This window comes from Pseudomonas fluorescens (genome assembly GCF_001307155.1).
GTDB classification, from domain to species: domain Bacteria; phylum Pseudomonadota; class Gammaproteobacteria; order Pseudomonadales; family Pseudomonadaceae; genus Aquipseudomonas; species Aquipseudomonas helvetica.
In genome coordinates this window covers 6293144-6349890 of the sequence record NZ_CP012830.1, presented here as the reverse complement: position 1 = coordinate 6349890, position 56747 = coordinate 6293144, and the positions used below count along the sequence as shown (strand labels likewise).

Sequence of the window (56747 nt, the reverse complement as noted above, 5' to 3'; positions counted from 1 at the left end):
GCGCATGTACAGCCTGGTGGATCATCACCCCCGTAGCGGCGAACTCATCCTGCGTTACCAAGAGGGCACCGACTCGACATTGCAGACCCTGAGCCAGTCTGTGCAGGACCATGATGAGCAGGCCCAGCAGGCGCTGCTTGAACAGGTCAACGCGCTGGTTTATGACCCGGATTGCCTGATCGCCCATCAATGGAGCGAAGGTGATCTGGTGCTGATCGACAACTATCGGACGCTGCACGGCCGACTGCCGATGTCGCCGGCTTCCTCCTCGCGGGAGCTGTGGCGGGTACAGGTTTACTAACCGCTATTGTCTGGCAGGCCCTGGAGACAGGGCCTGCCAGAAATTCCCTTCGAGAGTTCTTCCCATCACTGCGCAATAAAGTCGCGAACCGCCCGAATAGTCTGTGTTGACGTCTCTTCCATCAGCCAATGTCCTGCCCCCGGCACCACCACTTCCGTGACCTTGTCCGCTGCGTTGCGCATCACGATCGCCTCATTACTTCCAAAAGATTTTTCACCACCAATGGCCAGCACCGGCATCGTCAGTCGCGTCGCCATCGACGCTTTGTTGTCCACCTCATCCTGACGAATGCTGCGGAACTGGGCGAAGGCTGCGTGCATGGCGCCGGGGCGGGCGTAGAGTTTGGCGTAATGCTGACGGGTTGCTTCATCCACCTTGGTGGGATTGCCCGCGAACTCGGACGGGGCTTTTTAGTTCTCCGTCCATCTATGGCTAAAGGAGAATGAAATGTTCGAAATCAGACGCGCCAAGCCAAGCGATTCCCAAGCAGCATTCTATATTCGCCTTCAAGCGATACGGCATCAATGCATCGGCGCCTACACCACGGAGTAAGTGTTGGCCTGGACGGCAGGATCAGCCACGGACGGTACAGCAACCTGATGGAAAAACACTTTTATCTGGGGTGTATTTAAGGAGAACCGGTGGCGACGGGAATGCTTGATTTGGAGAACAGCGAAATCGGCGCGATCTCTGTGCTCCTGGGTTTTATGCAACAAGGCATCGGCTTGAGAGTCCTGAGCCACCTGGAATGCTTGGCACGGGATCTGGGGCTGAAAGAAGTCAATCTGGACGCTACGTTGAACGCTGCCTAATTTTACCGGCGATGCGGTTTGGGGGATGAACCTGCTATTTACCATTCGCCCTCTGGGCTTCAGTTGGCTTGTGTTCCTATGGTGACGGGGGTTTTGTGAAGTTGGCATGGGTTGATTGCGTCAAGGCTTACTTTTCAGTACCTGCGGACCTAACGAAAAATAATTCTACAGGCGACGTTAGTTCGTTGTGATAGCGATGATCGTCGTCCATGATCATGCATCTGCCGTTAACCGACGGTAATCTGTTTCCCATCGTTTCCAGCCTCGGCCACGTTTCAAGAGAGTCTTCATGAGTTCAGGGATTAGTCAAAAGCTGCAGGGTAGCCGCAAGGAACTACTCGATATCGGCCTTCGCAACACCATGCTGAACTTCCGCGCGTCAGCGAAGACGTTGGCGGTGGTGGATGAACTGTCTGAGTCGGTGTTCCACCTGCTTTATCGGCAGGAGAAAACCATGAGTTTTTCTCCGATGGCCCGCCAGAAGTCGGCTGCGTTGGCGAAGATCGCGCTGCCCGAAGGAGAGGACGCTCAGGACATAGCGACTGATGAGTTGCTGTTGCTTGAACTCGACGGCTTGGGCGAATTGAGTGCTGTCGACGATGAGGTGGATGAGTCGGGTCGAGCGCGGCGGCATACGGATACGCGCTTGCAGACGGCACTGGATGAGGAGCGCCTTTTCCTGCAGCTGTTGAGGATTCACAGTGAGGCGCGAGCCTTTGTCGAGGAGCAAGGGGTAAACACGCTGTTTCTGGCGCTGGGCTTCCTTCATTGGTACGAAGCGGACAGCTCAGAGACCCTTCGCAAGGCTCCTTTGATGTTGTTGCCGGTAACCCTTGAACGCAGCGGCGCAAAGGACGCCTTCAAACTGAAGTATTCCGGCGACGAGTTGATGCCTAACTTGTCGTTGATCGCCAAGCTCAAGACCGATTTTGGTCTCGACCTCGCGGCTTGTGAGTTCAGTGAGGATCGCTTCGATGCTGCAGAGGGTAGCCTCGACAGCTTTTATGCTGAAGTGACGGACCTGGTAAGCAAACAACCCCGCTGGAAGGTTTCAACAAACGAGGCTGCGCTCGGGTTCTTCTCTTTTGGCAAGTTCCTGATGTTCAAGGATCTGGACCCGAAAAGTTGGCCGCAAGACCATCAACCCGATGCCCACCCGGTAATCAACCGGCTTCTGGGGGCTGGCTTCGGTGACCAGCGGCCGTGTTATGCCGAGGATGTGAACATCGACTCGGTGCTCAAGCCTGGGGAAGTCCGATTCGTCAAAGATGCGGACAGCAGCCAGACCGAAGCTATCCTCGAAGTGCGCGAGGGCGCCAACCTGGTTATCCAGGGGCCTCCGGGCACTGGTAAGTCGCAGACCATCACTAACATCATCGCGGAATTGATTGCCCAGAAAAAAACCGTGTTATTCGTGGCCGAAAAAATGGCTGCTCTCGAAGTGGTTAAACGTCGGCTCGACGAGTGTCACTTGGGTGATGCGGTGCTGGAGCTGCACAGCCACAAGTCGACCAAACAATCGGTGATCAAAGAGCTGGGTCGCACGCTTGAACAGGGTCGCCCACTGACCAAGGTGGGTGAAGATGATTTGGCCAACCTGGCGGAATTGCAAGGCAACTTAAACCGTTACTGCGAAGCGGTGAGTGCGCCTGTAGGTGCCAGCGGAATGGATTTTGTCGAGGTGTTGGGCCGTTACCTCAAGCTCAAGCGCAGTTACGGCGTGTTGCCGACAATTGCTTTCGCGCCAATGGTGTCATGGACCCAGACCGACCAGCTAAAACGCCGCCAGTTGATTGAAGAATTGACACTTCATATTAAGGAAATGGGCCGTCCAGACCAAAACCCGTTCTGGGGAAGCAAGCGAACTTATTTCTCTCCCATTGAACAGAACAATGCGAACGATGCGTTGCAACAAGCAAGTGCGCATTTAGCCGCTCTGGACGCTGCAGCCAAGGCGCTATCGATTCGACTAATGCTGACCCAGCCCGCCACACTCGCGGACGTTGCTGTCATATGCCGCGCTGCAAGGCGGGCGGCCGAAGCGCCTCGTTTGCAAGGTGTAGAGCTAAGTACAGGGGACTGGCAGCTGCGCCGCGATGCAATTCATGAGTTGCTCGATGCCGGTCAGCGCATGAGCACATGTAAGGCCAACCACGGGACCCAGCTGATCGAGGCCGCATGGGAGCAGGACCTGTTGGAAGTTCGGCAGAATCTGCTGGCTTACGGAGACAAGTGGTGGAAAGTATTTTCGGGGCGCTATCGTGCGGCCAAGGCTCGCTTGCAAGGGCTTGTGCAGGGCACTCTGCCTGGCAGCAACACCGAGCAACTCACTCTGGTCGATTCGGTCCTTGCCTATCAACAAAGTCTGAAGGTTTACCACCAACATGAGGGGCTGGGCAGCGCTCTCTTCGGTGCTCAATGGCAACGTCAGAAGTCTGATTGGGCGGTGCTTGAGCGCGTAAGCGCCTGGGTTGTGCAACTCTACGAAGACCTCGGCAACGGCAATGTGCCGCAGGGGATCATTGCGTTCCTCGCCGGGCACACGGACGCCAGCGGGCTTGGGGAGACGGTCAGTGACATCGAGGAGCATCTTGCGGGCCTCGATCAGGCATTGCTAGCTGGTCTGGAAGTCATCGGCATGCAGGATGACACCGCACAAACGCTGCGTAGTCTAGATCTACCGGCTTTGGGCGCGCGCTTGCAACTGTGGCAGGCCAGCCTGGGCGCGCTCTACCAAATGGCCCGCTTCAACGTACTGTCGGGCGAAGTTCATCAGGCCCAACTGGACGAGTTGTTGAACATTGCCCTGCGCAGCGACGCGCCTGATCAGCTACCGGCCATCCTCGATTTTTCCTGGTATTCAGGGCTGGTGCAGAAGGCGTACGCTGAAAAACCAGCACTACAGCAATTTGACCGCATCAAACACGAGCATCAGATCGCCAAGTTCAAAACCCTCGATGCCGCATCGTTGAACCATGCGCAAACGTTTCTAGCGCGGCAGGTTTGGGAACATATGCCTAATGTGAACCAGCCGGGTGAAATGGCAATTTTGCGCGCAGAACTGAACAAGAAGCGCCGGCACATTCCGATCCGTCAACTGATCGACAAGGCCGGGCGGGCGATTCAGCAAATCAAGCCGGTGTTCATGATGAGCCCCATGTCCATCGCCAACTTCCTGCCCCCAGGCAAGTTAGCGTTCGACGTGGTGGTGTTCGACGAAGCTTCTCAGGTCAAGGCCGTTGATGCGTTTGGCGCGATTTTACGTGGCAAGCAAGTGGTGGTGGTTGGTGACACCCGGCAGATGCCGCCTAGCGATTTGTTCAGCCGCGACATTGCAGCTGATGACGACAACGAAGCCACCGCCGACATCGAAAGCATCCTCAGTCTATTCAAGGCGGCGGGCAGCCAGGAACGCTACCTGCGCTGGCACTACCGCAGCCGACACGAATCACTCATCGCCGTCTCCAACGTGGAGTTCTATGACAGCAAGCTGGTGGTATTCCCTTCCGCAGGCCAGCATCCGCACGCGAAGGGCGTGAGCTTCGATTACCTACCGCAGGCACTGTATGACCGTGGCCGCACACGGACCAACAAGGATGAGGCCAAAGCAGTCGCCCAAGCGGTGATGAAACACGCGCTGGAGACGCCGGAACTGTCCTTGGCGGTTGCCGCATTCAGCGTTCCGCAGCGTGATCTGATCAACATTGAGGTTGAGCTGCTACGGCGCAAGACACCTCAGGCCGAAGCGTTTTTCACCGCACAGGGCAGCGAGCGGTTCTTCGTCAAAAACCTTGAAAACATTCAGGGTGATGAGCGCGACGTGATCTTCATCAGCATTGGATATGGCCGCAATGAGTCCGGTCGAATCGCCCGTGAATTTGGCCCTCTCAATAAAGATGGCGGGCATCGCCGACTCAACGTTTTGATCACACGGGCCAAATTGGCTATGCGCGTGTTCTGTAACTTCCGTGGCGATGAACTGGAGATCGATGCCACTGCCAAGCATGGCGTACGGGCTTTGAAAAACTTCCTCAAGTACGCGGAAACGGGGGAACTGGAAGTCGCCAAGGAAACCGGCAAGGCTACAGATTCGCCCTTTGAGGATGAGGTTATCCGGGCCTTGCGTGATCTTGACTACCAGGTAGAGCCGCAAGTCGGTACTGCCGGTTACTTCATTGACCTCGCCGTGAGAGACCCCGAGTTTCCAGGCCGATACGTGCTGGCTGTTGAATGCGATGGCGCGGCCTATCACAGCTCGCGCTCTGCACGTGATCGCGATCGCTTGCGCCAAGGTGTGCTTGAGGGCTTGGGCTGGAACTTCCATCGTATCTGGAGTACCGATTGGTTCCGCAATCCTAAGCAAGAAATCACACGCACAGTAGCGGCAATCGAGGCTGCCCGCGAACATATAGCCAACCGTCGTAGCGTCTCGGTCACAGAAACTCTGATCGAGCCCCAGCATGAAATTATCCGTGACGAAACCATTGCCGAAGTCGAACCGATCGCCAGCCAACCTTATGAAAAGGCGCGGCTCTCTGCAGTCAGCACCCAAGTGGAACTACATCAACACCAGCCGGAACACCTGCTGCGCCTGATCCGTTCAGTGGTCGATGTCGAATCACCGGTGCATTCAGTAGAGGTCACTCGGCGGCTAATGGAGGCTTTCGGGGTGACACGGCAAGGCTCAAGAATCACTGCCGCCGTGGAGAACGCCATTGGCATGGGCATTAAGCAGCGGCACTTCTTGCGCCGTGGCGAATTTCTTCACCACGTCGAGAATCGTCCCGTTGTCATTCGCAGCCGAGCGCATTGGGAGTCTGCCGAGCGCAAACTGGAGTGGGTCGCGCCGGAAGAACTCGACCAGGCCCTGATAGAAATCATCATTTCGGGGTTTTCCATGAGTCATGACGACGCGATCTCTGGCGCCTTGAGACTGCTCGGTTTTGGCCGCGCCACGGCCAAGGTGACAGCGCCATTGAAGGAAAGAATCGAGCAGTTGACGCGTGATAGACGGTTGGAGCTGAGAGAGGGCCGGTTGGTGGTGTCTACTTCTGGCTGATGGGGGAGGCCGTTGTACCGGTAATTAAAAGGTGGTGGATTTATTTGAAAAATAGATCCGTCATCTCTTATCCGTCTTCTAATAATATACGTACTGATTTTCCGCTTCCAACACCAGTCAGGTCGATTTCATGCCAATGTTCGCTAGTTTACGCCAGTCGATTGAGAGGGCATCAACTGATGCTAAAGATCTCTTCTTATCAGCCACGGCCCCGAACAATCGCGAAACCTATTTCGCAAAGGGAAAGCTAGGTGATAACGGAACAGGTGCGGTCTACGCTTATTTTGATAAAGAAGGGCAAGCGCTGTACGTTGGAGTGACAGGTCGCACAATTAAGATGCGACAGCACGATCAGACTTCGCCTCACAAAAAAACCACATGGTGGGATCGCTGGGAGACTGTCCGCTTCATTCAGATCAGCAGTGAAACTGATAGGCTGACGCTAGAACTACTTTTGATCCTTGCATTAAAACCCCCACACAACTCTAAGCCTGGTCCTCGCGACTTCGCAGCAATGTTCTCCTCATAAGATAAAGGGTGGCAGATATATTTTAATAAATAGATCTGTCACCTTTTATTGTAGATGCATACCTTAGACGACGGCATCAAAGGGTGAGTTGCCCGGACGGTTAGAGCGCCCGTTAAAGCTGGCGCACTAAGCGTCCGGCCAATTCACCTTTCGAACTCCAGCATTAAGAGCGATAGTGGGCCAGTGACCACCCTGAGCGCTGAACTGCAACATACTGGGCAACTGAAGGTTGGCTAGAGATTTTTCCCGGCTTCTCGATTTGGAGCCGCGGCGCGTCGAAGTCAGTTCAGGCCTGGGCAGTCAGCTCACGCAGTGCTCGCCCTGATAACAACCCCGGATTCGCCGAGTGCTCCCCCGGGGGGATTGTGTCAGGCTATGCCGTTTTCACCCGTAGCTCCTAGTTTCGCTAGGGGCTTTTTCATGCTCAGGACGAGTCATTCAAGATGTTGATGAAGCTGGCGCCGAAGAAGCGGCGCAACCCGCGTAATTTCTATCTAGGTATCGCTGCGGTGTTACTGATTGTCGGGATTGGACGCTATTTCGCGCTCAAGGCCGAGCAGGAGAAGGTGGCCCAACAGGCGCTGCTGGTCGAGCGCCTCGCCCAGTTGGACGCGACCCTGCCAAAGCAACTGGATGCAATTACCACCCTTGAGTACGTCGGTTTGACGTACGGTGACACGATCTTCTACCGCTACAGAGTCGACTTAGCAGCGAGCAGCCTCTCCGAGGAACACAAGGTCAGCATGGAGGCGAGAATGCGCCGTGATCTGGAGCAACTGGCCTGCAAGGAACCGCAGTTGCTGGCGATGATGCGCAGGTTCAAGTTTCACCAGGAGCATTGCTACCTGGCCAGGAACAGCACACTCTTTTCCATTGAGCTTCACCCTGAACAGTTGAGCTGCCCAGGATGATGCCGATAAAGTGGGGCGCCGTCGCTCGTTCATCGACTCAGGCCATTCCCTAGACCGCAGCGTCCAGTCAATCCGTCTTGCATGACTAGGCCGGCATCCACTTATGCGGCAGCAGTTGATCAATCTCACTTGCCTGCTGTGTCGGCAGACGAGTCAAGACGTCCTTGAGGTAAGCATACGGATCATGCCCATTCATACGCGCCGACTGGATCAAGCTCATGATCGCTGCGGCCCGTTTGCCACTGCGCAGCTCTCCAGCAAGTCGAGTCAGCCGAAGGGAGTTTCACCCCTCGGCTGCTCACAGAACCGTACGTGACAGTCTCCCGTCAGGTCGCGGTAGGGATGGCAGACGCGTTTGAGTGGTCTCTTTTGGTCGGTAGCAGCTGGCGCTATTGACCTTCAGCTTTTAGCCGTCTAGCAAAGCTTTAGCACCAGCTCTTCCTCTTACACTGAGTACGCTGCCGCCAGCGCGTGTTCTCGCATACGTCGGTATCCCCAAATGGCTACGAGGAGCACAGCTGCCCCTGCCGCTAACGCTACGTTGAATCCATAGCGTGCACCTTCCATATCCACCAACTGGCCGGACGCTGCAGCCCCCAGAGCTACTCCAACATTCAAGCCGGCCAGCAACCAGGTCATCCCTTCAGTCAATTGTCTTTCCGGCACGATTCTCTCTACCAGTGACATCGCCACAATCATTGTTGGCGCAAAGAACAGGCCTGCTACCAGGACCGCGCCGGCGAGCCCGGCAATGTTGCCAGCCATTAACAAGGGTAGTGTCGTCGCTGCGGTGGCCAGACCACCCATCAGCAAGAGTTTGTGTAACGGCGTTTTCAGTTTGAGCGCACCAAACAGCAGGCCGGCTGCGCACGAACCGATGGCGTAACACGACAGCACGATACTGGCCGCCGCAGGACTGCCCATTTGTTCGGCGAACGCGACGCTCACGATATCGACCGTCCCGACGATGACGCCCATCGCGACCATCAACAATGTTAACAACCGGACATCCGACAGGCGAAAGACCGAGGCTGTGCGTGTGCTTATTTCTTCAGCGGATTCCACGGGGGGGGCGGTAGCGACTTGCGCAGCCAAAGCAAGTGCGCCGATCACCAGCAGTGCTACCGCCGCTAACGGCCCAGCCTGTGGGAAGACGGCCACGCTCAAGCCAACGGAAATGGGAGGGCCTGCGATGAAGGTAACTTCGTCTAGCACTGTTTCCAGTGAATAAGCCGTTTGCAGGTGCGGCTTGCCCCTGTAGATAGCCGTCCAGCGGGCGCGGACCATCGCTGACATGCTCGGCATGAAACCCGCCAGCGCGGCTGCCACGAACAGAGTCCAGTCGGGTGTATGCCAGTAGGTGCAAGCTAGTAGCAGAAGAATGCCCAGAGCGCTGATGCCGGTAGACACCGGCAGTACCCGGCGCTGACCGTATCGATCCACCAAGCGCGAAACTTGCGGCGACATCAATGCGTACGTCAGGACAAAGGTAGCTGAGACCGCGCCGGCCAGCGCGTAGCTGCCCCGCAGCTGTGACAGCATTGTAATGATGCCGATACCCGTCATAGGTAGCGGTAAACGGGCGAGGAGGCCGGCCACGGAAAAACCCTTGGTGCCGGGGGCTTGGAACAGTACTCGGTACGGATTGGCCATGCTCGATTCTCCTTATCGAATTAGCGCAGCTTGCTTGGGCGTCGCTGAACTGAAAAAATACATTCATCGCGTATGATTAAAATCCTATAATCATACGAGGTGAATGTAAACGGCTTATCAACCCAGGAGAGATCATGGCTCGACGTACTCGCGCTGACATGGAAGAAACCCGCGCCACACTGCTCAAGACCGCACGCCAGATTTTCAGCGAACGCGGCTATGCAGAGACGTCCATGGATGATTTGACAGCACTGGCTAACCTGACCAGGGGCGCGCTTTATCATCATTTTGGAGACAAGAAAGGCTTGCTCACCGCTGTGGTCGCACAGATTGATGCTGAGATGGATGCGCGGTTACAAGCGATTTCGGACAGCACCGAAAACGTGTGGGAGGCCTTCAGAAACCGCTGCCGTGCTTATCTGGAAATGGCGCAGGAACCTGAAATCCAACGCATCGTGTTGCGTGATGCCCGGGCTGTTCTGGGTAGCTCTCCGCCGGAGGCGCACCGTCATTGTGTTGCCTCTCTACAGAAAATGCTTGAGCAACTGATGCTCCAGGAGGGGGGTGTGCAGTCCGATCCCGAAGCACTGGCGATGCTGATCTATGGAAGCTTGTGCGAAGCAGCCTTCTGGATCGCAGAAGCAGAGCCTGGTTCGAACAGGCTGTCGCAAGCGCTCGGGGCACTGGAGCTTCTGCTCAAGGGCGTCCGTAGCTGAAATCAGGAACATAGGGGCGGAGTCCAGTGTCGGCAATATCTGCTTACGGGGGAGGGCAAGCATCGTTATCAGTTTGTTGTCGTGCAGTGTCTAGCCCCTTATATAACTTCAGGGCAGGCCCTGAGTGCAGGGGCCTCCAAAAAACCTCCGATACCTCGATCCATCACTGCGCAATAAAGTCGCGAACCGCCCGAATAGTCTGCGTTGGCGCCTCTTCCATCAGCCAATGTCCTGCCCCCGGCACCACCACTTCCGTGACCTTGTCCGCCGCGTTGCGCATCACGATCGCTTCATTACTTCCAAAAGACTTTTCACCACCAATGGCCAGCACCGGCATGGTCAGTCGCGCCGCCATCGACGCTTTGTTGTCCACCTCATCCTGACGAATGCTGCGGAACTGGGCGAAGGCTGCGTGCATGGCGCCGGGGCGGGCGTAGAGCTTGGCGTAATGCTGACGGGTTGCTTCATCCACCTTGGTGGGATTGCCCGCGAACTCGTTCCAGAACCGGTCCAGGTAGATGCGCTCACGGCCGGCCACCAGGCGTTCAGCATCCGGCCCGCCGAAGTCGAAGTGCCAAAGCATCGGTGAGCGGACAATCTCGTTCCAGGGCGGAATGCCCGGCACGGGCGCATCCATCACCACCAGGCGATCGGTACGCTGCGGATAACGCGCGGCGTAGGCGTAGGCGACCATGGTGCCGATGTCGTGGCCGATGACCACCGAGTGTTCGATACCCAGCGCGGCCAACACCGCACGGATGTCGCCCGCCTGGGTCTTCTTGTCGTAGCCGCTGTCCGGGATCGACGACAAGCCCATGCCGCGAAGGTCCGGCACCACGACCGTGTGATCCCGGGCCAGATCGGCAGCCAGTGGCGCCCACATATCGCCGGTATCGCCAAAGCCATGCAACAGCACCACGGCCGGCCCCTTGCCGCCGACGCGCACATGCAGTGTGACGCCTTCTACTGGAATGTCCTGAATACGAAAGGAGGCAGGAAATGGCGTCACCTGAGCATGTGCTGGGATGCTTAGAGCAAGCAGCATAAAAGCCGTCAACAGGACGCGAATCATGGTGGTGTCTCCAGACGTAGGCGTGGAGGGGGCCCTGAGTCAATGTGCGTGTCGCTTGGGCGGAAGAGTTGACCGCATAACGTGATGCACAGAATCGACATGTGCCATTCAGTAGCAAGCCAATACGGTCAGAATGGCGAGTCTTCTGAAGCACGATAAGGTCCCGTTCGGATGAGCTTAGATTGTTTGGCTGTGATTGCTGGTCGTCATCCTGACCCGGTGTGGCGACGTCGCCGATGCCCCCAAAGCTGCCGTGGGCCAAAGGCAGAAATCGGCCGATTCTGTTGAAAAAGTCGACCATGGCTTCCGCAGCAGAAAAGTATGTGCCCGTGATTGAAATCTTTACTTTCGGCAGAAGCTTCCGGACTCAGATTTCACGTAGCAGTGTGCAAAAAAGGCGTTTTAACCAGTCAATGACCAGGCCGTTTGGGCGAACCGACTTTTTCAACAGAATCGGCCAAAAGCCGCCGGTCACGGGAATCTACCAAAAAGTGGGCGATTCACTTGGAGCCATGCTGCCAAGCAACGTCAAAAGCCCAGTCATTTAGCGAATCCCTCGCGACTAGAATTTTTTCATGGTGTGAAGCGTAAAGTGCAAAAGCTGTCCTAGACTGAAAATTTTAAAGGGTCTGATTTCATGAAATTTTCACCGCCGCGACCACTGGGTTTTTATATGAATTAAAGACAGTCTTCAGACGCAGCACTGCCTTTATCGAATATCCTCTATCGACCCAAGAGCGGACTTGGTATTGATAGAGAATTGTGATTTCTGGAAAAAATGCGAGGGAGCGAAACTTTCAGCTTACTGCTGATTGAGACACACATTCCAACGAGCGAATGCAAATATGAATGGTCACTCCGTAGCAGACTCTCGATTAAGCATGCTTGATGGATGGCGCGGCATCAGCATCTTGCTTGTCTTGGCGAGCCACCTGCTACCACTTGGTCCAAAGCATTGGCAATTGAATTCCGCCGCAGGCGTTATGGGAATGGCTATTTTTTTTACGCTATCGGGTTTCCTGATAACAAGTTTTCTGCTCAGCAACAGCAGCGTCGTTGATTTTTTAATCCGCAGAATCTTTCGGATTGTGCCGCTCGCCTGGTTGTACATGGCGATTGCTTTATTTGTCATGAACAGTACTTCTGATTTCTACATCGCAAACTTTCTGTTCATTGCCAACTGGCCGCCAATGTGGCTTGGCAATGCAAACGGCCACCTATGGAGTTTGTGCGTAGAGGTTCAATTTTATGTCGCCATCGCTATGCTGGTCGTTCTATTGAGAAACAAGTGGGTAGTGCTGATCCCTTTATTCTGCATTGCCGTCACGATGTACCGCGTCATGAATGATGTCCATGTCGCAATCAACACGTATTACCGCATTGATGAAATACTCGCTGGATGCATACTTGCACTGATACACAGCAATAGACTGGGCAACACCCTTGCGAAACTTCCGACCCAACCGGGGGGCGCACAAATACTTTTACTCCTCCTGTTTGCCTTGTCCTGTCATCCCGATGCGGGCTTCATGAACTACTTCCGCCCCTATCTTGCCGCAGCCTTGGTGGGGAGCACGTTACTCAATAGCCGGGCACGAGTGACCCAAATCCTGAATAGTCGCGTTCTATTTTATATAGCTACCATCTCGTACGCTCTCTATGTTGTTCATCCGCTGCTGGAACAGACTTGGCTGGGTAGCGGAGAGACCGTCATAAAATATTTGAAGCGCCCTTTGTTGTTCGCCGCAGTTTTTCTCACTGCGCATATCTCGACCTTCTATTATGAAAAAAGGTGGATTGCTTTTGGTAAGACGTTTTCCAAGAAAGTAGCTAACCAATCGGTTACCAGCTAAACGTCCGCAGAGGGTCGCAAGCAGTCCTCAGTGAGCGGCGGCTTTTGGCCGGAAGCAGTCAGTCGTAATCGACTAACCGCTGCTCGCAAAATAAAAACGGAATGTAAGCAGGCAACAAAAAACCGCAGCAATGCGGTTTTTTTGCGACTAAATGCAGGTCACTGCCCTTTGGGCGTATCAAACCCACGCTGCTCAATCACCCCAAACACATCAGCCACATCCTGGACCATGATCCGGGCGATGTTGGTGACGGTGTTGATGTCGTTCTCGGCGTAGTCGGGGAGGCTGGTGCAGGCCATGAGGTTCAGGTATTTGAGGACCGCGTTGAGGCGTTCGCTGACGCAGTTGTGGAGTTCGCGTAGCGGGGCGTCGCTGTCGATGTGCAGGACTGGGCTGTCGGTGGCGAATTGGGACATGGGGGTGAAGCGGTGGGGCGGGTTGTTCGTGGTCATAAGTAGGTCTCTATCAAAGCAAATAGAAGCACCACCTTTTCGCTGCGAAACAAATGGGTGGCAGCTGTACGCGGGTTCGCAGACCGAGAAGTGACCTACACCCGGCAGACCCGAAAGTCTCCCACGCACAACCGCCATGAAATGTAACGCGGGCAAAGTTTGCCAGAGTTCTCATTCGACGGTGTAGGTCATCTTCTGTAGGGCTGCGAAACCCTATCGCTAACTGCGGTCAGCGACGTCTCGAATATAGGTGTCGGCTTTTGGCGCCGCAACCGGGGTGTAGGACGCTGCGCGGCCATTGTGGCGATGTGGTTTGTCCATGTTCGGCGGTGAATTTGCCGTAAACCGGGCTCTGCGGAGTGTCTGAGGAGATTGGTTGCAGGATTTGGGGCTGCTTCGCAGCCCAGCGGGAGCAAGCTCCCTCGCCACGGTGGGTGGATTCCTACGAGAGTTTCGGAGCTGAAAATCAAAAGATTGTCCGAACGCGGCCCGAGCCTTCGGCAGCTCCGAGCGTGGGGGAGTGGAAGTCCGTCGTGGGTTGGCTCAAGCTCGGCATCTACGTGAGCAACCGCTACGGCTTTGCAGCCAAGGAAAATCGAGATGACTCAAACACTGGAACGTGCCATCGCCATTGCTGCTGCCGCTCACGAAGGGCAGGTCGACAAGGGCGGTTCGCCGTACATCCTGCACCCGCTGAAAGTGATGCTGAGGGTCAGCACCCTGGAAGAGCGGATCGTGGCGGTTCTGCATGACGTGGTCGAGGACTCTGGCATCAGCCTCGATGATTTGCGTCAAGAAGGCTTCAGTGAAACGGTGCTGGCGGCCATTGAGTCTGTCACCAAGCTGCCGGGAGAGTCCTACGAACTGTTCGTCGAACGAGCGGCGCAGAACCCGATAGGCCGTGTGGTCAAGCTGGCTGACCTTGAAGAGAACAGTGATGTGTCCCGAATCGCACAGCCGTCCTGGGAAGATCTGGAGCGAATTGAAAAGTATCGGCGGGCGATTGGCAGGCTGCGTTCGTAGCCTGCCAACTCGGCATTTAGACCCCAGCTATCGCTCACGCCTGCACAGGCGTGCAAAGCTCCACCAATGTCCCGTCCGGGCAGCGAACGTAGGAGACGGTTTGCCCCCAGGGTTTGATGAGGGGAGCGGCTATTTCAGTGGCGCCGGCGTGTAGTGCTTTGGCATGGGCGGCGGTTACGTCGTCGGTCACCAGGCCCACTTCGATGCCCAGTGGTTTGGGGGAGGCGTGAGCCGAGATGTGGCCGGTGCTGAAGTTCATCGCCGCGAGTTCGTCGGCGGCGAATGCCAGGGTGGTTTCGCCGGTTTCGAGTTCGCCATAGGTGGCGGATTCGTGGAGGAAGCGAGTGGCAATCCCGAAGGCGGATGAGAAGAACTGGAGTGAGGCTGCAACGTCCGGGACGTAGATGATCATGTAGCCGAATTTCATGTGCAAACATTCCTTGTTGTGACATTGGGGTGGCAAATCCAGCAGAAGGCGGACGCACCCTCGCATCCGCCTGTCATTCCACTACAGAGCCATTTACTTGCGCAACACCGGAGTCCGTGGCGGAATCAGCCGCTTCGTCCCCGTCGCCTCGAACGCCGAAGCCAACCGCAGCAACGTCGAATCGTCATACGCACGACCGGCAAAGGTCAGCCCGACCGGCATGCCGATATCTGCCATCACACCCATCGGTACGGTGACTGTGGGCACGCCCAAATGGCGGATGGCGAGGTTGCCGTTGGCGACCCAGATGCCGTTGCTCCAGGCGATGTCCGCAGAAATCGGGTCGACATCGGCATTCGCCGGGCCGACGTCGGCGACGGTCGGGAATAGCACGGCATCGAGGCCGAGTTTGTCCATCCAGTCTTCGAGGTCGATTTTACGGGTCTGTTCAAGTCCACGCAGGCCGTCGGGCACGGTGGAGATCTGGTCCCACGGCGTGATGCCGCGCTCGGCCATCCGCACGTATTCGTCCATGCCGGCGGCAAGGTCGCCTTCGCGGTTGGGCAGGGTGCCGGGGTCGTGGGGGAAGATCAGCGGTCCGTTGACGTCGACCAGGCGATTCAATTTTGGATCGCCGTTGGCTTGCAGGAAGTCATCGAACGCCCACGCGGTCAGGTCCCACAGCTCATCGTGGAGGAACTCTTTGGAGACGATGCCGCGATTGAACACGGTCGGCGCGCCGGGGCGATCGCCTTCGCAGTTGGAGACCAGCGGGAAGTCGACGTCGATCACTTCGGCGCCAGCCGCTTCAAGTGCCTGGCGAGCCTGTTCCCAAAGCCCGATCACCGAGGCGCGGGTGTTGATTCGTTGCCCGGTCGGGCCACCGATGCCCGGTGCTTCAGAGGTGCCGGCTTCGGGATCGGCGTTGATGTACATCCGCGGAATGCCGAAGCGTTTTCCGGCGAGGGCATCGGGATTGGCGGCAAGCGCCACGTAGGAGGCGGGGCGCACCGAGGTGACGCTCGGGATCGGCACCCAAGGTTGCATCCGCCACAGATCGCCGCGTGTGTCGGGGTCTTCTGCCACGACCACGTCGAGCACTTCGAGCAGGTCGGCCATGGTTCTGGCAAACGGCACGACCACGTCCATGGTCGGCGTCAACGGCCAGTTGCCGCGCACCGAGATCACCCCGCGTGATGGCGTGTAGGCGCACAGGCCATTGTTCGAGGCAGGGCCGCGTCCGCTCGACCAGGTTTCTTCCGCGAGGCCGAAGGCTGCGAAACTGGCGGCAGTGGCGGTACCGGCGCCGTTCGATGAGCCAGAGGCGAAAGGGGCGGTGAGGTAGTCAGCGTTGTACGGGCTTTCTGCCCGGCCGTAGACCCCGCGCTGCATGCCGCCGTTGGCCATGGGCGGCATGTTGGTCTTGCCCAGGCAAATGGCGCCGGCCGCGCGCAGCCGTTCGATGGTGAACGCATCGCGATAGGCAATCAGGTTGGCGAAGGCCGGGCTTCCGGACGCGGCGGTCAGCCCCTTGACCAGATAACTGTCCTTGGCCGTGTAGGGAATGCCATCGAGTGGGCCCAGCGTCTGGCCTTTGGCGCGGCGGGCATCGGATGCCCGCGCCTCGTTCAGCGCCTCGGGGTTGCGCACCACCACCGCGTTAAGGGCGGTGGGCGTGTCGGGGCCGTCGTAGGCATCGATTCGGGCGAGATAGGCCTGCACCAGTTCAACCGCCGTGGTCTGGCCCGATTCGAGCGCCGCCCGCAGTTGGGCAATGGGAACCTCGGTGACCTCGATCATGCTGCTCTCTCAAAATGGGTGTTCATTGGGTTTCTCGTGGCACTGTAGTACGCGACAGTGTCTTGGCGTTCAATCTGAGCATTCTATTAAACGCCCGGCAAAAAAGAGCAGAAAAAAAACCGCAACACCGTGTAAGGCCAGTCAGTCAGGAGATTCCGGGGCGAGGCAAGTCTGCTGTCGATTCACGACTCGCCGCCAACAAATCTCACTCTGTGGCAGTCAGACGGTCCAAGTTTTTGACCGCGTGATGAGCGAACTTCAATCGGCATCAGAGGCTCGCCGGACTCGTTGTCGATCAGCACAGAACGCGTTTCCTGCGGCTTGAACAGGAAACGTTCGCCCCACTGCCTCATGCTGACCACAACTGGGAAGATCTCCCGTCCTTTTTCCGTAAGGACGTACTCCTTGTAGGCGCTGCCATCTGACGCCGGTCGAACGTCGAAAACCCCGACCTCAACCAGCGTCTTCAGTCGCGATGCGAGAATATTCTTGGCCACGCCCAAGCTCTTTTGAAATTCGCTGAATCGGCGAATGTCGTCAAACGCGTCGCGGATGATCATGAGCGACCAACGATCCCCGATGGCCTCCAGTGTTCTTGCGACCGGGCATTCGCTGCTGTGTGGTGAGGCATCTTCGAGCATTTTTTTGACCTTGCGGAATGTGGAGTTGCCAAGCCTGTCCACCAGTCTGGCGCAATGTGGTTGCAATTTAAAACCTGATACGGCAACAATGGAATCTAGTTCTGAATTGAAACCAGTTTAACGCCATGGAGGTGTACATGACAGCAGATGCCGACTCAGCCACCAAACGGTTCTCCAGACAGCCTTCGGGATTACTGCATTCGGATACCGGAGAACGCAGCAGGACCGACCGGTCTCCAGGGCTTTCCCCGTCGCTCACGTTATTGTTTTCCGCCACCTGCGCACTTGCAGTCGCCAACGTTTACTTCGCCCAACCTTTGCTCGCCTCAATGGCTGAGAGCCTGGGCGTCACCTCAGGATTGATCGGGGTCGTGGTGACGGCCACTCAGGTGGGTTACGCGTTGGGGTTGCTGTTCATCGTCCCACTGGGCGATAGGGTCAACCGAAAGCGGTTGATTCTGACTCAGGTCCTGCTGTCTGCGGTTGCACTCGCGGCGGTCGGCGCAGCACAGCAATGGCTGGCCCTGTTGGGCGCCATGATCGTGATGGGCTTACTGGCAGTGGTTGTTCAAGTACTGGTGGCATACGCCGCCGTGTTGGCAACGCCATCACAACGCGGGCAGGCAGTGGGGACGGTAACCAGTGGAATTGTCCTGGGCATTCTTCTGGCACGGTTTACCTCTGGCCTGATTGCGGACATCGCCGGCTGGCGCGCCGTTTACTTCGTGTCCTCAGGATTGATGCTGACCATCGCGGCGGTGCTGTGGAAAGTGGTTCCTGTCACGGCGCCGCCAAGGCACCAAGACTCCTACCTGGCGCTCATAAGTTCACTCTTCAAACTGTTCATGACCGAACGCACTTTACGCGCCAGGGGCCTTCTGGCCTTACTGATCTTTGCCGCTTTTTCCGTGCTGTGGACATCCATGGTGCTGCCGTTGAGCGCTCCGCCGCTGTCGCTTTCACACACTACTATCGGCCTGTTTGGCTTGGCCGGAGTCGCCGGTGCCCTTGCTGCCAGTAGAGCCGGTCGCTGGGCCGATCAAGGCCTGGGGCAACGAGTGACCGGCATTTCGCTGGGGCTGCTGACGTTGTCCTGGTTACCCATCACGTTTGCCGAGACGTCCCTGATCGCGCTGGTCTGCGGCGTAGTCCTGCTCGACTTCGCGGTGCAAGCGGTACACGTCACCAACCAGAGCCTCATTTTTGCTGCACGACCCGATGCCCACAGTCGCATGGTCGGCGCATACATGTGCTTCTACTCGGTCGGTAGCGCGCTGGGAGCCGCAGCCGCGACCCAGGTTTATGCGCTCTGGGGCTGGAGGGCAGTAAGCCTGCTGGGCGCCTTGATCAGCGCTGCTGCCTTGCTGCTGTGGATTCTCACGTTTAATTCTTCAACGACCCATCAAGGACGATCAGCATGAAAGCCAGGCACCTGCTACTCGCCATTTCGATTACTGCCATATGGGGCGTGAACTTCTCGGTTATCAAACTGGGCCTCACCACCGTTGACCCGCTGATCCTTGCTGGCATTCGCTTCACGCTTTGCGCACTTCCAGCGATCTTTTTCATTCCGAAACCTGATGTGCAGTGGCGCTACATCATGGGTTACGGTCTGGTCTTCGGTATCGGACTTTGGGGCGTCGTTAACCTTGGCATCCAGTCTGGTCTTTCAGCAGGCATCGCTTCGCTGGTGCTTCAGTTCAGCGCGTTTTTCACCCTCCTGCTGGGCTCATGGATATTCAAGGAAGCGATTTCCCGCTACCAACTGGCGGGCATAGGTATCGCCTGCTGTGGCTTGTTGAGCATCATCTCGATTGTTGATGGGACAGTCACGACGGCCGGGCTGCTGTTGGTGCTGCTGGGAGCAGTCGCCTGGAGTGTCGCCAACGTGATCAACAAAAAAGCGAAGACCACCCAGGTCTTCGCTTTCCTGGTGTGGTCCAGCGCGTTTTCGCCCATCCCTCTTTTCGCGCTGGATTACGCTGTCAACGGCTCAACGGGTTACAGCGCATTGGTGAATCAACTCGACTACCGCGCCGTCCTGTCGATCCTGTTCCAGGTCTACCCCAATACACTATTCGGCTACTGGGTGTGGAATTCACTTCTGAAACGATATCCCGTGTCTACAGTCGCGCCATTGTCGTTATTGGTGCCGGTATTCGGACTGCTCGGTTCAGTCACAATTTTCAATGAGAGCCTGTCAGTCAACAAAATCGTTGCAGTCGTTCTCATCGTGTCGGGTCTTGGCGTCGGCTTATACGGACAGCGCATCCTCAGTGCGGTGCTCAAGCGTTCTGGCCGATGCCCAGCGTGATGTAACTGCTTCGCGAAAGCCTCGACGACTACGTCTTCGTCGACGAACTCGACCTGGTCAAACGAAGTTGAAGTGCACACCGGGCAGGGAACGGCGAGTCCGGTGCTGGGAGGTTCAGGTGAAACAGTTGCACACCCAGGGTGCCGGTGACCATGACGGACTCCAAGGCAAAGTGAGTACGTGGACGTACTTCAGTGAGCGCCGCGCAAGCGACGCTTTTCTTGTTGGAGTGATCATGTGCAATGCATCGGGATAGATAAATGATTAAGTTTGTTGCTTCAAACCTTAAAAAATAGTGCCCGCGGTTTTTCCGCCTCCGGTATGTTCAAGCGTGATCGTGCACCCAAAGAATCACCAGATCGAACGCTGCTGTGGCGAGGGAGCTTGCTCCCGCCCGACCGGGCTGGCGCACCAGGGCGCAGCACTCGCAAATCAGCCGTTATTGCCGAAGTTTTGGGGCCGCTACGCAGCCCAGCGGGAGCAAGCTCCCTCGCCACAAAAGCGTTACGCATTGCTATTTTCTGGAGGTCCGCATGGCTGCTTACAACCTGCGCCAGCTCAGGTATTTCGTCACCACCGCCGATTGCGGCAGCGTGGCTGAAGCCTCTCGCAAGCTCTATATCGCCCAACCGTCGGTGTCGACCGCCATCAAGCACCTGGAAGACAGCTTTGGTGTTCAGCTGTTTATCCGGCATCACGCGCAGGGTGTTTCGCTGACGCCGAGCGGCTCGCGTTTTTACCGCAAAGCGCTTGAGCTGCTGCGGGTGGCTCACGAGTTCGAACAGAACGCGCTGGCGGACAATGACATGGTGGCGGGGCAGATCGATATTGGCTGTTTTGAAACGGTGGCGCCGCTGTACCTGCCACGCTTGATCGCCGGCTTCAAAGAGCGCTGGCCGGGTGTGGAGATCCGCATCCGGGATGGCGAGCAGCAGGAGTTGGTGCAGGCACTGACCGCCGGCAGCGTTGATCTGGCGATGCTCTTCGAACACGATCTGGACAGCACGATTGAGACCGTGCCGCTGATGCCGCCGCAGCAGCCCTATGCCTTGCTGCCGGCGGATCACCGGTTTGCGCAACAGGCGAAAGTCTCGCTGCATGAGCTGGTGCTGGAGCCGATGATCTTGCTCGACGTGGTGCCGAGCCGGACCTACTTCGTGAGCGTTTTTGAAGAGCTCGGGTTGAGGCCGCACATTGTCTTCAGCTCGCCGTCGATCGAGATGGTGCGCGGGATGGTGGGGCGCGGTTTTGGCTTTTCGATTCTGGTGACCAAGCCGTTTTCGGACTACACCTATGACGGGCAAAAAGTCGTGTGTGTGCCGCTGACTGAAACGGTCACCGGCTCGGGTTTATCGGCAGCGTGGTTGCGTCGCACGCAACTGACCAAACCGGTGCAGCTGTTCGTGGATTATTGCCAGGAAGAACTGGCCCGACTTTATAGCTGAGTGTCGGGCCCATCCTCCCGACTCAGCAGATCGATGACAGCATCCGTTGCAGCATGGCGTCGCAACCTTTCAATTGATCGAGGCTGACAAACTCGTCCGGTTTGTGGCCCTGGTCCATGCTGCCAGGACCACAGACCACCGTTGGAATCCCCGCCGCGTCAAACAGCCCGCCCTCGGTGCCGAACGCTACCGTCCCGAACTCCCGAGAGCCGGAGAATGCAGCGATCAACTCAGCCGCTTCGCTGTGCGCATCGGTGGCCAAACCGGGATACGCCGACAACTCACTGAAGCGAATGTCGCTCTGATCGCTCACCGCGCGCATGCGCGGCAATACTTGTTGTTCAGCGTAGGTCTTCAGTTCCTTCGCCACCACGCTGGGGTCTTGTGAGGGCAGGGCGCGGATTTCAAAGTCGAAGCGGCAATCCGCCGGGACGATGTTCAAGGCTTTGCCGCCGGAAATCATGCCGGTTTGTACCGTGCTGAACGGCGGGTCGAAACGGGCATCGTGATGCTCTGGCACTTTGAGCCGGTGGCCGATCCGCCCCAGTTCACCGATCAGTTCGGCGGCGTATTCAATCGCGTTGACTCCGAGCGGGGCGTACGCCGAATGGCAGGCCTCACCATGAATGTCGCAACGCATCGCCAGTTTGCCCTTGTGACCCAGCACCGGTTTGAGTTCGGTCGGCTCGCCAATGATGCACAGCATCGGTTTGACCGGGCGCTGTTCGAGGGCTTTGAGCAGCGAGCGGACCCCAAGGCAGCCGACTTCTTCATCGTACGAAAGAGCGATATGCACCGGCCGCCGTAGCGGGGCGTTCACCAAGGACGGGACCAGGGCGAGAACACAGGCGATGTAGCCTTTCATGTCGGCGGTGCCGCGACCGTACAGCTTGCCGTCGCGCTCGCTGAGCTGGAACGGCGCAACGGTCCATGGCTGGCCGTCGACGGGCACCACATCGGTGTGCCCCGACAGCACGATGCCCGGCCGATCTGCCGGGCCGATGGTTGCGAACAGATTGGCCTTGCTGCGCTGCTCGTTGTAGACCCGTTCGCAAGGCACGTCGAAGCGTTCGAGGTAGTCCCGGACAAAGTCGATGAGGTGCAGGTTTGATTCGCGGCTTGTGGTGTCGAAGGCCACCAGTTGCTTGAGCAAATCGACACTGTTGCTCATCGGTCGCCTCCCGCCACGCCGTAGCCAGGCGACTTGTCGGGGGCCAGGGCGCGGTCGATGTAATCCTGAACCTGTGGCTGATAGGCGTCCCACAACTTTTCCAGTTGACCGATCGGATCGTGGTCGGCCCAATCAACCCGCAGGTTGATAATCGGCCAGGTCAGCTCGCCGACCACGACGACCGCCGCCGAATGCACGGGCCCGGCTTCGCCACCCGCCGCCACAGCGGCTTTCAGAGCTGCCAGCAAGCGGTCGGCCAGTTGACCTTCGCCGTGCTCGAAGGCCTTGACCATTACCTCGATCACCCCACGGTCCGCCAGCATGTTGCCGGCAGCCACGCATTGTTCGCCCGACACCGCGTTGTGGGTGCCCAGCGTTTGTGCGCCGCTGAAGTGTGCGGTCTGGCCGAGGTGGTCAATCGCGGTAATTTGCCGATACTGGCTGTAGCCGTTGCGGGTCAACACCTTGTCGAATGCAGCCGAGGGCGCAAGGCCTTGTTCCATGAGGGCGAGGACTTCCGGGCCGAGTGACGGCAAGGTGATGTTTTGCGTGGAGACCGCGCCCACACCTGGCAGCAGCCAAGGGCAGCGTGCGCCGACAGCGATGCTCGAGGAACTGATCGCGATGCCCAATTGACCGGTTTCGGGGCAACGTGCGGCGATGGAAAAGGTCATGGTTTGCTCCTTGGTTAGCCTTGGCGAAAGTGTCGTCTGTGCGGGCCTCATCGCGAGCAAGCTTTGCTCCTGCAGGGGATGGTCGTCGTGCACAAATGTGTGGCAACTGAAGATCCACTGTAGGAGCAAAGCTTGCTCGCGAAGGCCGCGCCTCGGTAAACCTGCTTACTCAGGAATCACCGCAATCACATCAATTTCCATCAGCCACTGCGGCTGCCCCAGTGCCGAAACCACCAACCCGGTCGAAATCGGAAACACCCCTTTGAGCCACTTGCCGACTTCCTGATAGACCGGCTCGCGGTAACGCGGATCGATCAGGTAGGTGGTGGTTTTGACGATGTGGCTGAGGTCGCTGCCGGCTTCTTCCAGCAATTGCTTGACGTTGCGCATGGCTTGTTCGGCTTGCGCACGCGGGTCACCAAGGCCGACGAGGCTGCCTTCAAAATCGGTACCGACCTGGCCGCGAACATATACGGTGTTGCCGGCCCGGACCGCCTGGCACAGGTCATTGTCCAGGCTCTGGTTCGGGTAGGTTTCTTTGGTGTTGAACATGCGAATGCGGGTATGGGTTGGCGTGGACATCGGAAGCTCCTCAAGAAAAATTCGGCCCGGCGCTGTTCAAACGCCGGCGCGGGTATCAAGCACTGACAGGTGTTTTATGGACGGCCGGGGCGGCTTCAGCCTGACGCTGCCCGGCATCGCGGTAGTCGAGGTACGAACGCTGAATGGCGATGTGATCCGCCACGTATTTGGCGTCGTGCCAAACACCCCAGATAAACGACGAGCCGCGCCGCGACTGCCACGGCAGACCGAGGAAATACACACCCGGCTCGCTCGATACACCGCGCTGATGCTGCGGTTTGCCGTTGTCGTCGAAGGCGTCGACTTTGAGCCAGCTGTAGTCCGTGGCAAACCCGGTGGCCCAGATGATCGAGGTCACGCCGGCCTTGGCCAGGTCGAGCTCGAGAATCGGATGGGTCACGCACGCAGGATCCGCAAAGGTATGGCGCGCTTCAGGTTCTTCCGGCAGGTCCAGGCCATTGCGCTCGATGTAGGCGTCAGCGGCATTGAGCAGCGCCAGATAGTTCTCATCGCCGCGTGCCAGGTTGTCGGCAAGATTGGGCTGGAAGGTCGCCACGGTGCCATTGAACGATTGGGTCAGGCCAACGAGCGTCATGCCGCGATGGGCCAGTCCGCGGAAGTCCACCGTACGACCGCCATGTGCACCGCTTACGGCGATGGTGACGTGTTCGCGACCGGGCTTCATGGCCGCTTGATCCCATTCGCCGAGCACGCCCAGCCACCAGCAGAAATCCCGGTTGCGATAGGCGCGAGGAGGGCGGTCGTGCGCGCCGACCGAGAGGTACACCTGCTTGCCGGCGCGCTGTAATTCATCGGCGATCTGCACCCCCGACGACCCGGCACCGACGACCAGCACAGCGCCCTCGGGCAGTTGCGCTGGATTGCGGTAGTCGGCCGAGTGGATCTGCAGGAACGGCTGATCTTGCGGCGCGATCGGTGGGATGACTGGACGCTGGAACGGCCCGGTGGCGGCCACCACACGGTTGGCCTCGATCACGCCCTCGGAGGTTTCAATGGTGAAGCCCGGTCGACCGACATTGCGTTCAACCTTCTTCACCTCGACACCGGTGCGGATGGGCGCGTTGAATTTCCTGGCATAGGCTTCGAAGTAATCGGCTACCCGCTCTTTCGGGGCAAAGCCATCCGGGCTGAGATCGTCGAATTCAAGTCCGGGAAAACGGTCGTGCCAGACCGGACCATTGGCCACCAGCGAATCCCAGCGCCCGGTGCGCCAGCGCTCGGCGATACGATTGCGCTCCAGCACCAGGTGCGGCACGCCGAGTTTGCTCAGGTGCTCACTCATGGCCACACCCGCCTGACCCGCGCCGACAATCAGCGTGTCTGTTTTTATTATTTCAATGGTCATCTCTATGCCCTTCGAAGTTGGATTAGGGTCGGTTGCGACCTGCCATTTCTTGGGCTCAAGACTAGGGATCACCCCGGTATCGGTAAAATATTATTAAGCTGGCATTTGAATACAAATATCTGATGCAGAGCCTTTAAACCCGTCTACGTTGCGGCTCACTCATTGTTTTATAGAGAGTTGTTTTTTCGAACCCATGTACTTTCCTGAATAGATCTGTCGCCTTTATCCCGTTAACAGAGTTCTGCCGCGACGCATGCTTTTCGTAGCAGCTGGCGCAGCCGGCGTTCGGCTGCGCAGCAGTCGTAAAACCTGCGAACACGATCTTCCTGAAACACCGCGCCGTCTGATTCTACGACTGCTGCGCAGCCGAACGCCGGCTGCGCCAGCTGCTACGGACCGTGTTACGGCTTAGTTTGTGTTTCTGTTGATTAAGCGTGTCTGTATCGGGCTCTACGGGCGATAATGCCGCGCATCCTGTCTTCAACTTAGCAAAAGAGTCCTGCCGTGATGTTCGAGATCAAGCCGTGGAACCCAGAATCCTATCGACAGCAGACGCGCCGCAGTACCGTGATCATCGCCGTGACCTTCATTCTGCTGGCGATGACGCTGTCCGGCCTGGCGGTCATGCTGTTCGGCGAACCCGGTGGCGATAACTTTCGCTTCAACTTGGGGGGCGTCATTGCCGCCGTCATCGTTAGTGCCGTGCTGATGAAAACCAAAGGCTGGTCGCAGCCGTGGATGGCGGCGGCGGTGTACGGCTGGCAACTCAAGCGTAGCCTGATGAGCGTCACCAATGTCATGCATAAGGTCACCGATGCGGTGCAGGCCGGTAACCCGAGCGCAATCAAGCTGCTGCGCTTTTATCACCTGGGGCTGACGCAAATGCACCAACTGGACGGCAACACCAGCAGCCTCAGCCAGATGACTCGCGAGATCGACCAGCACAAGGCGAGCATGGAAGCGCTGGGGATCGACACTGAGCAGAATCAGTTGAACCCTGAGTGGCTGGCGGCCGTAAAGGCGAAGGAGGCATGAGTTCGATGTTCACGATCACCCACTTTGAAGCCCCGTGCTCCGAGACCATCAATGACCAGATTCTGCAGATGGTCGTCGACTATCTGACCGATATCAGCACGGTGGCGATTGCGCCGAGCAACCTCCTGTTCAACGTGTATCAATATGCGATCGGCTACGAGGTTCATCTCTATCTGCAAGCGCTCGACGGATCTAAGGGGATCGCCGTCGAATTGATCGTCGCGGTGGATGATGAAGATCCTTCGAAGGTCATCGGCTTTTTGCTGTATCTGCCGGTCAAGGATGATCCCGAGGCGTGCGGCGTGGCCTATATGGCGGTGCAAGCCAGTCATCGGCACCAGGGCGTCGCACGGGCGATGGTCCAGGAAATGCTCAGCCGCTACCCGCATGCCGAGCTGGCGTGTGCGGTCGGCAAGGTTGCCTGTTTCGAAGCGATGGGCTTTCAGGTGCTGGGCACGCGCGGGCCGCAGGTGCTGATGAATACCCGTGATCACAGCACGGGCGGCTTGATGGGCGTGCTGGATACAGCGCCGATCTACCGCTCGACAGAAGTGCGGCAGATCCATACGTATCTGCTGCAACGACACGGGAAGCGGGCGATGCTCGATGCCGAAAAACAGCGCGACCGGCATCTCGACCAGATGACGGCCAAAGCGAAGGCTTTTGTGCAGGAGCGGCTTGGGTAGGTGGCAGTTCACGCTACTTCGAGTTCTTACGGGTACTGTCGTATACAGTCGGATGTAAGAGGCTCGGACGCTGGAATTTAGCGTTCAGAACCCTACTTGAACAGTTCAGAATGACTTCCGAGATCAACAAAAGTAATCAAGTCGAAACGTGAGTGCTCGTAGATCATCAAGAAGTCCCCCCCAATATGACACTCCCGAAAACCGCTCCAATCACCCGTCAAAGCATGATCCAGGTACTCGGCCGGCAGTTGCTCTCCCAGAAATAACATGACCATCACCTGACGAACTTCATTCATATCGCGGCGTCCGGCTCGCTTGTAACGCTCCCACGACTTCTTGAATTCCGATGTTTGAGCACACTGCTTTGGCAGTTCAGCGCGCTTTGGCTTTTTCTCCGGTTTCGCCATCAGTGTCCCTCAGCATGTCGTCTATCGAGTCGAACTGTTGGCGAATTCCTCGCGCTTCCATCATGGCGCGGGCAGTTTTTTCCGAAGGGACGCGCACCTCAAACGGAAGCCCCTGAGTTGCAACGACCTGACGGAGAAAAAGACGCATGGCGTCACTGATGCTCAGCCCGCAAGCGTTTAAGACTTCAGTGGCACGGACCTTCAGATCCTCATCAATGCGGCAACGCACGTCGGTAGTTTTCAGCAATGCACCCATGGTAATGACCTCATCGTTTATTTGTAGCTACATTGGCGCTACCTTCGGCATTGTGGTTGAGCGGGGTCCTTTCGGTCAACGTCGCCTTGATGAGTGGTTTCAAAGCCTATGGCGCGGTCTGAACACCGACAGGAGTTTTCGCTCGGTATTTCAATCGTTTAAGCACACGATGAATATCAGCCTGGTCCACTTTGTGTTTGAGAACCGTCCGAGCCCAATGCAGGAAGTTACTGAAGGTGTTGCGCTCCGGTGTTTGCTTCCTACCTGAATCTGGTTGTTCAGGAGGCTGACTGCTGAGCAAACCATTCTAATATGGCTAATCAGCCTGCCCTGAACACCAGCGCCTTCAAACCGCTTTGCGCATCGATATCTGGAAACTCCGGTGGGTTTTCCAGGCGTTGTTCGAAGTGCAGGCTCGGGGCTTCGCGGGTCACGCCGTCGATGAGAAAGTCCGGGCCGAAGGCCGGGTCATTCATGCAGGCCAGTACCACGCCATCGCTGGTGAGCAGTTCCGGCAGGCGGCGTAGTACGCGCTGGTAGTCCTTGGTCAGCAGGAAGCTGCCTTTCTGGAACGACGGCGGGTCGATGATCACCAGGTCGTAAGGGCCACTGTTGATGACCTTGCCCCAGGACTTGAACAGGTCATGGCCGAGAAAGCTCACCTTGCTCAAGTCGTGTCCATTCAGCCGATGATTGTCGCGTCCGCGGCTCAGGGCGCCGCGGGACATGTCCAGGTTGACCACATGCTCCGCGCCGCCCTCGATGGCGGCCACCGAAAACCCGCAGGTGTAGGCGAACAGGTTCAAGACGCGTTTGCCCTGGGCATTGGCGCGCACCCAATTGCGGCCGTAGCGCATGTCGAGAAACAGGCCGCTGTTCTGTTTTTTACCCAGGTCGATACGATAACGCAGACCGCCCTCGGTGATCGTCCATTCCTCGACCATTTCCCCCAGCAACCATTCGGTGGTGCTTTGCGGCAGGTAGCGGTGTTGCATCAGCAACGTATGCGCGCCGGATTTCTCCCACTCAGGCGACTGCGCGATCTCCATCAGCAACTGCTTCAATGCCTCGAGCTGCGCCGGGTCAGGCTCCTTGAACAGCGAGACCAGCACCACGCCCTGCATCCAGTCGATGGTCAGTTGTTCCAGCCCCGGCCAGCATCGGCCCCGGCCATGGAACACGCGGCGGGTTTCTTCGGGGACAGCGGTCAGAGCCGTCAGTAAATGCTGGCGGAGGATGGCGAGGGCGTCAGGGTTCATCGGGCAGGGCCGGCAATATGAAAGGGGCGGCATTTTAACCACAATTGTGGCGCCAGGGGTTCTGCGAGGCAAAAGGCGATTGCGCAGGCAAGCTTGCCGTCAAAGCATTTGCGCAAGTACCGGTCCGGATCAACAATGTACCGGCCGTCAGGCAGTGAGGTTTTCACCCGGTCACGTCGTCAGTCGACACGGAGCGCTCATGAACGATCGTTACACCCGCACGGCGATTTGCCTGCACTGGCTGATAGCCCTCGGGCTGATCGGCACCTTCGCGCTCGGCTACTACATGCCTGAACTTGCGTTCTCGCCGACCAAACTGAAGCTGTATTCATGGCACAAGTGGGCCGGGGTGACTTTGTTTTTTCTGGTGCTGCTACGGCTCGGCTGGCGCCTGGGCCATCCTGTTCCGCCCTTGCCGACGACCGTGTCGCCCGTGATGCGGTTCGCGTCCCACATTTCGCATGGGGTGATGTACGCACTGATGCTGGCGATTCCGCTCAGCGGCTGGCTGATGAGTTCGGCAAAAGGCTTCCAGACGTCATGGTTTGGTGTCTTGCCGCTGCCGGATCTGCTGCCCAAGGACGACGCGCTCGGCGATCGTCTCATCGAGGTGCACAAAGTCCTCAACTACACATTGCTGGTGCTGGTGATCGTTCATACATGCGCGGCGCTCAAGCACCACTTCATTGATCGCGACAACGTGCTGACGCGCATACTGCCGTCAAAGCGCCAGCCTGACCCTCGGCATCTCAAGCCATGAAGCAGGCCACTGACCGGATAATCCCATGACCCACCGATTTCCACGTTCTGTCATCCTGGCTGCAGCCCTTGTATTCGGTACCACGGCGGGCGCCCAGGCGGTCGAATACAAGAAAGTAAATGCACGCGCGAGCCAGATCAGCTTCACCTATAACCAGATGGGGGCGAGGGTGTATGGCACGTTCGGCAAATTCGAGGCCACCCTCGATTTCAACTCGGCGAACCCCTCGGCGGCCCACGCCACACTGACCATCCAGCTCGACAGCATCGATGCCGGGAACAGCGATGCCAACAGCGAATTGAAAAAGCCCGCCTGGTTCAACACGGCGGCTTATCCAGAGGCGAAGTTTGTATCGAGCAGCGTGAAGGCGCTCGGCAACAATCGCTACGAGGTCTCTGGCCAGCTCACGCTCAAGGGCATTACCCGCGAGGTCGGTGCACAAATCACCTTGAAGCCTGAGAGCGCCATCGGCGTTTTCGATGGCGAGTTCATTCTCAAACGTGGCGACTTCAAGATCGGTGAAGGCGAATGGGCCGATTACGGGGTTGTCTCCAACGAGATCAACATCAAGTTTCGGGTGGTCGCGCCCGAGCAGTAGCCTGTGCTCGAACCCGGATACCTGACGATGGATTGGCCGCGCCGTGAAGGGAAAACACCCAAAAGCACTACGCCCTCGGCTACACTCCGGCCATGCCAAATAACTCTCATATGCCCTTGAATTTCACCCGAATCTTCAACAGTGTCGTCACTCGGCTGTTGGGATTGGCGCTGTGCATTGTCGTGTTTGGGGTGGTCGTGCGTTATTACGTGCTAACCGACTTTCTGCGTGAGGATTTGAGCGCGGTCGTGGAAGGCCAGCAATTAGCGTTGGCGACGTATGTCGCTCGCGACATCGACGACAAAATCATTCAGCGTCAGCGTTTGCTTGAGCTCCTTGCCAGCTCCATTCCTGTTGATTTCCTCAAGCAACCCAAGCGACTGCGCGCCTGGCTGAAAGAGCATTACGCCTACCAGACGTTGTTCTCGACAGATGTGTACATCGTGAACGCCAATGGGGATTTACTCGCAAGCTATCCCGACCTGACACCGCCACTCAATACCCCTTACGCAGAGCGTGATGACATTCAAGCCGGATGGGCAGGACGTTCATTTGTCGGGCGTCCTGCGGTGGATCAAACAACCCAAAAACCGCTGCTGCCGATGTCCGCGCCCATCAGGGATGAACACGATAGGGTTCAAGCCGTTCTCGTGGGCGTCACGGCACTCGCAGCGCCAGGGTTTCTGGACTCCCTGCTCCAGAGCCGCATGGGGGAGACAGCCGGCGGCTTCCAGCTGGTTTTCCCGGAAAGTCGATTGTTTGTCGAGTCCTCGGCGCAGGACATGACGCTCAAGCCAACGCCGCCTCCCGGCGCCAATGCTCTGCATGATCGGGCCATGGCCGGGTTTCGCGGTGCGGAGGTAGCGCTCAACATCGATGGGGTCGAGGAAGTCTCTGCAATGGTCTCGGTCCCAAGTACCGGCTGGTTCGTCGTTGCCCGTTTGCCCAGCAGTGAGGCTTTTGCGACCGTCGATCGCACACAGCATTTCTTGATCAGGGGGGCGTTTATATCCATTTTGATTTTCGCCGTGTTCTCGTCCATTGGTCTGTACTTTGTCTTTCGTCATCTGTTTCGTGCCGCCGCGCAGGCTGACCGCATGACGCGTGATGAACGACCACTGGCTCCCTTGCCAGTCACTCGCAATGATGAAGTCGGTCACTTGATCTCGGCCTTCAATCGTTTGTTGATCAAGCTGGATGACAAACAGGCCCAGCTTAAAAAAATTGCTCATCACGATATGTTGACGGGTTTGCCCAATAGGCATCATCTCTCGGGCCAGCTTCGTCACGTGTTGGCTCTGGCACAACGCAAAGAGACGAGTGTGGGCCTGTTGTTCATGGACCTCGATGGCTTCAAGCATATCAATGACACCCTTGGCCACGAGGCGGGTGACGAGGTGTTGCGGCAAGTGGCGAGGCGCTTTCGCCGGGTTGTCCGGGAGACCGATACCTTGGCGCGCATCGGGGGTGATGAGTTTGTTGTTCTGCTGAGTGACCTTGGGGACGATGCCGAAGAGATCGTGAGCACCGTCGCGACTAAATGTATTGAAGCACTGGGAGCGCCGTTTTTTATTTCCGGTACGGTCTGCATCGTGGGTGTTTCGATTGGCATTGCACTGGGGAACGGGGAAAGCTCTGCGGATATGCTTCTGCTGGCCGCAGACCGCGTCATGTATCAAGCCAAAAAAAACGGGCGAGGTCGGTATGTGACCTACAAGCTTTAGGCAACAGTGCCCGAGAGCCCGCCTGGGCGTCGAAGTCGTCGCCGAGAAGACAGGGTTGCGTGCATTGATTGCTCCCAGACGATGGGGTTGTAAACTGGCCGCGGCTTACACGATCACCCCTTTAGCACTTCAAGCAAGAGATCCTCTCATGGCAAACCAAGACCTGACCTTTATCCCCGACCCGGACCCGGAATCCATCTCCTCCGATGTTGCCGGTTTCGGCGGCCTGCTGGTCTCGACCCAGATCCCCACCCGCGCTGACGGTAGCCTGGAGTTGGGTGGCATCACCGAGCAGAGCGAGTGCACGCTGCAGGCACTCAAGGTCGCGTTGGAACGGGCTGGCAGTTCCATGGACCGGGTCATGCATTTGACCATCTACCTCACCGACATGGCCGACCGCGCCGCCTTCAACGAGGTCTATCAACGCTTTTTCGCCAAGCCCTGGCCGGTGCGCGCCGCCGTTGGCGTAGCCGCCCTGGCGGTCGAAGGCATGCGTGTGGAAGTCACCGCGATGGCGGCCAAGGGCTGAGTCCGCGGGTCAGTCATTGTGCGCAGTGAGGATATCGGTCACCAGGTGTGGCCGACAGTTGAGGTAGGCCGAGGCTTTCAGCCAGTGCTGGTCGGGATACCAGGAAAACATGAACTGGCCGTCCTTGAGTTTATCGATCACCTGGCGCGCCACTTGCGGGCGCACTGCCGGGCAACCCTGGCTGCGACCGATACGTCCCTGGCGTTCACTCCATAAGGGATTCACGTAGTCGGCCGCGTGAATCACGAGGTCGCGATCACGTGCGCGATCATTGAAGCCCGGTTCCAGACCGTCCATGCGCAGCGAGTAGCCGTGGCTGCCCTGATAGCTTTCCTGGGTGCGAAACAGGCCCAGACTGGACTGATAGCTGCCAACGCGATTGGAGAATTGCGTGGCGAAATTTTCCCCGGATTTTTGCCCATGAGCGACCAGGTCGCGCAGCACCAGGGACTTTTTGCGCAAATCGAAGATCCAAAGACGACGAGCCGTGGACGGTTGCGAATAGTCGATCACGGCCAGACGCTCGGCTTGCTTAGCGCCACTGTTGACGGCGCATTGCATGGCGTTCAGGGCACTTTGCAGTGCTTGGGGATTGAGTTCCGGAGCGGCGTGCGCGAGGCTGTTATATAACGTTTGATTGTGGGTGTCGGCGGCGAATGCCGAACTGCACATTGCGCCCAGTGTCATAGCTGCCAGACAGTGTCGGCGTAAAAAGGTCAGCATGCGCAGAGAGTCCTGTTGTTATTGTTGGCTCCCGACCTCCTGTCGTTCCCTCGGCAGGCCTGTGCATACGCTGGCCTTGGTGCTTGCCGCACCTGCTGCAGAGGTTGACCGTCTACTTGACGGTCATGGAGTGGAGTGAAGCAGTTGATCAAAAAGCACGCATGTTACTTGAGCCTTTTCCTGCTCGCTGCGCCATTGGTCGCGACTGCCCAGAACGAGCTGGCTGATCACGACAGCCCATTGAAATTGGCGCTCACTCAATTGCCGGTCGATTGCCCGCGTCTGGCCGCGCACCTGAGTGCGTCGGCGCAAACGCTGTTGCAGGCCTTTTATCAGCAGCAGGACTACGTCCTGATCTGGACGGCCAACGGACGCTTGTCGGCCTTGCAGGCACAGGTGCAGCAGTTGGCCGATGATGGACTGGACCCGAAGCGCTACAGCTTGCCCACGAGCGCTGCCGAAGTGGATGCAGTGTGTGCCGATATCGGCATCAGTCAGCGTTATCTTCAAGCCCTGCAGGACCTGCGTTACGGCCGCTTGCGGCAATCGCGTTTCGAGCCGTTGTGGCATGCACAGGCATTGCCGTACGACCGACCCGCCGAGGTGCTGGCCATCGCCGGGCCGGGTCTGCAAGACATGGCAACGGCTTTTCAACTGGCGCGTCCAAGCCTTGAGCAATACCAGAGCTTGCGCCGTGTTTATGCCCGACAGCGCCAGCGGCCGTTGCCCCATTGGCAAGCGCTTGCCAGTGGCCCCCTGTTACAACCCGGCGCACAGGATGCGCGAGTTCCCGAGCTGGCGAAGCGACTCTTCAACGAAGGCTATCTGGCCAACGTTTCCGCGGGTGTCGGCACGGTCTACAACAAGGAGCTGGTGAGCGCGCTGAAAAGCTTCCAGCTGAGCCATTCGCTGCAAGCGGATGGCGTGCTGGGGGAGGGCACCTTGACCGAACTGAACGTCAGTCCGGCGCTGCGGCGCGAGCAGTTGCGGGTCAACCTCGAACGTTTTCGCTGGCTGGCGCAGGATCTGGAACCCAATGGTCTGCTGGTCAATGTGGCCGCAGCGACGTTGACCGTCTATCAGGGCGGTACGCCGGTCTGGCAGACGCGCACTCAGGTGGGGCGTGCCGAGCGGCAGACCCCGCTGCTGAAGTCGTCGGTTACGCGCCTGACCCTGAACCCGACCTGGACCGTGCCACCGACCATCATGCGTGAAGACAAGCTGCCGGAAATTCGCCGGGATCAGGCGTTCCTCGGTAAACAGAACCTGCAGGTACTGGACAGTGACGGCCATCCGTTGGCGGTGGACGAGATCGACTGGGATAACCCCGGCAACATCCTCCTGCGCCAGGACGCGGGGCCGAAGAATCCGCTGGGGCAAATGGCGATCCGCTTCCCCAATCCGTTCGCCGTGTACCTGCACGACACCCCCAGCCAGGCGCTTTTCCAAAAGGCGCCGCGGGCGTTCAGTTCAGGCTGTGTGCGGGTCGAGCAGGCAATGCAGTTGCGCGATCTGTTGTTGAGTCCGGCTGAGCGTCAGCGGACCAATGAGTTGCTGGCAACGGGGCTGACCCACGAATTCAGGCTGGCTACGCCGGTGCCGATCCTGCTCAGTTACTGGACCGTGCAAGCCGACCGGCAAGGCCAGTTGCTGTATGCCCCGGATATTTATGGGCGGGATGCCGCATTGTCGGCCGCGCTCGGCGGCAAGTCCTGAGCGTTACTCGCACTCCAGTCGGGAGGTACAAGGCATGAACAATGGACCGCGTGAGCAGGGCGAACCGTTCAAGCGATTGTTTTTCGCGCTGCCCTGCGCCACGGCACAACGTCGAGCGATCGCCCAATGGCGAAGCGCTCTGCGGCTTACTAGCGGACGTCCGGTGCCAGCGGAAAATTTTCATCTGACGCTGATGTTTCTGGGGGCTGTGGCGGTGACGCAGATTCCGGATATCTGCGCGGCTGCCGCGCAAGTCAGAACGCCGGGCGAGCGCTTGACGGTCTCTCTCGACCAGTTGGATGCCTGGCGTCGTGCCGGTGTTTTGTTACTCGCGCCAACGCAGACGTCGTTGCCGTTGCGTCAGTTGGTGTATGCCTTGCAGCAGGCGATGCTGGCGCTTGGGTTTGCCGACGCGCCTCGGGAATATCGTCCTCATTTGACCTTGATGCGTGACTTTCGGGAGCCTGTTCCGGAGTCTGAAACGCCCCCGGACTTTCATTTGAGTGCTGGGCATTTTGCGTTGTTCGAGTCGCATAAAGGCCGTTATCGGGCGCTGGCTGAATGGCCTCTGGTGTCGTAGGCTGCGATCTTTTGACCTTGGCGGCCCGATAGCCGGCCAATCTCTTTCAGATGTACACCAATCAAACCTGTAGGAGACGAGCTTGCTCGCGAAGGCGGCCTGACAGCCGACCAATCTCCCGCTGGTGTACATATCCATTCCTGCGGTAACGGCCACTTAGGGTTTCGCCTGACGGCGACTCACTTTTTTTACAAGCGCCTAAAAAAAGTAAGCAAAAAAACGCTCGCCCCAAGCGTACGGCACCTCGCCTAGGCTCGGCGTTCCCTCACTCCGGTATTCATCAGGGGGCATCGCCTACGGTCTGCTTCGCGACGACCTCCTCTCGATGTGTTCGACTTCGTCGAACGGCGCTGCGCGCCCACCCCATGATGAACACCTCCACTCGGCCTCCCGAAGGGGCGGGTGGATCAAGATCAACGGCGGCAGGCGAGCTAACGCTCGGCCTGTTGAGTGGTGGGGGCGGGCGTATCATTTCGTTGTGGTGGGTGATATCCGTAGGAGCTGCCGAAGGTTCGGGCCGCGTTCGGACGATCTTTTGGAAGCAGGCATCAAACAATAGCGGGAGAGCGCGCTTGCTTGAGCGATCCTACGTAGCCGTTTGTCTGCAATGCATCAGCCTTGAAGGCTCGCTGTCCGGTCAGTTGGTTGTACACCTTGACCCTGCGGTGGCTGCGCGCATAACCGCCCATCGCTGAAACTGTCCCGCTTTGAATATGGTCCAGATAACGGAATATCGTGCGTGGCGAAATGAAGCTGATCTTGTAGTTCAGCGCCGCCATTCGATCTTGCAGTTCGTAACCGGGATTGCGCCCATCCATTTGAAAGTGCAGGCCGTGTTGTTTAACCAGGCGCACGTTCCACAGGGTGCAGAAGCTTTTCAAGTGAACTTCCCTGAACGGTTTCGGTGCCCGAGCATTCAATCCCAGGGCCAGCAAGCTGCGCCGGGTGTAGTGCTTGAAAAATCGCGATGTCAGGCGCCAGGCTGTTCGGGCTACACCTCGGTTCAGCTGTTCCAGGCAGCCGACCGCCGCCACTTCCTGCGGGCCAGCGCACTGGCTGAGCATCAGGCTGAACACGGCCGGGTCGTAAATGAACGTGTCGGTGTGCAACAAGAACAGGTACTCGGTTTCAACCTGCTCCAGGGCAAGGTCCAGGGCCCGGCCATGAGCAAAACTCCCGGCTTCAGGGCCATTGCTTTTGCGTTCGATCAGGTTGATCCAGTCGAGCGTGCGCAGGTATTCGCTGCTCGCATCGTTCGAATAGTTGTCCACCACAAACACCGGCACGCCAGCTGCTTGCACATGCTCGCGCAGCAGTTCCAGGCAGGTTCTGGTCAGTTCAAGCGATTTGTAGTTGACCAACACAATGCTGTAGTTGGCCTTGGTCGAAAGTGGGCGCGTCATAGGTTATTTAGCCTCGAATGCTGCCTGAACTTCAGGCGTGCGCTCATCCTAGAGAGGTCAATCTTTCGGCCTGTTCTCGGCGGGATAAATTTTTTGACAGGGTTGTTTCTGATCCGATAAACGCGGAGGCGGGGGAGCGGAGGGGATAGATCTATTCGCGAGAAGGCGAGGACAGGGCAATGAACCTGTCCTCGCTTGTTTCAAGGCATCACGTTGCGTAGCCGCCGAAGCTCAGCGCACCAGGCAGGGCTTTTTGTTATCGAACTTCCATCCCGGAATCATGAACTGCATCGCCACGCTGTCGTCGCGCGCACCGAGGCCCATGCCTTTGTAGAGTTCGTGAGCCTTGGCCACCGCGTCCATGTCGATGTCGACGCCCAGGCCGGGCCGGGCTGGAACCTTGATGTAACCGTCGACGATTTGCAGTGGCTCCTGGGTCAGGCGTTGCCCGTCCTGCCAGATCCAGTGGGTGTCGATTGCGGTGATATCGCCGGGTGCAGCCGCCGCGACCTGGGTGAACATCGCCAGTGAAATGTCGAAGTGGTTGTTGGAGTGAGAACCCCAGGTCAGCCCCCATTCATGGCACATCTGCGCCACGCGTACCGAGCCTTGCATGGTCCAGAAGTGCGGATCGGCCAATGGAATGTCTACCGATTGCAACTGGATGGCATGGCCCATTTCGCGCCAGTCGGTGGCGATCATGTTGGTCGCGGTTTTCAAACCCGTGGCGCGGCGGAACTCAGCCATGACTTCACGGCCCGAGTAACCGTTTTCTGCGCCGCATGGGTCTTCGGCGTAAGCGAGAACGTGATGCTGATCACGGCACAAACGGATGGCTTCTTTAAGCGACCAGGCGCCATTCGGGTCAAGAGTGATACGTGCATCAGGAAAGCGCTCGGCCAAAGCAGTAACGGCTTCAATTTCTTCCTCGCCGCGCAGCACACCGCCTTTGAGCTTGAAGTCGTTGAAACCGTATTTGGCCTTGGCGGCCTCGGCCAGGCGCACGACGGCTTCAGGCGTCATCGCCTGTTCGTGGCGCAAGCGGAACCAGTCATCTGCGTCGGGTTCGCTGCGGTACGCCAGATCGGTCTGGTGACGGTCGCCAATGTAGAACAGATAGCCGAGCATCTTCACCGCATCGCGTTGCTGGCCTTCACCGAGCAAGGCCGCCACCGGAACTTCGAGGAACTGACCGAGCAAATCCAGCAAGGCCGCCTCCATGGCAGTCACCGCATGGATGGTGATGCGCAAGTCAAAAGTTTGCTGGCCACGGCCGGCCGAATCGCGGGCAGCGAACGCACTGCGCATGGCGTTGAGGATGCTTTGGTAGTTGCCGATCGGTTGCCCGACCACCAGGCTGCGGGCGTCTTCCAGCGTTTCACGAATGCGCTCGCCACCGGGGACTTCACCGACGCCGACGTTGCCGGCGCTGTCCTTGAGAATGACGATGTTGCGGGTGAAGAACGGGCCGTGGGCGCCGCTGAGGTTCATCAGCATGCTGTCATGGCCGGCAACCGGGATGACCTGGAGGCTGGTGATCAGCGGGGCTTTGCCGGTGTGGTGCAGGTGTTCAGTGTTCATGTTCAATTCCTGTCTTGTCAGTTCGAGCCAAGCGCCGATCAGTGCTATTTACCGAGCACGGGCTGGTGAATGTCCGTGTTGGCTGTGTCCGTTACCGTGGGTTTGGTCTTGGCGAAAAACACCAGCAGCGCAGCAATGATCGAGGTGCCCGCCAGGCCATACAGCCCGCCCTGAATGGAGCCGGTGGTTTGCTCCAGAAAGCCGAAGGTGGTGGGGGCGACGAAGCCGCCGAGGTTGCCGATGGAGTTGATCAAGGCGATGACTGCGGCAGCGATCCGGGCATCGAGGTAGCCCTGGGGAATCGGCCAGAACAGCGAAGAGGCTGACTTGAAACCGATCGCCGCAAAGCAGATGGCGATAAACGCGAAGATCGGCCCGCCTGTGGTCGACAGGAACATGCCCGCGGCGGCGATCAATAGCGCAGCCGCAACCCAGGCCTGCTGGAACTTGAACTTGCCCGACAGTGCGGCGAAGGCATACATGGCGACAATCGAAATCAGCCAGGGAATCGAGTTGTAGAAACCCACCTGAATGTCGCTGAGGTCGCCCATCTTCTTGATGATGCTGGGCAGCCAGAAGGTCGCGGCGTAGATCGTCAGCTGAATGCAGAAGTACAGCGCGCAAAACAGCATGATCTGACGGTCCTTGAGCAACTTGCCCAAGGTCGGCTTGACCGTGTGGGCGGCGTCGCGCTCACGTTGTTCGCGATCGATTTCGCCCACCAGAGCATCTTGCTCTTCACGGCTCAGCCACTTGGCGTCATGCGGTTTGGAGTCCAGCCAGAACCAGACAAAGAAGCACAGGAACACCGACGCCATGCCTTCGATGATGTACATCCACTGCCAGCCATGCATGCCCAGACCGTTGATTTGCAGCAGCATGCCGGACAGCGGACCGGAGATCAGCGAGGCGAATGCCGAGCCGCTGAGGAAGATCGCGATGGCTTTACCGCGCTCGACGCCGGGCAACCAGCGAGTGAAGTAGTAGATGACGCCCGGGAAGAAACCGGCTTCGGCCACACCCAGCAGAAATCGCAAGATGTAGAAGTGGGTTTCGTTCTGGATGAAGGCCATCAACGTTGCGGTAATGCCCCAGGTGAACATGATCCGGGTCAGCCAGAAACGCGCCCCGACTTTTTGCAGCAGTATGTTGGAGGGCACTTCGAACAGCGCATAACCAATGAAGAACAAACCGGCACCGAGCCCGTAAGCCGCGGCACCGATGCCAAGGTCATGTTCCATGTGGGTGCGGACGAAACCGATGTTGACGCGGTCGATGTAATTGACGATGAACATGATGACGAAGAGCGGGAGCACATGGCTCTTCACTTTCGAAATGGCGCGCGCCAGGACAGGATTGTCCGGCGAGACGGCAGGTGCAGCGCTTGAGTTGCTCACGGTTCATGACTCCCACTGATTATTGTTATGCGGGTGTGGTGCTGCAGCGTTGTTTTGCGACTTAAGTTGCCAGTCATCATACAAGTGAGATTTTTGAGTCGCAATACGAGACTTACGACCAAATGGCTATAAAAAATAGATTTATAAGACTTAAATGTGTGTTTTTGAGGTGTTTTTGGCGGTTAAAGCTCAATTTTGACTCGGGGTTTCAGTTTTCAAGATGAGCATTTCGCTCGTCATGCAAACGAGATAGTCGAATAAAACCACTGAAACAGCTATGTTGTCTGACATGTTGAAGCACAAAATCAGCACATCCCCTGTAGCAGCTGGCGAAGCCTGCGTTCGGCTGCGCAGCAGTCGTAAAATCAGACACCACGTTTTTTCAGGTTAACCGTGGAGGCAGGATTTACGACCGCTGCGCCCGAACGCGGACCGAGCCTAACGCAGGCTTCGCCAGCTGCTACGGATTGTGTAATGACGGTAGTATTCTGAAGCCTCCTTTGAACGGGTCGGACCACATGCAAAACCAATCCAGCGGTTCAGGCCGCAAGCGTGCGCCTGGCCTGGCGCACGACATTGTTGCCGAGCTGACTCAACGCATCCTGCTTGGGCAGATCGCGCCGGGTGAAAAACTGCCTTCCGAATCGACGATTGTTCGGGAGCACGGCGTCAGTCGCACCGTGGTTCGCGAGGCCATTTCCAAGTTGCAGGCGTCCGGTCTGGTTGAAACCCGGCATGGCGTGGGAACGTTTGCCCTGGAGCGTGACGCGCATCAGGGTTTTCGCCTGAGCAGCGACACCGCCATCAGCGTGCGGGGGATTCTCGAACTGCGCATGGGGCTGGAGACGCAAGCCGCGGCTCTGGCCGCGAAGCGCCGAACCGACGATCAGCTTGTCCGGATGCGCCAGGCGCTGGACGACTATCAGAACTCGTTGGCCAATAACGACAGCAGCGTTGAGCCCGACATGCGTTTTCACCGGTTGATTGCCGAAGCTACCGGGAATACGTACTTCACCGACATCATCTATCACCTCGGTAACTCGGTCATACCGCGCACGCGGATCAACGCGCAGGAGCGGGGTGACACCGACCTGATGAAGCTGGGTCAATCCGCCAATCTGGAGCACGAAGCGATCTTCAATGCGATTCGCCGACAGGACCCTGATGCGGCCAGAGCGGCCATGCTGCTGCATTTGAGCAACAGCCTGGAACGTATGGCGGTTGAATGACGCGGCGTTGCGTTACCTCATACCAACAACTGCAGCGTTTCAAACAGCTGCCGGTCTTCCTTCTTCGCCGAACGCGCATGGCGTCGAATCACCTGTAGCAGGCAATCGGTAAAACACAGCGCCGGATTGCTCAGCGAGCCGTTGCGGCGAGTGACGATGCTCAGCTGTCTAGGTTCGAACTGCTCGATCAGGTTCACGGACACCAACCGGCCGAGGAAAGGCGAGGCGGTGCTGAGGACGGTCGGGCCCCAGGTACACATGTCGGCCCGTTCCAGCATCATTTGCAGGATTGCCAGTGAATGGGCGCGCACGATGCGTTGCTCATCGATCTGCGCGTTGTGCCTCCAGAACAGCTCCTGCATCAGCGCATCGTGACCGTCTGGCGCGTAGTTCAGGGTCCAGTCCTGGTCCAGCAGCTCGTGAATCGACCGGGCGTTCTGTCGCGGATGACCCTGGCGAACCAGCACCGAGGTCTGGTATTCGAGCAGAGTTTCGCAGGCAAATTCCGCGGTCGCTTGCGCCGGATTAAGCTGGCCGATGGCGAAATCCATGCTGCCGTCACGCAGCAGCGGCTGGGCCACCGCCATCAGGCTTTCGAACAATTCCAGATGAATCTCCGGCATGCGTGCCCGAAAAGCCAGGACCACTTCGGGCAGGAAGGTTAACGCGACCCAGGGCGTGACCCCGACGCAGAGCCGCCCCTGGGCCTTGCCGCGCAGGTGATCGAGTTCGGTCTGCGCATGCTCCAGTTGCTTGAGCACCAGCCGGGCGTGCATCAGCAGCACCTTGCCGAACTCGGTGAAATTCAGGCCGCTGGGGGTTCTGACGAACAGCGGCAACTGTTGTTCGGTTTCCAGCTCGCGCAGGGCTTTGGTCACCGCGGCCTGGGAGATGTCCAGCGAACGCGCGGCGGCGCGGATGCTGCCGGTCTCGGCGCTGGCAATCAGGGCTTGTAATTGATGCAGTTTCATCTGCTCACCGTGGTGACAACTGTTGGTTGTCATCATAACCAAACTGCGCCTCCCCAGCCTACGGCCCATTCCCTAAGATCGACCCGACAGCGCCCAGGTTGAATCGCCGGCAGCTGAATATTCTTATCGAGGAGCACACCCATGAATGCTGGCCACGTCCTGCCAGGAATCGCTGCGCTGCAGGATGAAATGATCACCCTGCGTCAGCGTATTCACGCCCACCCCGAGCTTGGCTTTGAAGAGTTCAGCACCAGTGAGCTGGTGGCGCAGTGTTTGACGCAGTGGGGATATGACGTCAGCACCGGCGTGGGTAAGACCGGTGTGGTCGGGACATTGAAAAATGGCGAGGGCCGCTCCCTCGGGCTGCGCGCAGACATGGATGCGCTGCCGATTCAGGAAGCCACCGGGTTGCCTTATGCCAGCCGGATCGACGGCGTGATGCATGCCTGCGGCCACGACGGTCATACGGCAACCTTGCTCGCGGCGGCCAAATACCTGGCGCAAACGCGGGAATTCAACGGCACGCTGAATCTGGTGTTCCAGCCGGCCGAAGAAGGGCTGGGCGGTGCGAAGAAAATGCTCGAGGATGGGCTGTTCGAACGCTTCCCGTGTGATGCGATTTTTGCCATGCACAACATACCGGGCTATCCCGCCGGGCAGTTGGGGTTTTACAGCGGGCCGTTCATGGCCTCTGCCGATACCGTCACGATCAAAGTCATCGGCACCGGTGGCCATGGCGCGGTGCCGCATAAGTCCGTCGACCCGGTGGTGGTCTGCGCATCGATTGTGATCGCCCTGCAAAGCATCGTCTCGCGCAACGTCAATCCGCAGGAAACGGCGATCATCACGGTCGGTTCGATTCATGCCGGGAACGTTTCAAATGTGATTCCTGCGTCCGCCGAAATGATCCTGAGCGTACGCGCCTTGACACCTGAGGTCCGCCAGTTGCTCGAACGCAGGATTACCGATCTGGTCAACGGCCAGGCGGCGAGTTTCGGCGCGCAGGCCGAGATCGATTATTACCGTTGCCACCCGGTGTTGATCAACGATCCGGAGCAAACCGCGTTCGCCCGTCAGGTCGCACGGGAGTGGCTGGGCGAAGGGCAACTGATCGAAGACCTGCGGCCCTTCACCGCCAGCGAGGATTTCGCGTTCATCCTGGAACAATGCCCCGGCAGCTATCTGGTGATCGGCAATGGCCAGGGCGAGGGCAGCTGTTTGCTGCACAATCCCGGTTACGACTTCAATGATGCCTGCCTGCCAATCGGCGCGAGCTATTGGGTAAAGTTGGCCGAGGGTTTTCTGCGTTGAGGCGCACGGTTTTTTAACATCACGGTTATACAAAAAACGGTCGGTAATCCGACTCGGCGAACCCCCTGGAGGACAATAACAATGAATAAGATGATCGCGGCGGTTTCACTGGTTTTCTTGACGGCATCCGGTCTGGCTGGTGCGGCCGATTGGTCCGGCAAAGTGTTGAGGCTGGGTATTGACCCGACGTACCCACCGCTGGAATACAAAAACCAGGATGGCACGCTGACCGGTTTTGGCGTCGACATCGCCGACGCGCTGTGTGCAGAGTTGCACGCCAAATGCGTCTGGGTTGAAAGCAGCTGGGACGGGATGATTCCGGGGCTGCTGGCGCGCAAGTTCGACGCTATCGCGTCATCGATGACCGTCACTCCCAAGCGTCAGGAGCAGATTGCGTTTAGCGACAAGGTATCGAATGCGCCGGCACGCTTGGTGATCAAGCGCGGATCGGACCTGCAGCCGACCGTCGAGTCGCTCAAAGGCAAACGCATCGGCGTGGAGCAGGGCTCGACCCAGGAGGCTTTTGCGAAAGCCGTTTGGGGCAAGCAGGGGGTAGAGATCCTTTCCTATCAGAATCAGGACCAGGTCTACGCTGACCTCGTGGTCGGGCGCCTCGATGCGTCGTTGCAGGGCTCGATTCAGGCCAGTTACGGGTTTCTGAATAAACCGGTGGGCAAGGATTACGAATTTGCCGGCGGCACTCTGGACAACCCGGAGTTCTTCGGCGTCGGTGACGGCATCGGCGTGCGCAAGAGTGACGTTGAACTGCGCGAAGACCTGAACAAGGCCCTGGCGACCATCCTCGCCAACGGCACGTACGCGAAGATCAACAAAAAGTACTTCGACTTCGACATCTACGGCGCGAAGTAAACCCCGCTCGATACGTTGAATAGAACAGTCGCCTGGACTAACGCCGGCCATTTAAGAAAAAGGTGCGCCGAACGCAATACCTGTGGCGAGGGGGCTTGCCCCCGTTGGGTCGCGAAGCGGCCCTGAAATCGATGATCGTACTGTGTCAATGAGAACGCATCTGCCGGTTTTACGACGGCTTCGCCGCCGAGCGGGGGCAAGCCCCCTCGCCACAAGTTGTCGGTTTGTTCCGGGGCAGACCAACAGCTTATTGATCGTTCCCATGCGTGGGAACGATCAATGATGTGCGTCTTTGCAGGCGCCGACGGTTACTTGCCAAGCGCCGCTGCCAGCAACGGCGCGGCCTGTTCATCTGTCAACGCAGGATGAATCTCCATGGCCAGCAGGTCGCTCCATTCGAGCACCCATTTCTGTATCAGTGTGACATCACTGGCTTCTGCCACACCAAAACCGGTCATGCGTCCTACGGCATGCCAGCGTCCCAGCATGGTGACGCCTGCGGGTGGGGCTCCGCCTGTTTTGAGAAAACGTTCGATCGCGCTATTACGACGTTCCGGAGTGATTGACCAACTGACGATGTAGAGCATCTGCCACCTCCTGTCAGGGGCTGGCACCGGTTTTTCTCTGCGCGCACAAGGTAGGTGCCGCGACCCTGGCCACGCATGTGTTTTCAGCGCCTCCCTCGGCTGACTTGATCGACAGCTCCCATGAGAAGGCATAGCAGCCTGCTGAATGTGGCGTATGACCGCTGATCTTCTTTACCGCCTCTGCAACAAATCCCGGGCACTTCAATATTCGGCAAGGCAGGTTTATGTTGAGTCATTGAGGCCATTGAAGAGGAGATCCGTCATGCAAGGTTTTCTGGTGATTTTCTTTACTCAGCAGAACCGCCGTCATCACGGAAAAATGCTCGGTGACTGGCTCATTGATCTGGCGAAAGAAATGGGCCTGCACGGGGCCACTCTGGCAACCGGTATCGAAGGCTTCGGGCATTCCGGGAAACTGCATTCCGCACATTTTTTCGAGATGGGCGATCAGCCCGCCGAGATCCGCCTGGCGATTACCGAGGAGGAGTGCACTCGCCTGTTCGAGCGGCTCGAGGCCGAAGACATTGCCTTGTTTTACATCAAGGCACCGGTTGAATTTGGAATCGTGGGCAAAAGGGCCGAGCCGTCTGGCCACCAGATTTGATAGTGTTGGCCGAGCCAGGAAGGTGCCGACGTCTAAACTCAGCGGTATAGACCGGTCCTGGAGGCATTCGTCGAATGTGCCTTTGCCAGCACCGGTACCCGCTTTCTATTTATCCGTTTTTTTGATCAGGATGCCCACGATGCTGCATATCAGAACACCGTTGATACTCCATCCGGGGCTCTCGACGCCCAGCCGGCGCATCTGGCTCAAGCTGGAAAACCTGCAACCCAGCGGTTCATTCAAGCTGCGCGGCATGGGCTTGCTCTGTACCCGCGCGGCCGAGCAGGGCATGAAGAAAGTGGTCTGCCCGTCCGGCGGCAATGCAGGCTATGCGACGGCAGTGGCCGCCGCGGCGTTGGGGCTGGAAGCGAGCATCATCGTGCCGCACACCACCCCGGAAAGCACCCGGGCGCGAATCGCCAAAACCGGAGCGCAAGTGATCGTGCACGGTCAGGTGTGGGACGAGGCCAACCAGTTGGCGCTGGAACTCGCCAATGCGCCCGATACCGAATACGTGCCGGCGTTCGACCACCCGACGCTGTGGGAAGGGCACAGCACGATGATCGATGAAATTCTGCAGGACTGCCCTCAGGTCGACACGATAGTGGCGTCGGTGGGCGGCGGTGGTTTGCTGGCCGGGATCCTCACCGGACTGGAACGCCACGCCCGGCTGGATTGCCGGATCATTGCCTGTGAAACCGAAGGCGCAGCGTCATTCGACGCCGCGGTCAAGGCCGGGCATCCGGTCAAACTCTCTGAAATCAGCAGCATTGCCAGCTCACTCGGGGCGCTGCAAGTTGCGCAATGGCCGGTTGAGCACATCCAGCACTTCCCGCACACCTGTGTCGTGCTGACGGATGCCGAGGCGATCATGGGCGTCGTCCGTTATGCCGATGACCTGCGTCAACTGGTGGAGCCAGCGTGCGGTGTCTCGCTGGCTGTCGCGTATCTGGATCACCCGGCGATTGCCGAAGCCCATGATGTGGTAATCATCGTGTGTGGTGGGATCAGTATCAGTGCGCAGAAGGTTGCCGGCTGGCAGAACCTTTGACGTCACGGGTTCAGGCTGGCGTCAGGCGCAGTCGCCAACGGCCGTTGTAGCGTAGTTCGACGGCGGCCAGCGGTTCGACGTCAATCGCATTGAATAGCGCGGGCGGGCATTGCATCACGTGCATCAGTGCGGCACGAATCACGAACGGGTGAGTGACCGCAAGGAGGTGCCCGGGTTGGTTGACCAGGGTCTCCAGCCAGGCAGCGGTCCGCTCGCAGAGTTGGGCCACTGATTCACCGCCATGTGCAGCACTGGTGCTGTCGCTCAACCAGGCATGCAGCAGTTCGGGTTCGTCTCGTTGCAGGTCATTGATCCGCAGCCCCTTCCAGCGACCCAAATCACAATCGCGCAGCGCCGGTACAATTTCCATGTCCGCGCCAAACAGCGCGGCGGTCTCTCGGGTCCGGGCTTCCGGTGCGCTGAGCAGGCGTGGCGCTCGTTTGAAACGCTTGGCCAATGAGCCTTTTGCGTTCTGCCAGTCCATGTCCACTGATTCATCCTCGGCAAAGCGCGCCAGTTTCTGGGCCGCTGTCCGGGCGTGACAGATCAGGGTCAAACGGGTGCTCTGCACTGGAAATCACTCAGGCTGTGTTGGAGGGACGCGTACCGCGAAAAGGGAAGAAAGACCCGGAACCGCACGGTTCCGAGCCTGTCGACGCGAGGGGTTTTTAGCTGATGACCTGATAGCAGGGCACATACTCTGCGCCACCGGGCAGTTTCATCCGGTGTTGCGCGACAAAGGCTTTCAGCAGTTTGTCCAGCGGTTGCATGACCGCTGCGTCGCCGTGGATCTTGTAAGGGCCGTATTTCTCAATCAGACGGATGCCCTTGTCCTTGACGTTACCGGCAACGATGCCGGAAAACGCCCGGCGCAGATTCGCCGCCAGTTCGTGCGGTGGCAGGTCGTGGCGCAGTTGCAGGCTGGCCATGTTTTCGTGGGTTGGATCGAACGGGCGCTGGAAGCCTTCGTCGATCTTCAGCAGCCAGTTGAAATGGAACGCATCGTTGCGCTCGCGACGGAACTGCTTGACGTCCTTGAGCCCTTTAGTCATTTGCCGGGCCACCTGGGCCGGGTCGTCGATGATGATCTCGTAGTGACTTTGCGCGTCTTTGCCCAGTGTCGCGCCGACGAACGCGTGCAGTTGCTGCAAGTACGGCTCCGCGCTCTTCGGCCCGGTCAGGATCACCGGGAAGGGCAGGTCGCGGTTGTCCGGGTGCATCAGGATCCCGAGCAGATAAAGGAACTCTTCGGCAGTACCGGCGCCGCCCGGGAAAATGATGATGCCATGGCCGACGCGGACGAAAGCTTCCAGGCGCTTCTCGATGTCCGGCAGGATTACCAGTTCATTGACGATCGGGTTCGGCGCTTCAGCCGCAATAATCCCGGGCTCCGTCAGCCCCAGGTAGCGGCCGTGAGTGATCCGTTGCTTGGCGTGGGAAATGGTCGCGCCCTTCATCGGGCCTTTCATCACCCCAGGCCCGCAGCCGGTGCACACATCCAGACTGCGCAGGCCCAGTTCGTGGCCGACTTTCTTGGTGTATTGATATTCCTCGCTGCTGATCGAGTGACCGCCCCAGCACACAACGATCTTCGGCTCCACGCCGGCACGCAGGGTGCGGGCGTTGCGCAGCAGGTGGAAGACGTAGTCGCTGATGCCTTGGGACGAGCTCAGGTCGATGCGCTGGCTGTCCAGCTCGTTCTCGGTATAGACGATGTCGCGCAGGGCGCTGAACAGCATCTCGCGGGTGCTGGCGATCATTTCGCCATCGACGAAGGCGTCTGCGGGTGCGTTGAGCAGTTCCAGGCGGACACCGCGATCTTGCTGATGAATGCGAATCTCGAAGTCCCGATAGGCTTCCAGAATGGTCTTGGCATTGTCGACATGGGCGCCGGTATTGAGGATGGCCAGGGCGCACTGGCGGAAGAGAGAGTAGATGCTGCCAGATCCTGCGGCGCTCAGTTGCTGAACTTCGCGTTGGGACAGCGTCTCCAGGCTGCCTTTTGGGCTCACCGAAGCATTGATAACTTGTCTTGCGGTCATTCGATATTCCCTGAGAACGATGTTATCGAGCCCGACAGGCTCAGTAGCATCAGGATAGTCAGTGCCAGAGCAATCGTGCTGCTTTCATCTTCTCCGGCGACTGGGCATGAATGCAAACATCATGGCCGATGCGCGCCGGATGGTCCGTTTGATGATGAACCGGACAGCCATGAAACAGGATTCCTGGCGGGCGGGCAATTGGGTTTTTTCCTGCGCGTGTCTGGACTTGGCGTAGAGCGGGGGATTTTGGCGAGGGTCGGTGTGAGGAGCCGGCTCGCCGTCTTAAGACTTTGCGCAATACTCAGTGGCACGTGAGCGGCAATCACCACGAAGAGGACGACAACCATCATGAAGAAGGAAACGCTCGGCGCAATTGAAGGAGAGCAGGAGGGCTCTGCCTCTCAGCTGATAGAGGCGAGGATCAAGGAACTGGGGGATTGGCGCGGCGAAACGCTCGCCCGGGTCCGGGCGCTGATCAAGCAGACTGTTCCTGACGTGGTCGAGGAATGGAAGTGGAGAGGGGTTCCGGTATGGTCGTGCGGTGGAATCATCTGCACTGGTGAGACGTACAAGCAGGTCGTGAAGATGACCTTCGCCAAGGGCGCTTCGCTGGAGGACCCTTCAGGCCTCTTCAACTCCAGCCTCGAAGGCAACACCCGGCGTGCCATTGATATCCACGAAGGCGACAGGCTTGATGAAAAAGCGTTGACGGCGCTCATCCGCGCTGCCGTGGCGCTGAACACATCGGTGCGGGCGGGCGCTCGCGCCAAATCGGCTGGATGAGCGGTCCTCCGGGATCAGGCTGTGCTCATCTGCACAAAGTGCCAGGGCGAATAATGTAAAACGGTTTCTAAAAGTCGCTGCTAGTCTTGGTAGATATGTCGCCAGATCGGCGCTGTTTGCGACTCCATTTGAGTTGCCGGTTAACCATGGGGGATTGAGCCAACACACGTCGTGGAGGTCGGGGGGATTTTACCGGCGCGTTGCCGGCAGGGCAGGCATCATGAGTAGTTCGCAAACTATTCACCCGATCTGGCTACGGCTGACCCACTGGATCAACGTCATCGCCGTGGTCATCCTGGTGATGAGCGGCTGGCGCATCTATAACGCCTCGCCGATTTTTTCCTTTCAGATTCCCGCCGGGATCACCTTGGGCGGTTGGTTGGCCGGTGCACTGCTGTGGCACTTTGCGGCGATGTGGGTACTGTTCATCAACGGTATTGTCTACCTGCTGCTGAATATCTTTTCCGGGCGCATCGTCCACAAGTTCTTCCCCATACCCCCCCGCGAAGTCCTGCATGATTTCCTCGCCGCGCTCAAAGGCAAGCTCGCCCATGCGGACTTGCGGCACTACAACACCCTGCAAAAGCTCGCCTACCTGTTTGCCGTGCTCGATCTTATTGTGCTGGTGCTGTCGGGCCTGGTGATCTGGAAGTCAGTGCAGTTTCCATTACTGAGGGAGCTGATGGGCGGCTACGACTCGGCGCGCATCGTGCATTTTGTCTGCATGGCGTTGCTGGTCGCTTTTACCGTGGTGCATCTGGTGATGGTGGCGCTTGTGCCACGCACCCTGATTGCCATGCTGCGGGGGCGCTAACTCATGAACAGAACGACTGGTAAAGACCGGATGGATAACCCCGCCATCATCAAGTCGGTGGCGCAGGAACTTGAATTGCCCGCACGCAGGCAATTTCTTCGGCATGCCTGGACGCTGGGTGGGATTGCCTTGCTGACAGGCTGTCGCCTGGACGACAGCAACTCAGTGGAGTCCATGCTGAAAAGGGTCTCGCGCTTCAATGACAAGGTTCAGGCAGCGCTGTTCGATCCGGCCCGATTGGCACCGACCTACCCCGAGTCGATGATGACGCGTCCGTTCCCGTTCAATGCCTATTACGACCGCAACGGCATTCCGGACATCGAGGAAGATGAGTTCTCACTCACGGTGGGTGGTCTGGTCCAGGACAAACACAGCTGGACCCTCGCCGAGTTGAACCAGTTGCCGCGCACCACTCAGGTCACACGGCTGATTTGCGTGGAGGGCTGGAGCGCCATCGGCAAATGGGGTGGCGTGACCTTTTCGACTTTTCTGCAACGTGTGGGCGCCGACACCCGTGCCAAATATGTCGGGCTCAAATGCGCGGATGACTATTACACCAGCATCGACATGCCGACGGCCCTGCATGCGCAAACGCTACTGACCCTGAGCTATGACGATCAGGTATTGCCGCCGGAATACGGTTACCCGCTGCGGCTGCGTATGCCGACAAAGCTGGGCTTCAAGAACCCGAAACATGTGGTGGAGATTTTCGTGACCAACGATTACCCCGGTGGATATTGGGAAGATCAGGGTTACAACTGGTTCAGTGGCAGCTGAGCAATCGGCTGTTCTGAAACGCGGCGCATTGCCGCTGTCCTTAACGCGAACTGCACAGGAGTAGTGACATGAAGAAGCTGATTGCTGCGGCGATTGCTGCCGTAGTCCTGGTGGTGGCGGCCCCGTTGTTTGCGGCTGAAGCGAATACGAACGACATGTCCAAGGATCAGATGGACAAGGGCATGATGAAAAAGGACGAAATGAAAAGCGATGCCACGAAGACCACCAAGCACCATTACAAGACCAAGGGCGAGAAGACCAAGAGTGCCGCCATGGGTAAAAGTGATGCCATGAAAAAAGACAGCATGGAAAAAGGTGGCGCGATGAAGAGCGAGGGCATGGAGAAAAAGGACGAAATGGGCACTGACACGATGAAAAAATATTAAGGCGCCCGGTCGCGCCGCCGTGGCGCACAACACGTCGGTGCGGGCGGGCGGACGCTCGCACCCGGCGGTGTGCCGATGACGTGTCGCGTCGCCATTGCCGTTGAGTACAGGGAGGCCGTCCTGTTGAACTGATCCGTATTTTCCTGCGTTATCTGCTTCTGTAATGAATCCAGCCCGAGCCTCACAATGACGCTGCAACCACAGACGTATAATTTTGGAGGCCAAATGCTGAAGATGGCGATTTTCCTGGGTGGATTTCTGGCATTGACCATCGTGATCGGTGCGCTTGCGACCATCTCTCCGATGTAACCAAAAGACGATAGCGCCGCGCTTTTCCGGCCCCTCCCGACCTTGCATACGTGGCGCTTTTCGAACGTTGCCGGCACAGCCTTTGTTGCGACCTCTAGTGCCCGATTACGGGCCGGTCAGGTAACGGTGGGGATGTAGTCGATGTACGCCAATCGCTCGCCATTTTGGTAAATGTCAACGGCGGTGTAATGGGGTGCGCTGGGGGGCATGACCCGGTCGTATCTGGCCTGTGCAGTGGACAGCATTTGTGCCCAGTTTCCAGGCCGTTGGATCAAGTGCAGATCCAGCATGAGGATCGACGGATTAAAGCCTTGCGGGGCTCGCATGGTCAGATAGGCCTCGATCCCCGGATTGGCAACTTCAACATCGCCCACCACGTGGAAGTCATCCGGTTTCGGCGGCATCGCGTTCAGCCATGCATGCCAGTCTTTGCTGCTAGTACTCATTTTTCTATCCCTTGAGAAATGAAACCCGAAGCTTGAACTACTGCTGTTCCGTATGGCGCTTCGTATGCCATCGAATGAGATACCCGGTGTCCAATCGACCGTAAAAGGTCTCCTGTCTAAAGGTGTAGACGAGGAAAGGGCGCTGCCGCTTCAGCCTGGACGAACGGTAGCCACGGGCGCTCAGGGCATGAAGCCCGGGTTTGAATTCAACGCGTGCCGCTCAGGATTCAAGGAATGAAGCGGTAACCGACACCGGTTTCGGTCACGAGATGGCGCGGCTGCGACGGGTCTGCTTCGATCTTCTTGCGCAGGCCGCCCATGAACACCCGAAGGTACGGCGTATCGTTGGTGTGCGAAGGGCCCCATACCGCTTTGAGCAGTTGCAGGTGCGTCAGGACCCGGTCCGGGTGCGAGCACAGATGAACCAGCAAACGGTATTCCAGCGGCGTCAGGTGCAAAGGCACACCGGCGCGCTCCACGACGCGTCGATCCAGATCAATTTGAATGTCGGAGAAGGCCAGGACCGAGCGGTTCTCGGTATCTTTCACGCGCCTGCGTAACAGGGCGCGGACGCGGGCGAGCAGTTCTCCAGTGCCAAAGGGTTTGACCAGGTAGTCGTCGGCTCCGGTGTCGAGGGCGAGGATCTTGTCGGATTCGGCGCCACGGGCCGACAAGACAATGATTGGCACCTCTGACCAGGTGCGCAGATCCCGGATGAGGTCAACGCCATCACCGTCAGGCAGGCCGAGATCCAGCACGATCAGGTCCGGCCGACGCGTTCCCGCGTCGATCAGGCCGCGCTGAAAGGTCTCGGCTTCATGCACTTCCAGGCCATCGGCTTGCAGGGCCATCCGCACAAATCGGCGAATGTCCTTTTCGTCTTCAATCAGCAGGACTCGCAGCACCGGTTCGCTCATGATGGGTCCTCGTCAGTTTGCTGCGAAAGCGCTTCGATGTTCGGCGGCTCTTCTCGGGGCAGACGCAAGGTGAAGCGCGCACCGCCTTCCGGGCGGGTAACGCCGAGCATGGTTCCGCCATGCGCCTGGGCAATTGCTCGGCAGATGGCCAGGCCGAGGCCGACGCCGGGAATCGAACTTTCCTTTTTGCCGCGCATGAATTTGTTGAAGATCGCCTCTTCGTGTCCACGGGGCAAGCCCGGTCCCTCATCGGCGACCCACAACTCAATGTTCTCGGGCGTGGCGCTGGCGCCCAGGCTGATCGGCGTGCCGGCTGGGGTGTACTTGATGGCGTTTTCGATCAGGTTGATGAGGATGCGCTCGATCAGCACCGCATCGATGCGAACCAGTGGCAAGTCCTCCTCGAGTGCGACCTGCACCGAACGTCCTGCCAGAATCGGATGAATAGCTCTCAGGGCGCTACCGACCACGTCTTCGATGGGCTGCCATTGGCGATTCAACACCACGCTGCCGGACTCGAGACGAGCCATGTCCAGCAGGTTATTGACCAGCGTATTCATGCGCAGCGCGGACTCGCCCACCGCCGTGGCGATCTCGGCGGCTTCGCCGGTCAGGGGCGGTTTGGTCAGCTTGAGCGCTTCGGCGAGCCCGACCATGACCGACAGCGGGGTGCGCAAATCGTGGGAGATCGCCGAGAGCAACGAGTTGCGCAACCGCTCGGATTCCATCTGAACGGTGGTGTCCTGGGCGACGTTGATGTAGTGAATCCGTTCGAGTGAGATGGCCAGCAATGATGCACAGGTGTCGAGCAGGCGGCGCTGTTCCGGCACCGCCAGCCGGGTCGTGTCGCGCGGTTGCACGGCTAATACTCCACGCACCCGCATCGGCGCCGACAAGGGCAGGTAGAGCGTGGAACTGGAGGGCAGGGTGTCGGTGCCGTATCCGGCTGGTTCGGTTTTGTCGTACGACCACTGGGCAATCGCAACGTCGACTTGCGGTGCGTCTCCCGTGACCATCGGCGCCTGCAGTTTGTTGTGGTCATCGGCCACCAGCAACGCCGACCGGGCGCCAAACTCGGCCGCCAGGAACTGCGCGCCGATTTCCGCAACCTGTTCGGTCAACAGTGCGGCGGACAACAGGCGCGACATCTCGTACAGCCCGCGCATGCGGTCTTCGCGCCGTTGCGCCACCCGCGCCTGGTAAGTCAGGCTGGCGGTCATTTGCCCGATCACCAGGGCGACCACGAGCATGACGCTGAAGGTCACCAGATACTGGATATCGGCGATGGCAAATGAAAAACGCGGCGCCACAAAGAAAAAGTCGAAGGCGCCGACCGAGACGAAGGCCGCCATGATCGCCGGGCCACGACCAAAGCGCACCGCCACGGCGACGACCGCCAGCAGGAACAGCATGACGATGTTGGCCTGTTCCAGCACCTGGAACAGTGGCATGGCCAGCAGGGTCGTCACCGCACAGATCGCGACGCTCCAGAGATAGGGGCGCCAGGTGATCGGGCTGTCGCTGGCGGTGGAGGTCGTCTCGGCTGGTGGGCGGCGACTCTCCGGCAGCGAGATTTGGATCACGTCAAGATCGGCGCCCAGCACCCCAATCCGATCCGCAAGCACCCGCCGCCAGAGTCGTTTTCGCGGACGTTCATCACGGCCCAGCACGACTTTTGAAAGGTTGTGCTGCCGGGCGTACTTGACCAGCGTTTCGGCAATGTCCTGGCCCGCCAGGGTCGAGATTTGCGCGCCCATGTCCTGAGCCAGTTTCAAGGTTGCCAGCACCCGACGCCGCTTGACCTCGGGCAGGCGCTGCAAGGCCGGGGTTTCGACATACACGGCGTGCCACGGCACATTGAGCTGAGCGGCCAGGCGCGCCGTCGAGCGTACGGTTTTTTCGGCCTGATCATTGGGGCCAACGCAGGCAAGCAACGACTCGCGGGTGCCCCACACCGGTTTCACCGCGCCGCTTTGGCGATACTGCAACATCTCGCTGTCGACCCGGTCGGCGGTTCGGCGCAGCGCCAGTTCGCGCAGGGCGATCAGGTTGCCCTTGCGGAAGAAGTTCTGCACCGCGCGCTCGGCCTGTTGCGCCATATAGACCTTGCCTTCCTTCAAGCGCTGCAACAGATCGTCGGGCGGCAGGTCGACGATGACCACTTCATCGGCGGTGTCGAACACATGGTCGGGCACGGTCTCCCAGACGCGAATCCCGGTGATGCCGCCGACAATGTCGTTCAGGCTTTCGAGGTGCTGAACGTTCATCGTCGACCAGACATCAATACCGGCGCTGAGCAGTTCTTCTACGTCCTGCCAGCGCTTTGGATGTCGGGAGCCTGCGATATTGGAGTGAGCCAGTTCGTCGATCAGAATCAGGCCCGGTTTGCGCGCGAGCGCGGCGTCCAGATCGAACTCGGTCAACGTACGGTTCTTGTCGACCACCTGCTTGCGAGGCAATAGTTCAAGGCCCTCTGTCAGGGCCTGAGTCTCGGCGCGGCCGTGGGTCTCGATCACGCCGACCAGCACATTGATGTTTTGCTGTTTTGCAGTTTGGGCCGCCGCGAGCATCGCGTAGGTCTTGCCGACACCGGCACTGGCGCCGAAAAAAATCTTCAGCCGACCGCGTTTGGCCTGCGCTTCTTCTTCGCGAATCCGGGCCAGTAGCTGGTCCGGATCAGGACGTTCTTCGGCCATCAAGCTCACCGTGTGTTAACGCTCAATGTGCGGCGTCGAGTGCCAGGTTCAGTTCCAGGACGTTGACCCGAGGCTCGCCGAGAAAACCGAACAGCGTGCCTTCGGCGTGTTGGTTGATCAGCTCGCGAACCTTGTCGACGGGCAGGTTGCGCACCCGCGAAACCCGGCCCGCCTGGTACAGCGCCGCGGCAATGCTGATATGCGGATCAAGCCCACTGGCGGAACTGTAGACCAGGTCGGCGGGCACCGTGGCGGTGTTGCCGGGATCGGCAGCGTGCAACGCGTCGATGCGGCCCTTCAGCGCATCCGCCAGCGCCGGGTTCAGCGGACCGAGGTTCGAGCCGCCCGAGGCCCGCGGGTTGTAGGGCATGGGGCTGGTGGCGGAAGGGCGGCTCCAGAAATACTTCGGATCACTGAAGCCCTGACCGATCAACAGCGAGCCCACGGTTTTACCGTCTTTCTCGATCAGGCTACCCGCCGCCTGATGCGGAAAGACCAGCCTGGCAATGCCGGTCGTGACCAGTGGATAGGCCAGGCCGGTGAGCAGTGACAGTGCAATCAGCAGGGTCAACGCCGGACGCAGCAGAGATAACATAGCCATACTCCCTCAAGTCAGACCGACAGCGGACAGCGCCATGTCGATCACTTTGATGCCAATGAATGGAACGATCACCCCACCCAACCCGTAGATCAACAGGTTGCGCCGCAACAGCAGCGCGGCACCGACCGGGCGGTACTTCACGCCTCGAAGCGCCAGGGGAATCAGGAAAATGATAATCAGCGCATTGAAAATCACCGCCGACAGCACCGCCGAATTCGGGCTCGTCAGGCCCATGATGTTCAGTGCGGCGAGCTGCGGGTAAGTGCTGACAAAGGCCGCCGGCACGATCGCGAAGTACTTGGCGATGTCGTTGGCAATCGAGAAGGTGGTTAGCGAACCCCGGGTCATCAGCATCTGTTTGCCGGTTTCCACCACCTCGATCAACTTGGTCGGGTTGCTGTCGAGGTCGACCATGTTGCCGGCTTCCTTGGCCGCCTGAGTCCCGGAGTTCATCGCCACCGCGACATCCGCCTGCGCCAGTGCCGGGGCATCGTTGGTGCCGTCGCCGGTCATGGCCACCAGCCGGCCTTCGGCTTGATAGCTGCGGATCAGTTCGAGTTTTTGTTCGGGTGTGGCTTCGGCCAGGAAGTCATCGACACCGGCCTCAGCGGCGATGGCGGCAGCGGTGATCCGGTTGTCCCCGGTCACCATCACAGTCTTGATCCCCATGCGCCGCAGCTCGGAGAAGCGCTCCTTGATGCCGCCCTTGACGATGTCCTTGAGTTCGATGACGCCCAGCACCCTGGCCCCATCGGCGACCACCAGCGGCGTACTGCCGCGCTGAGCCACTTGTTCGACGATGGTTTGCACCGCTTCCGGAAAGTGTCCGCCCAGGCTTTGGACATGCTTGAGAATCGCCTCGCCGGCGCCCTTGCGCAGTTGCCGCTCATCCATGTTG

At 58.5% G+C, this 56747-nt stretch carries 54 protein-coding genes and 2 pseudogenes (2 of these 56 running past the window's edge); 28 read left to right on the top strand and 28 right to left on the bottom strand.

Annotated features, from left to right (window positions below; all coding sequences use genetic code 11):
- A protein-coding gene (locus AO353_RS29220; RefSeq protein ID WP_054598109.1) for an isocyanide synthase family protein crosses the window boundary here: on the top strand, positions 1–301 show its 3' end. It extends 1460 nt beyond the left edge of the window; only the last 301 of its 1761 coding nucleotides appear in the window; the start codon falls outside the window, past its left edge; its stop codon occupies positions 299–301.
- A gap of 65 nt (positions 302–366) precedes the next feature.
- Here the strand turns inward: AO353_RS29220 and AO353_RS29215 are convergent, their stop codons facing one another.
- Complete coding sequence (locus AO353_RS29215) at positions 367–675, bottom strand: alpha/beta fold hydrolase (RefSeq protein WP_237142953.1); 309 nt, start codon at positions 673–675, stop codon at positions 367–369.
- A 73-nt stretch (positions 676–748) separates the two neighbouring features.
- On the opposite strand from AO353_RS29215, the pseudogene AO353_RS29210 reads away from it, so the two are divergent.
- The 4 genes and pseudogenes from AO353_RS29210 (at position 749) to AO353_RS29200 (ending at position 7612) form a co-directional block, all read left to right on the top strand.
- Positions 749–1212 (top strand): annotated as a pseudogene (locus tag AO353_RS29210) (GNAT family N-acetyltransferase).
- A gap of 190 nt (positions 1213–1402) precedes the next feature.
- Complete coding sequence (locus tag AO353_RS29205; RefSeq protein ID WP_054598108.1) at positions 1403–6172, top strand: DUF3320 domain-containing protein; 4770 nt, start codon at positions 1403–1405, stop codon at positions 6170–6172.
- Positions 6173–6302: 130 nt separating this feature from the next.
- Complete coding sequence (locus AO353_RS31045) at positions 6303–6701, top strand: GIY-YIG nuclease family protein (protein ID WP_102667228.1); 399 nt, start codon at positions 6303–6305, stop codon at positions 6699–6701.
- Between the two features lie 443 nt (positions 6702–7144).
- A complete protein-coding gene (locus tag AO353_RS29200; RefSeq protein WP_054598107.1) occupies positions 7145–7612 on the top strand; it encodes a hypothetical protein in 468 nt (155 codons plus the stop codon).
- 85 nt (positions 7613–7697) lie between these two features.
- Here AO353_RS29200 and AO353_RS29195 read toward each other — a convergent pair.
- Positions 7698–7871, bottom strand: a pseudogene (locus tag AO353_RS29195) (transposase domain-containing protein); the annotation flags it as partial.
- 185 nt (positions 7872–8056) lie between these two features.
- Positions 8057–9265, bottom strand: coding sequence for an MFS transporter (locus AO353_RS29190; RefSeq protein WP_054598106.1), 1209 nt, complete (start codon positions 9263–9265; stop codon positions 8057–8059).
- A gap of 134 nt (positions 9266–9399) precedes the next feature.
- Here AO353_RS29190 and AO353_RS29185 point away from each other — a divergent pair, with 134 nt between their 5' ends.
- Positions 9400–9981, top strand: coding sequence for a TetR/AcrR family transcriptional regulator (locus tag AO353_RS29185; protein ID WP_054598105.1), 582 nt, complete (start codon positions 9400–9402; stop codon positions 9979–9981).
- Positions 9982–10144: 163 nt separating this feature from the next.
- Here AO353_RS29185 and AO353_RS29180 read toward each other — a convergent pair whose 3' ends face one another.
- Positions 10145–11053, bottom strand: coding sequence for an alpha/beta fold hydrolase (locus AO353_RS29180; protein WP_054598104.1), 909 nt, complete (start codon positions 11051–11053; stop codon positions 10145–10147).
- Between the two features lie 845 nt (positions 11054–11898).
- Between AO353_RS29180 and AO353_RS29170 the strand changes: the two genes are divergently transcribed.
- Positions 11899–12906: an acyltransferase family protein gene (locus tag AO353_RS29170; RefSeq protein WP_054598102.1), complete on the top strand. Its 1008-nt coding sequence runs from the start codon at positions 11899–11901 to the stop codon at positions 12904–12906.
- 158 nt (positions 12907–13064) lie between these two features.
- Here the strand turns inward: AO353_RS29170 and AO353_RS29165 are convergent, their stop codons facing one another.
- The gene (locus AO353_RS29165) at positions 13065–13358 is read right to left on the bottom strand and encodes a hypothetical protein (protein WP_054598101.1); all 294 of its coding nucleotides are present in this window, start codon (positions 13356–13358) and stop codon (positions 13065–13067) included.
- A 600-nt stretch (positions 13359–13958) separates the two neighbouring features.
- Here AO353_RS29165 and AO353_RS29160 point away from each other — a divergent pair.
- On the top strand, positions 13959–14381 hold the full coding sequence (locus AO353_RS29160; RefSeq protein WP_054598100.1) for an HD domain-containing protein: 423 nt from the start codon (positions 13959–13961) through the stop codon (positions 14379–14381).
- A 34-nt stretch (positions 14382–14415) separates the two neighbouring features.
- Here AO353_RS29160 and AO353_RS29155 read toward each other — a convergent pair whose 3' ends face one another.
- The 3 genes from AO353_RS29155 to AO353_RS29145 form a co-directional block, all read right to left on the bottom strand.
- Positions 14416–14808, bottom strand: a complete 393-nt coding sequence (locus AO353_RS29155) for a VOC family protein (protein WP_054598099.1) — start codon at positions 14806–14808, stop codon at positions 14416–14418.
- Between the two features lie 93 nt (positions 14809–14901).
- The gene (locus tag AO353_RS29150; protein WP_054598098.1) at positions 14902–16608 is read right to left on the bottom strand and encodes an amidase; all 1707 of its coding nucleotides are present in this window, start codon (positions 16606–16608) and stop codon (positions 14902–14904) included.
- Between the two features lie 182 nt (positions 16609–16790).
- A complete protein-coding gene (locus tag AO353_RS29145) occupies positions 16791–17249 on the bottom strand; it encodes a winged helix-turn-helix transcriptional regulator (RefSeq protein WP_054598387.1) in 459 nt (152 codons plus the stop codon).
- Between the two features lie 137 nt (positions 17250–17386).
- On the opposite strand from AO353_RS29145, the gene AO353_RS29140 reads away from it, so the two are divergent.
- From AO353_RS29140 to AO353_RS29130, 3 genes are all read left to right on the top strand, one after another.
- Positions 17387–18670, top strand: coding sequence for an MFS transporter (locus AO353_RS29140; RefSeq protein ID WP_054598097.1), 1284 nt, complete (start codon positions 17387–17389; stop codon positions 18668–18670).
- Positions 18667–19563, top strand: a complete 897-nt coding sequence (locus AO353_RS29135; RefSeq protein WP_054598096.1) for an EamA family transporter — start codon at positions 18667–18669, stop codon at positions 19561–19563. Before AO353_RS29140 ends, AO353_RS29135 begins: the two co-directional genes overlap by 4 nt.
- 533 nt (positions 19564–20096) lie before the next feature.
- On the top strand, positions 20097–21008 hold the full coding sequence (locus tag AO353_RS29130; RefSeq protein ID WP_054598095.1) for a LysR family transcriptional regulator: 912 nt from the start codon (positions 20097–20099) through the stop codon (positions 21006–21008).
- A 22-nt stretch (positions 21009–21030) separates the two neighbouring features.
- Here the strand turns inward: AO353_RS29130 and argE are convergent, their stop codons facing one another.
- From argE to AO353_RS29110, 4 genes are all read right to left on the bottom strand, one after another.
- Entirely contained in the window at positions 21031–22179 is a 1149-nt protein-coding gene (gene argE / locus AO353_RS29125) for an acetylornithine deacetylase (protein ID WP_054598094.1), read from the bottom strand.
- Positions 22176–22853, bottom strand: a complete 678-nt coding sequence (locus AO353_RS29120) for a DUF1028 domain-containing protein (RefSeq protein ID WP_054598093.1) — start codon at positions 22851–22853, stop codon at positions 22176–22178. Before AO353_RS29120 ends, argE begins: the two co-directional genes overlap by 4 nt.
- 165 nt (positions 22854–23018) lie before the next feature.
- On the bottom strand, positions 23019–23435 hold the full coding sequence (locus AO353_RS29115; RefSeq protein WP_054598092.1) for a RidA family protein: 417 nt from the start codon (positions 23433–23435) through the stop codon (positions 23019–23021).
- 55 nt (positions 23436–23490) lie between these two features.
- Entirely contained in the window at positions 23491–24801 is a 1311-nt protein-coding gene (locus AO353_RS29110; RefSeq protein WP_054598091.1) for a flavin-containing monooxygenase, read from the bottom strand.
- A gap of 507 nt (positions 24802–25308) precedes the next feature.
- Between AO353_RS29110 and AO353_RS29105 the strand changes: the two genes are divergently transcribed.
- The gene (locus AO353_RS29105; protein ID WP_054598090.1) at positions 25309–25836 is read left to right on the top strand and encodes a DUF3087 domain-containing protein; all 528 of its coding nucleotides are present in this window, start codon (positions 25309–25311) and stop codon (positions 25834–25836) included.
- Positions 25837–25841: 5 nt separating this feature from the next.
- Positions 25842–26522, top strand: a complete 681-nt coding sequence (locus tag AO353_RS29100; protein ID WP_054598386.1) for a GNAT family N-acetyltransferase — start codon at positions 25842–25844, stop codon at positions 26520–26522.
- A gap of 92 nt (positions 26523–26614) precedes the next feature.
- Here the strand turns inward: AO353_RS29100 and AO353_RS29095 are convergent, their stop codons facing one another.
- The 3 genes from AO353_RS29095 to AO353_RS29085 all read right to left on the bottom strand — a co-directional run bounded on the left by AO353_RS29095 (position 26615) and on the right by AO353_RS29085 (position 28444).
- A complete protein-coding gene (locus tag AO353_RS29095) occupies positions 26615–26929 on the bottom strand; it encodes a type II toxin-antitoxin system YafQ family toxin (RefSeq protein WP_054598089.1) in 315 nt (104 codons plus the stop codon).
- Positions 26895–27185 carry a type II toxin-antitoxin system RelB/DinJ family antitoxin gene (locus AO353_RS29090; protein ID WP_054598088.1) on the bottom strand — a complete coding sequence of 97 codons (291 nt, stop codon included), beginning with the start codon at positions 27183–27185 and terminating at the stop codon, positions 26895–26897. Before AO353_RS29090 ends, AO353_RS29095 begins: the two co-directional genes overlap by 35 nt.
- A gap of 320 nt (positions 27186–27505) precedes the next feature.
- Positions 27506–28444 carry a class I SAM-dependent methyltransferase gene (locus AO353_RS29085; RefSeq protein ID WP_054598087.1) on the bottom strand — a complete coding sequence of 313 codons (939 nt, stop codon included), beginning with the start codon at positions 28442–28444 and terminating at the stop codon, positions 27506–27508.
- Positions 28445–28643: 199 nt separating this feature from the next.
- Here AO353_RS29085 and AO353_RS29080 point away from each other — a divergent pair, with 199 nt between their 5' ends.
- From AO353_RS29080 to AO353_RS29065, 4 genes are all read left to right on the top strand, one after another.
- A complete protein-coding gene (locus AO353_RS29080; protein ID WP_054598086.1) occupies positions 28644–29204 on the top strand; it encodes a cytochrome b in 561 nt (186 codons plus the stop codon).
- 25 nt (positions 29205–29229) lie between these two features.
- Positions 29230–29802 carry a YceI family protein gene (locus tag AO353_RS29075; protein WP_054598085.1) on the top strand — a complete coding sequence of 191 codons (573 nt, stop codon included), beginning with the start codon at positions 29230–29232 and terminating at the stop codon, positions 29800–29802.
- A gap of 110 nt (positions 29803–29912) precedes the next feature.
- Complete coding sequence (locus AO353_RS29070) at positions 29913–31526, top strand: diguanylate cyclase domain-containing protein (RefSeq protein ID WP_237142951.1); 1614 nt, start codon at positions 29913–29915, stop codon at positions 31524–31526.
- Positions 31527–31674: 148 nt separating this feature from the next.
- Positions 31675–32055 (top strand): RidA family protein, encoded by a 381-nt coding sequence (locus AO353_RS29065; protein WP_054598083.1) that lies wholly within the window; start codon positions 31675–31677, stop codon positions 32053–32055.
- 9 nt (positions 32056–32064) lie between these two features.
- Here the strand turns inward: AO353_RS29065 and AO353_RS29060 are convergent, their stop codons facing one another.
- Entirely contained in the window at positions 32065–32778 is a 714-nt protein-coding gene (locus AO353_RS29060; protein ID WP_054598082.1) for a murein L,D-transpeptidase catalytic domain family protein, read from the bottom strand.
- Positions 32779–32922: 144 nt separating this feature from the next.
- On the opposite strand from AO353_RS29060, the gene AO353_RS29055 reads away from it, so the two are divergent.
- Both AO353_RS29055 and thpR read left to right on the top strand, forming a co-directional pair.
- Positions 32923–34494, top strand: coding sequence for a L,D-transpeptidase family protein (locus AO353_RS29055; protein WP_054598385.1), 1572 nt, complete (start codon positions 32923–32925; stop codon positions 34492–34494).
- A 34-nt stretch (positions 34495–34528) separates the two neighbouring features.
- A complete protein-coding gene (gene thpR / locus AO353_RS29050) occupies positions 34529–35074 on the top strand; it encodes an RNA 2',3'-cyclic phosphodiesterase (protein WP_054598081.1) in 546 nt (181 codons plus the stop codon).
- A gap of 548 nt (positions 35075–35622) precedes the next feature.
- On the opposite strand, the gene AO353_RS29045 is transcribed toward thpR, so the two are convergent.
- The 3 genes from AO353_RS29045 to AO353_RS29035 form a co-directional block, all read right to left on the bottom strand.
- Complete coding sequence (locus tag AO353_RS29045) at positions 35623–36477, bottom strand: glycosyltransferase (RefSeq protein WP_054598080.1); 855 nt, start codon at positions 36475–36477, stop codon at positions 35623–35625.
- 231 nt (positions 36478–36708) lie between these two features.
- Positions 36709–38058 carry a glucarate dehydratase gene (gene gudD, locus AO353_RS29040; RefSeq protein ID WP_054598079.1) on the bottom strand — a complete coding sequence of 450 codons (1350 nt, stop codon included), beginning with the start codon at positions 38056–38058 and terminating at the stop codon, positions 36709–36711.
- A gap of 44 nt (positions 38059–38102) precedes the next feature.
- A complete protein-coding gene (locus AO353_RS29035) occupies positions 38103–39455 on the bottom strand; it encodes an MFS transporter (protein WP_054598078.1) in 1353 nt (450 codons plus the stop codon).
- A gap of 518 nt (positions 39456–39973) precedes the next feature.
- Between AO353_RS29035 and AO353_RS29030 the strand changes: the two genes are divergently transcribed.
- A complete protein-coding gene (locus tag AO353_RS29030) occupies positions 39974–40684 on the top strand; it encodes a FadR/GntR family transcriptional regulator (protein ID WP_054598077.1) in 711 nt (236 codons plus the stop codon).
- Between the two features lie 17 nt (positions 40685–40701).
- Here the strand turns inward: AO353_RS29030 and AO353_RS29025 are convergent, their stop codons facing one another.
- Complete coding sequence (locus tag AO353_RS29025) at positions 40702–41691, bottom strand: LysR family transcriptional regulator (protein WP_162491274.1); 990 nt, start codon at positions 41689–41691, stop codon at positions 40702–40704.
- Positions 41692–41796: 105 nt separating this feature from the next.
- On the opposite strand from AO353_RS29025, the gene AO353_RS29020 reads away from it, so the two are divergent.
- The gene (locus AO353_RS29020; RefSeq protein ID WP_054598076.1) at positions 41797–42966 is read left to right on the top strand and encodes a M20 aminoacylase family protein; all 1170 of its coding nucleotides are present in this window, start codon (positions 41797–41799) and stop codon (positions 42964–42966) included.
- 81 nt (positions 42967–43047) lie between these two features.
- Positions 43048–43836: an ABC transporter substrate-binding protein gene (locus AO353_RS29015; RefSeq protein ID WP_054598075.1), complete on the top strand. Its 789-nt coding sequence runs from the start codon at positions 43048–43050 to the stop codon at positions 43834–43836.
- Positions 43837–44144: 308 nt separating this feature from the next.
- On the opposite strand, the gene AO353_RS29010 is transcribed toward AO353_RS29015, so the two are convergent.
- Positions 44145–44423: a DUF3303 domain-containing protein gene (locus AO353_RS29010; RefSeq protein WP_019689665.1), complete on the bottom strand. Its 279-nt coding sequence runs from the start codon at positions 44421–44423 to the stop codon at positions 44145–44147.
- Positions 44424–44685: 262 nt separating this feature from the next.
- On the opposite strand from AO353_RS29010, the gene AO353_RS29005 reads away from it, so the two are divergent.
- Both AO353_RS29005 and AO353_RS29000 read left to right on the top strand, forming a co-directional pair.
- On the top strand, positions 44686–45027 hold the full coding sequence (locus AO353_RS29005) for a DUF190 domain-containing protein (protein WP_054598074.1): 342 nt from the start codon (positions 44686–44688) through the stop codon (positions 45025–45027).
- A gap of 139 nt (positions 45028–45166) precedes the next feature.
- The gene (locus tag AO353_RS29000; RefSeq protein ID WP_054598073.1) at positions 45167–46078 is read left to right on the top strand and encodes a pyridoxal-phosphate dependent enzyme; all 912 of its coding nucleotides are present in this window, start codon (positions 45167–45169) and stop codon (positions 46076–46078) included.
- 10 nt (positions 46079–46088) lie between these two features.
- Here AO353_RS29000 and AO353_RS28995 read toward each other — a convergent pair whose 3' ends face one another.
- Both AO353_RS28995 and ppnN read right to left on the bottom strand, forming a co-directional pair.
- Positions 46089–46649 (bottom strand): histidine phosphatase family protein, encoded by a 561-nt coding sequence (locus AO353_RS28995; protein ID WP_054598072.1) that lies wholly within the window; start codon positions 46647–46649, stop codon positions 46089–46091.
- A 97-nt stretch (positions 46650–46746) separates the two neighbouring features.
- Positions 46747–48120 (bottom strand): nucleotide 5'-monophosphate nucleosidase PpnN, encoded by a 1374-nt coding sequence (gene ppnN, locus AO353_RS28990; RefSeq protein WP_054598071.1) that lies wholly within the window; start codon positions 48118–48120, stop codon positions 46747–46749.
- 348 nt (positions 48121–48468) lie between these two features.
- Here ppnN and AO353_RS28985 point away from each other — a divergent pair, with 348 nt between their 5' ends.
- The 4 genes from AO353_RS28985 to AO353_RS28970 all read left to right on the top strand — a co-directional run bounded on the left by AO353_RS28985 (position 48469) and on the right by AO353_RS28970 (position 50880).
- Complete coding sequence (locus AO353_RS28985; protein WP_054598070.1) at positions 48469–48903, top strand: DUF1801 domain-containing protein; 435 nt, start codon at positions 48469–48471, stop codon at positions 48901–48903.
- Between the two features lie 220 nt (positions 48904–49123).
- Positions 49124–49717: a cytochrome b/b6 domain-containing protein gene (locus tag AO353_RS28980; RefSeq protein ID WP_054598069.1), complete on the top strand. Its 594-nt coding sequence runs from the start codon at positions 49124–49126 to the stop codon at positions 49715–49717.
- A gap of 30 nt (positions 49718–49747) precedes the next feature.
- Complete coding sequence (locus tag AO353_RS28975; RefSeq protein ID WP_102667227.1) at positions 49748–50494, top strand: molybdopterin-dependent oxidoreductase; 747 nt, start codon at positions 49748–49750, stop codon at positions 50492–50494.
- 68 nt (positions 50495–50562) lie between these two features.
- Positions 50563–50880 (top strand): hypothetical protein, encoded by a 318-nt coding sequence (locus AO353_RS28970; RefSeq protein WP_054598067.1) that lies wholly within the window; start codon positions 50563–50565, stop codon positions 50878–50880.
- Between the two features lie 425 nt (positions 50881–51305).
- Here AO353_RS28970 and AO353_RS28965 read toward each other — a convergent pair whose 3' ends face one another.
- The 5 genes from AO353_RS28965 to kdpB all read right to left on the bottom strand — a co-directional run.
- Entirely contained in the window at positions 51306–51635 is a 330-nt protein-coding gene (locus AO353_RS28965; protein WP_054598066.1) for a hypothetical protein, read from the bottom strand.
- 227 nt (positions 51636–51862) lie between these two features.
- Positions 51863–52552: a two-component system response regulator KdpE gene (kdpE, locus tag AO353_RS28960; RefSeq protein WP_054598065.1), complete on the bottom strand. Its 690-nt coding sequence runs from the start codon at positions 52550–52552 to the stop codon at positions 51863–51865.
- Complete coding sequence (gene kdpD / locus AO353_RS28955) at positions 52549–55248, bottom strand: two-component system sensor histidine kinase KdpD (protein ID WP_054598064.1); 2700 nt, start codon at positions 55246–55248, stop codon at positions 52549–52551. Before kdpD ends, kdpE begins: the two co-directional genes overlap by 4 nt.
- 22 nt (positions 55249–55270) lie before the next feature.
- Positions 55271–55843: a potassium-transporting ATPase subunit KdpC gene (kdpC, locus tag AO353_RS28950; RefSeq protein WP_054598063.1), complete on the bottom strand. Its 573-nt coding sequence runs from the start codon at positions 55841–55843 to the stop codon at positions 55271–55273.
- A gap of 12 nt (positions 55844–55855) precedes the next feature.
- A protein-coding gene (kdpB, locus tag AO353_RS28945) for a potassium-transporting ATPase subunit KdpB (protein WP_054598062.1) crosses the window boundary here: on the bottom strand, positions 55856–56747 show its end. The gene runs 1187 nt beyond the window's last position; only the last 892 of its 2079 coding nucleotides appear in the window; the start codon falls outside the window, past its right edge; it ends in the stop codon at positions 55856–55858.

Coding starts and splice junctions, on each gene's coding strand:
- AO353_RS29105 (WP_054598090.1), top strand. CDS start 25,309: ATGTTCGAGATCAAGCCGTGGAACCCAGAATCCTATCGACAGCAGACG.
- AO353_RS29135 (WP_054598096.1), top strand. CDS start 18,667: ATGAAAGCCAGGCACCTGCTACTCGCCATTTCGATTACTGCCATATGG.
- AO353_RS29075 (WP_054598085.1), top strand. CDS start 29,230: ATGACCCACCGATTTCCACGTTCTGTCATCCTGGCTGCAGCCCTTGTA.
- AO353_RS29205 (WP_054598108.1), top strand. CDS start 1,403: ATGAGTTCAGGGATTAGTCAAAAGCTGCAGGGTAGCCGCAAGGAACTA.
- AO353_RS29130 (WP_054598095.1), top strand. CDS start 20,097: ATGGCTGCTTACAACCTGCGCCAGCTCAGGTATTTCGTCACCACCGCC.
- AO353_RS29095 (WP_054598089.1), bottom strand. CDS start 26,929: ATGGCGAAACCGGAGAAAAAGCCAAAGCGCGCTGAACTGCCAAAGCAG.
- AO353_RS29140 (WP_054598097.1), top strand. CDS start 17,387: ATGACAGCAGATGCCGACTCAGCCACCAAACGGTTCTCCAGACAGCCT.
- AO353_RS29190 (WP_054598106.1), bottom strand. CDS start 9,265: ATGGCCAATCCGTACCGAGTACTGTTCCAAGCCCCCGGCACCAAGGGT.
- AO353_RS29115 (WP_054598092.1), bottom strand. CDS start 23,435: ATGTCCACGCCAACCCATACCCGCATTCGCATGTTCAACACCAAAGAA.
- AO353_RS29015 (WP_054598075.1), top strand. CDS start 43,048: ATGAATAAGATGATCGCGGCGGTTTCACTGGTTTTCTTGACGGCATCC.
- AO353_RS29185 (WP_054598105.1), top strand. CDS start 9,400: ATGGCTCGACGTACTCGCGCTGACATGGAAGAAACCCGCGCCACACTG.
- AO353_RS29170 (WP_054598102.1), top strand. CDS start 11,899: ATGAATGGTCACTCCGTAGCAGACTCTCGATTAAGCATGCTTGATGGA.
- AO353_RS29110 (WP_054598091.1), bottom strand. CDS start 24,801: ATGACCATTGAAATAATAAAAACAGACACGCTGATTGTCGGCGCGGGT.
- AO353_RS28985 (WP_054598070.1), top strand. CDS start 48,469: ATGAAGAAGGAAACGCTCGGCGCAATTGAAGGAGAGCAGGAGGGCTCT.
- AO353_RS29165 (WP_054598101.1), bottom strand. CDS start 13,358: ATGACCACGAACAACCCGCCCCACCGCTTCACCCCCATGTCCCAATTC.
- AO353_RS28975 (WP_102667227.1), top strand. CDS start 49,748: ATGGATAACCCCGCCATCATCAAGTCGGTGGCGCAGGAACTTGAATTG.
- AO353_RS29025 (WP_162491274.1), bottom strand. CDS start 41,691: ATGATGACAACCAACAGTTGTCACCACGGTGAGCAGATGAAACTGCAT.
- AO353_RS29200 (WP_054598107.1), top strand. CDS start 7,145: ATGTTGATGAAGCTGGCGCCGAAGAAGCGGCGCAACCCGCGTAATTTC.
- argE (WP_054598094.1), bottom strand. CDS start 22,179: ATGAGCAACAGTGTCGATTTGCTCAAGCAACTGGTGGCCTTCGACACC.
- gudD (WP_054598079.1), bottom strand. CDS start 38,058: ATGAACACTGAACACCTGCACCACACCGGCAAAGCCCCGCTGATCACC.
- AO353_RS29145 (WP_054598387.1), bottom strand. CDS start 17,249: ATGCTCGAAGATGCCTCACCACACAGCAGCGAATGCCCGGTCGCAAGA.
- AO353_RS31045 (WP_102667228.1), top strand. CDS start 6,303: ATGCCAATGTTCGCTAGTTTACGCCAGTCGATTGAGAGGGCATCAACT.
- kdpE (WP_054598065.1), bottom strand. CDS start 52,552: ATGAGCGAACCGGTGCTGCGAGTCCTGCTGATTGAAGACGAAAAGGAC.
- AO353_RS29045 (WP_054598080.1), bottom strand. CDS start 36,477: ATGACGCGCCCACTTTCGACCAAGGCCAACTACAGCATTGTGTTGGTC.
- AO353_RS29155 (WP_054598099.1), bottom strand. CDS start 14,808: ATGAAATTCGGCTACATGATCATCTACGTCCCGGACGTTGCAGCCTCA.
- AO353_RS29060 (WP_054598082.1), bottom strand. CDS start 32,778: ATGCTGACCTTTTTACGCCGACACTGTCTGGCAGCTATGACACTGGGC.
- AO353_RS29080 (WP_054598086.1), top strand. CDS start 28,644: ATGAACGATCGTTACACCCGCACGGCGATTTGCCTGCACTGGCTGATA.
- AO353_RS29065 (WP_054598083.1), top strand. CDS start 31,675: ATGGCAAACCAAGACCTGACCTTTATCCCCGACCCGGACCCGGAATCC.
- AO353_RS29010 (WP_019689665.1), bottom strand. CDS start 44,423: ATGCTCTACATCGTCAGTTGGTCAATCACTCCGGAACGTCGTAATAGC.
- thpR (WP_054598081.1), top strand. CDS start 34,529: ATGAACAATGGACCGCGTGAGCAGGGCGAACCGTTCAAGCGATTGTTT.
- AO353_RS29120 (WP_054598093.1), bottom strand. CDS start 22,853: ATGACCTTTTCCATCGCCGCACGTTGCCCCGAAACCGGTCAATTGGGC.
- kdpC (WP_054598063.1), bottom strand. CDS start 55,843: ATGTTATCTCTGCTGCGTCCGGCGTTGACCCTGCTGATTGCACTGTCA.
- AO353_RS29070 (WP_237142951.1), top strand. CDS start 29,913: ATGCCCTTGAATTTCACCCGAATCTTCAACAGTGTCGTCACTCGGCTG.
- AO353_RS29030 (WP_054598077.1), top strand. CDS start 39,974: ATGCAAAACCAATCCAGCGGTTCAGGCCGCAAGCGTGCGCCTGGCCTG.
- AO353_RS29090 (WP_054598088.1), bottom strand. CDS start 27,185: ATGGGTGCATTGCTGAAAACTACCGACGTGCGTTGCCGCATTGATGAG.
- AO353_RS28965 (WP_054598066.1), bottom strand. CDS start 51,635: ATGAGTACTAGCAGCAAAGACTGGCATGCATGGCTGAACGCGATGCCG.
- AO353_RS28970 (WP_054598067.1), top strand. CDS start 50,563: ATGAAGAAGCTGATTGCTGCGGCGATTGCTGCCGTAGTCCTGGTGGTG.
- AO353_RS29180 (WP_054598104.1), bottom strand. CDS start 11,053: ATGATTCGCGTCCTGTTGACGGCTTTTATGCTGCTTGCTCTAAGCATC.
- ppnN (WP_054598071.1), bottom strand. CDS start 48,120: ATGACCGCAAGACAAGTTATCAATGCTTCGGTGAGCCCAAAAGGCAGC.
- AO353_RS29150 (WP_054598098.1), bottom strand. CDS start 16,608: ATGATCGAGGTCACCGAGGTTCCCATTGCCCAACTGCGGGCGGCGCTC.
- AO353_RS29160 (WP_054598100.1), top strand. CDS start 13,959: ATGACTCAAACACTGGAACGTGCCATCGCCATTGCTGCTGCCGCTCAC.
- AO353_RS28980 (WP_054598069.1), top strand. CDS start 49,124: ATGAGTAGTTCGCAAACTATTCACCCGATCTGGCTACGGCTGACCCAC.
- AO353_RS29005 (WP_054598074.1), top strand. CDS start 44,686: ATGCAAGGTTTTCTGGTGATTTTCTTTACTCAGCAGAACCGCCGTCAT.
- AO353_RS29100 (WP_054598386.1), top strand. CDS start 25,842: ATGTTCACGATCACCCACTTTGAAGCCCCGTGCTCCGAGACCATCAAT.
- kdpD (WP_054598064.1), bottom strand. CDS start 55,248: ATGGCCGAAGAACGTCCTGATCCGGACCAGCTACTGGCCCGGATTCGC.
- AO353_RS29020 (WP_054598076.1), top strand. CDS start 41,797: ATGAATGCTGGCCACGTCCTGCCAGGAATCGCTGCGCTGCAGGATGAA.
- AO353_RS29000 (WP_054598073.1), top strand. CDS start 45,167: ATGCTGCATATCAGAACACCGTTGATACTCCATCCGGGGCTCTCGACG.
- AO353_RS29085 (WP_054598087.1), bottom strand. CDS start 28,444: ATGAACCCTGACGCCCTCGCCATCCTCCGCCAGCATTTACTGACGGCT.